The sequence below is a fragment of the Rhizobium sp. AB2/73 genome (assembly GCF_020871915.1).
GTDB lineage: Bacteria > Pseudomonadota > Alphaproteobacteria > Rhizobiales > Rhizobiaceae > Rhizobium > Rhizobium dioscoreae.
In genome coordinates this window covers 449429-507099 of the sequence record NZ_CP067071.1, presented here as the reverse complement: position 1 = coordinate 507099, position 57671 = coordinate 449429, and the positions used below count along the sequence as shown (strand labels likewise).

The following is a 57671-nucleotide window of genomic DNA, read 5'->3' as shown; positions in this document are numbered from 1 at the left end:
TAGCAAACAACCGTTCGATAGCGTGGGGTATTGCCAAGGCCTGCTCGGATGCCGGAGCCGAAATCGCGTTGACGTGGCAGGGCGATGCCCTGAAGAAGCGCGTCGAGCCGCTCGCTCAGGAACTCGGCGCCTTCATGGCCGGCCATTGCGACGTAACCGAGCCGGCAACGATCGATGCCGTCATGGACACGCTTGAGGCGAAATGGGGCAAGATCGATTTCGTCGTGCACGCCATTGCCTTTTCCGACAAGGACGAGCTGACCGGCCGTTACCTCGATACCAGCCGCGACAACTTCACGAAGACGATGGACATCTCCGTCTATTCCTTCACGGCGGTTGCACAGCGCGCCGAGCGAATCATGAATGACGGCGGCTCGATGATCACCCTCACCTATTACGGTGCAGAGAAGGTCATGCCGCACTACAACGTCATGGGTGTCGCCAAGGCTGCTTTGGAAGCCAGCGTGCGCTACCTCGCAGTCGACCTCGGCAGCCGCGGCATCCGCGTCAACGCGATCTCGGCAGGCCCGATCAAGACGCTCGCTGCGTCCGGTATCGGCGACTTCCGCTATATCCTCAAGTGGAATGAGTACAACGCGCCGCTGAAGCGGACTGTCACGATCGACGAAGTCGGCAATTCCGCCCTCTATCTGCTGTCCGATCTGTCGACGGCCGTGACCGGCGAAATCCATCACGTCGATTCGGGCTATCATACGGTCGGCATGAAGGCCGTGGACGCGCCCGACATTTCCGTCGCGAAGGACTGACCAACAGGAAGCTGACCGTGTCGCCCATCCTCTATGTGATACGTCACGGTCAGACCGACTGGAATGCTGAGCGTCGCCTGCAGGGGCAGAAAGACATCGATCTCAACGCCATCGGCCGCGAACAGGCGCGGCAGAACGGCATCGATCTCGCCGAAATCCTCGCATTCGAAAACCGGCCCTTCGATTTCGTCGCCAGCCCCTTGCGGCGCACGCGCGAAACCATGGAAATCGCCAGAGATGCCATGGGCCTGCCGCCCAAGGACTATGCGACCGACGACAGGCTCGTCGAACTGTCCTTCGGAGCCTGGGAAGGCTTTACCCTCAAAGAATTGAAGGCAACAGCGCCCGATCGGCTTGCCGAACGCAAGGCGAATAAATGGGACTTCATCCCGCCTGGCGAAGATGCCGAAAGCTATGAAATCCTGTCCTGGCGCGTCGGCTCATGGCTGGCATCCGTCGACCGCCCGACGGTCTGCGTCACGCATGGCGGTGTCATCCGTACGCTGTTCCGCCTGATCGGCGATGTCGAAAAGGAAGAGGCGGCGGAAATCCCCATCCATCAGGACCAGATCCTGAAGGTCGATCCACAGATGAAGATCATCGGCTGGATGTAGACGGTTCCCGATTAAAGCATGTCGCGCAAAAGTGCGCAGCGGTTTTGCGACAATGACATACCCAAATCAAAGATCATAAGCGCAAGAAGCGATTCCGAAAGATCGCGATGCGCTTCAGGCGCGGATGACTGCGTGATTTGGGAGCGAGCGAAGAAAAATACTCACCTTGAAGGCGGGAAAACCGTCCAAGACCCCCGGCTGCCCGGCAGCAGCGCTATTTACTGGACGATATCCAGATCGTTGACGACGCGCTTGCCGTCGACTTCCGTATAGAAGACGACAACCTTCACTCCGGCCTGCAGGCCGTTGAAATCGAAATCCTCGGGCACCTGATAGCTCTTGCCGTCATCCAGCGTGATGTTGAAGTTCTTCGCGTCGACCTTCTTGATGACGGCTTCGACATCCGCGCTTTCAGCAAAACCGGCGACAGGAGCAAGCAGGCTTGCCGTGGCCAAAAGCGTCGCTACAAAGAAGCGCATCGTCGTCACCCTTCAGGTAAATTGATTATGATTTCTTATGCGGTCTAGAAAACACGTCGAATATGGCGGAAGTTGCCCCCAATAATGACTTCGCCCGCCCAAATGGTGAATGCTTCGTCACAATCCACAGCCCAGGTTAATCTTTGTTTACCATGCAGTATGCGCAAGAAAAGCGAGAGGCGGCGGCAGATCCGCGCGGCTGAAAGAAAGATCTTGCATTGCCGGCTTTTAGGCTCGCCGATATCGAGGCCGAACTGGTCTCGATCATGAGGATGATGTCGCCCGAAAACCGCTTACACTTTTTTGCGTCATGCTCTATGAGTGGGCCGAAATTGCAAGAGACAAGACGCGGCCTGCCGGTCAGGCTGCGCTAATCCGGTCGTTTTACATGTCGCACAATACATTCGGTCACCTCTTCCGCGTCACCACCTGGGGCGAAAGCCACGGTCCGGCGCTCGGCTGCGTCGTCGACGGCTGCCCTCCAGGCCTCCGTTTCAAGCTGCAGGACATTCAAACCTGGCTCGACAAGCGCAAGCCGGGCCAGTCGCGCTTCGTGACGCAGCGGCGCGAGGACGATCTCGTCAAGGTTCTGTCGGGCGTCATGATGGACGAGGACGGCGAGACGATGATCTCGACCGGCACACCGATCTCGATGCTGATCGAGAATACCGATCAGCGCTCGAAGGATTACGGCGAGATCGCTAGGCGTTACCGCCCCGGCCATGCAGACTACACCTATGACGTCAAATACGGCATTCGCGACTATCGCGGCGGCGGCCGCTCATCAGCCCGCGAAACCGCGGCGCGCGTCGCCGCCGGCGGCATCGCCCGTCTCGTGGTGCCGGGCGTGACGATCCGTGGCGCGCTGGTGCAGATCGGCAAGCACAAGATCAACCGTGCCAACTGGGATTGGGCTCAGGTGGATCAGAACCCGTTCTTTGCGCCTGATCCCGAAATCGTGCCTATTTGGGAAGACTATCTCGACCGTATCCGCAAGGCCGGCTCCTCGATCGGTGCCGTGGTGGAAGTGGTGGCGGAAGGCGTGCCGGCCGGTCTCGGCGCTCCGATCTATGGCAAGCTCGACCAGGATATCGCCTCGCTGCTGATGTCGATCAACGCCGTCAAGGGTGTCGAAATCGGCGAAGGTTTCGCCTCCGCTGAACTCACAGGCGAAGAAAATGCCGACGAAATGCGCATGGGCAATGACGGCAAGCGCATCTTCCTGTCCAATCATGCCGGCGGCATCCTGGGCGGCATTTCCACAGGCGAGCCCGTCGTCGCGCGTTTCGCCATCAAGCCGACTTCGTCGATCCTGACGGAACGCCAGTCGATCGATGCCGATGGCAACAATGTCGATGTGCGCACCAAAGGCCGCCACGATCCTTGCGTCGGCATTCGCGCCGTGCCGATCGGCGAGGCGATGGTCGCCTGCGCCGTTGCCGATCATTATCTGAGGGATCGCGGCCAGACGGGCCAGCAGAGGTAGGAACTTCGAGATGTCTTACGACCAGAAGCGTGTTGTCGATGCCATCCGGGCTTTCGAAGCCGGCGAGATCGTCGTCGTCATGGACGACAATGACCGCGAGAACGAAGGCGATCTGATCGTTGCCGCCGTTCACTGCACGCCGGACAAGATGGCTTTCATCGTCCGGCACACTTCCGGTATCGTCTGCACGCCGATGCCGCGCGAGGAGGCCAAGCGGCTCAACCTCAACGCCATGGTCGCGGAAAATGATTCCGCCCATACGACGGCCTTCACCGTTTCCGTCGATTTCAAGCATGGCACCACAACAGGCATTTCCGCCGACGACCGAACCCTGACGGTTCGAAACCTCGCCAATCCGAATGTCGGGCCGACGGATTTCGTTCGGCCGGGCCATATTTTCCCGCTGGTTGCCCGCGAAGGCGGCGTGCTGATGCGTTCGGGCCATACGGAAGCCGCCGTCGATCTCTGCAAGCTTGCCGGCCTGCCGCCGATCGGCGTCATCAGCGAGCTCGTCAATGATGACGGTACGGTGACGCGCGGCCAGCAAGTGGTGGAATTCGCCGAGCAGAACGGGCTGAAGCTCGTTTCCGTCGCCGACCTCATCGCCTATCGCCAGCGCAAGGAAACCCTCATCGAGCTCGGCACCAGCTTCGACATCGAAACACCGTTCGGCAAGGCGCGCGCCCATACCTATTCCCTGCCTTGGGACCCGATGCAGCATCTTGCCCTCGTTTTCGGCGATATTCGCGACGGCGTCGATATCCCGGTCCGGCTGCATCCGGAAAATGTCGCCGAGGATCTGTTCGGCAAGCGCCGTCCGGTCGATTTCTACATGAAGAAGATCGCCGAGGAAGGCCGGGGCGTCATCGTCTATTTGCGCGAAGGCTCCGTCGGTGTCGGTCATTTCGACAATGGCCGCAAGGCGCGTCAGGCCGAGCGCGAGAGCCATGCCGAGGCACAGGCGCGCGACAGCGAATGGCTGGAAATCGGCCTCGGCGCGCAGATCCTAAAGGATCTCGGCGTCAGCTCGATCAAGCTGCTCACCAGCCGCGAACGGCACTATGTCGGCCTGGAAGGTTTCGGGATCAAGATCGCCAAGACGGAGATTTGCTGATCTTTGTCCTCCCCTCGAGCAGGAGGAGTCTGGGTGGGATGATGTCTCTCGGCACTCATGGGTCATTCCACCCGCGCGCTCCGCGTGACCGCCCCTCAAAGGCGAGGTGATGAAAACTCGCGATCCAGCAGGCCCATCATGATGTCGTCGTGCCAGCGGCCATTAACGTAAGCGGTCTCCCGCTCCCTCCCTTCGACGATGAAGCCGCATTTTTCATAGGCGCGGATGGCGCGCTTGTTGTAGGCGAGCACGCGTATTCCGATGCGATGCAGTCTCATCTCGCCGAAGGCATGATCCAGCAGAAGCGTGATCGCTTCCGTACCAAAGCCTGTACCAAGCAACGCCGGATTATAGATCCCGATTGCCATTGTCGCACGCCGGTCCTGGTGATTGACGTTGTCCAATCGGATTACGCCGGCAAAGACGCCGTTGATTTCGATAACCCAGGCATGAAGGTGATCGGCAAGGCCCTGAACCCATTGCGTTGCGCCCTCGCGGGTGATGGGCTCGACGTCCTCCTTGTTAACGCCATACATCTCCGCGATCTCGGCATTCGTACCTAAAGCGAAGCGCACATCGGCGTCCTCGGCACATGGCGGGCGGAGCCTAACATTGCGGCCTGTTAGAATCAGCGACGACAACGAACTCTCCTCTTCGGGTGTTCTTCTGCCTATTGGCCTCTGTTAGTTATGTCCCTACAAGGGGGAGGTGGCAAAGCTTACGATCGATCCGGCCATGTCGCATCGAATAGACGAAGCCAATTGTCATAGGCGAATTTTCGCAGGGTTAGTTCATCGAATCCGCTTTGGCGCATGGCCTCCACGAGCCGCGGCAAGCCGCTTGCGTCTCCGATCTCACGAGCCATGACGGCGCCATCGAAATCCGATCCGAGAGCCACCCCATCCGATCCGACGCGGTTGACCAGATAGTCAATTTGGCGAACGACTTCATCGAGCGGGGTATCCTCGTCAAGATTGGCGTCCGCGCGAATGTCATTGACGGCCAAATTCAACCCAACGACCCCGCCGGTGTCGCGGATGGCGTCCAATTGCCGGTCGGTCAGGTTCCGGGTCGATGGACATATGGTGTGTGCGCAGGTGTGCGTGGCCACAAGCGGAGCGGTGCTCAATGCGGCGACATCCCAAAATCCGCGCTCGTTCAGATGAGAAACGTCGATCATGATCCCGAGTTCATTGCATTTTATGACCAGATTCTTTCCCAAATCCGTCAGCCCAGGTCCCGTATCGGGCGATCTCGGATAGGCGAACGGAACGCCATAGCCGAAGATGTTGGGGCGACTCCACACGATGCCCAGGGATCGAAGGCCGGCATCGTAGAGGCTATCCAGATAGGCGAGATCGGGGCCGATGGCGTCGGCACCTTCCATATGGAGTACGATGGCGAATGCGCCGTCATATTCAGCCGCCTTGATCTCCCTTACGCTCGTTGCCACGCGGATTTTATCGCCCGAGCGTCCAATCAGCTTCCTGATCGCCGCAAGCTGCCCGTCTATCTGCCGGCGGGCATGGTCCCGATGCAAAGCTTCGGCATAGCGAACTTCGTAGCCATTTTGGGTGATCGTCAGATCATCTACCGGCTCATGCTCCGGCGCGGCGTACATCGCAAACAATCCACCCGCCAGGCCTCCTTCGAGTGCTCGCGGAAGATCGAGATGTCCGGCTTCGGACCGGGCCAAAAAATCACGGCCGTCAGGCTTGTAATCCAGCATGAACTGGACCGCATCATTGTGCCCATCGAAGATTCGGATAGTGTTCATGCGATCGCCGTCCCGATAGGTCAGAGGCAGTTTCGCTCTCGCGTCAACGCAATTCGCATTCCCCGAAAAAGGAATACCGGTTATCCCCGCCAGCCGTCGAGAAACACGACCTTCTCGACGCCGGTGAAACGGGCAATACGCTCCAGCTCCGCTTCCAGCTTCTCCAGCCGGCCGGCCGATGCCTTGACGCCCGGTTCGAGCCACAGGCGCTTGACGTCAAGCGTTCCCGCCTTGCGGTCGGCCTTCATATCGATCCGTCCGATCAGCCGGTCGCCCTCCAGCAATGGGAAGACGTAATAGCCGTATTCGCGCTTCGGCTCGGGCACGAAAATCTCGATGCGGTAGAAGAAGCCGAAGAGACGTTCGGTGCGGTTGCGATCGCGCAGCGTGGGATCGAAGGGGCTCAGCACGCGGATGCGCGCCGGCGCTTCGGCATGGCTGTCGAGTGTGTCATGAAAGTCGAGGAAGGCGAAGGACGGGCGCGGCTTGCCGCCGGCGGCATGCTCGATCAGCACTTCGGTCAGTTCATCGCGATGCGTTTCGACCCAGCTCTTGGCCTCCTGCGGCGTGACCAGATCCCAAAAGGCTGCAATTTCGCCCGAGGTAGCGAAGCCCAGGCGCTGCAGCGCGCTGCGGCAGGCCCAGTCGACAAATTCGTCATGCTCCACTTCGGGCTCATGGAAATGGGCCGGCAGGACGCGTTCGACAAGGTCATAGACCTTTTGAAAATTGGTGCGGCCGGCGATGGCGAACTTGCCGGTGCGCCAGAAATATTCGAGCGCCGTCTTGTTGGGATGCCAGTTCCACCAGCCGCCGGAGACATGATCCTCCGCCTTGACCTCGCGGGCGGTGATCGCGCCGTTCTTCAGCACGCGCTCGTAGGTTTCTTCGAAAGCCGCCTCGAAGCCCTCCCCGCGCCATTTGCGCCAGCGTGCGATGATTGCCTCATCCTCGCGGCGGAAGCGATGCTTCCAATAGACGAAGAAGGCGCTCGGCAGGATGGAGGCATCATGCGTCCAGTTTTCAAAGAGCGCGCCGTCCTTTTCCAGGAGTTCCGTCAGGTGCTCGCGCCGATAGGTCTGGTTGCGCGAAAACAGGATCTGATGATGGGCGCGCTCGACGGTGGCGATACTGTCCACCTGCACGAAGCCGATGTCGTGGATGAGCTGCAGCAGCCCCGCCTTGGTCAAGGCGCGGTTGGGCGGATTGGCAAGACCTTGCTTGGCAAGGAACACCCGGCGGGCGTCACGATTCGAGAGCAGATTCGTCATTACGGGATCATAGGCATAAATTCCCATGCTTTCAAAGAGGCGTCGATTTGATAATTCGATGCAATGCGCTATAGCTCCGCGATCACATGACCGAACAGGAAAGCCGCTTGGACATCCGCTTCGAAACCGCTGGCGTCGATTATGGCAAGCGCACTGCGCTGTTTCCTCTGAATCTCACGCTTCAGGAGCGCCGCATCGGGGTGATCGGCCTCAACGGTTCCGGCAAGACGACCTTCGCGCGGCTGATCAACGGACTCATCAAGCCGACAACGGGGCGCGTCGTGGTTGATGGGCTCGATACCGTCGGCGACGCTGCCAAGGTGCTCGGCAAGGTCGGCTATATCTTCCAGTCGCCGCAAAACCAGATCATCCTGCCCATCGTGCGCGACGACATCGCCTTCGGCCTCAAGGCGCGCGGATATGACAAGGCGCAGATCGATGCGGCGGTCGAGGGTATTCTCGGCCGCTTTGGCGTCGGTCATCTCGGCGCGCGGCGAGCACACGAGCTCTCCGGGGGCGAATTGCAGATGGCTGCCCTTTGCTCGGTGCTGGTGACCGGCCCGGATATCCTCATTCTGGACGAGCCGACGAACCAGCTCGACCTCAAGAACCGGGCGCTGGTGCAGAAGACCATGATGGGGCTGCCGGAAAGCGTCATCGTCATCAGCCACGACCTGCCCCTGCTCGAAGGTTTCGAGCGGGTGCTTTTGTTCGACCAGGGCCGGCTCGTCGCCGACGCGCCGGCAGAGGAAGCGATCGCTCGTTACCGGGAGATGGCAGGCTGATGCAGACGCTGCATGTCGATGCCGACACCTGGCTGCACCGGCTTTCGCCGCGCGTGAAGCTGCTGGCGCTGACCGCGTTCGGCATATTGCTTTTCCTGACGCAGTCCATTGCGCTGCTTGCCTGCGCAAGCCTTGTCGGCGCCGCTCTTTATCTTCGCAGCGGTCTGCCGGTCGGAGACGCAGTGAGGCGGCTGCGGCCGATCCTGATCTCGATTGCCGTGCTCGCTGTTTTCGCAGCGCTCGTCGGCCCGCTTCACGCCGCCATCGTCACGGTGCTCAGACTGACGGCGCTGGCACTGTTCGCCGCCACGGTGACAGCCACGACCTCGATGGCCGCCTTTATCGATGAAATCACCGCGCTTGCCATGCCGCTCGAAAAGATCGGCTTGCTCAAGGCCGCCGATATCGGACTTGCGATCGGCCTCGTTATTCGTTTCGTCCCAGAGATCCTTGATCGTTACCATGCGATCCGCGAAGCGCATCAGGCGCGCGGGATCAAGGTTCGCCTGGCAACCACGCTCGCGCCGCTCATCATCCTGACGCTGCGTGATGCGGACAATATTGCGGCGGCGATTGACGCACGCGGCATTCGGCGTCAATGAACATGGATCTTTTTCGGAAGGAACCGCCATGAACACCCGCGATCTCGTGCTTTCGGCACTTTTTGCCGCCATCATCGTGGCGCTCGGCCTGTTGCCGCCGATCCCCATCGGCATCATTCCGGTTCCGATCACCGCCCAGTCGCTCGGCGTCATGCTCGCCGGCGTCGTCCTCGGCGCCAAGCGCGGGACGATCGCGGTGCTGCTGGTAGTGGTGCTTGTTTCAATCGGCCTGCCGGTCCTTTCCGGCGGCCGCGGCGGCCTTGCCGTCTTTGCCGGCCCGACAGCCGGCTTCTTCGTCGGCTGGATCTTCGCTGCCTTCATCACCGGCTATCTCTCCGAACGACTGGTCAAGCCGGAACAGAGCGGCCTGGTTCAAGGTGTCGGCTTCTTCATCGCTGCTGTTATCGGTGGGGTGGTGGTGCTCTACGCGTTCGGCATTGCCTGGCTCGCCATCAATATCGGTTTCAGCAAGGCGTTTATCGGGTCCCTGGGCTTCGTGCCGGGCGATGTCATCAAGGCCGTCGTCGCTGCCCTGGTCGGCCGCGCTGTCATGGTCGGTTACCCGCTTCTGCCGCAGCGGAGCTAAATCGAGACTAAGCCAGATATTTATAGAGCCAGTCGCGCGTGTCTTCCGGCAGCGGCACCGGGTCATGCTCATCGCCGCGCACCGCGAGCCAGAGGATTTCCACCTCCGCCGCAAGTTCATTGCCAGTCTCGACCGCCACGACGAAACCAATCGACTTGCCGCCGATCTTATTGACGCTGATCGAGTAACGGGCAAGATCATCATAGTGCAAGGCGCGGTGCAGCGAACAGGACGCCTTCTTGGCGATATAGACAGGCTCGTCCTCGACCAGCGGCCGCGTGCGCCAAAAGTTGGAGAGTGCGGTCTCGGCCTGCGAGATGTAGGAGGCGATAAACATCTGGCCGTGCCGGTCGACATCACGCGGCGGCACCCTTACCTCGATGACATCGGATCGTTCTACTCTCGCCATCACGCAATAACCCTGGCCAACGCCGTACTGACCTTAATGAAAGCTTAACACCGCGCCTCGATAAGTAAACGGCGCCACTTCAAAGTGGTTAAGATGGATTGTTGACATTGTAGTGACATTGTCCATGTCCTGTAATAGGCGTCACACCTCATTTATAGATTGGCCCCATGAGCACACGTCTTTACGAACATCCGATCTTTCTTGAACACATCGTTCCGCCTGGCCACCCGGAGCGGCCCGACCGGCTTCGCTCGCTGAATATCGCGCTGGAGCATCCGAATTTCGAGAGGCTGGACCGGCGAAAGGCGCCGCCCGCGCATGAGGATGCGATCCTGCTTGCGCATCCCGAGGAGCATCTGGATTTCGTGCTGCGTTCGATGCCGGACAGAGGTGACGAGGGCGAGATCAACCAGCTGGAAGCGGATACCTATGCCAGCCCGAAGACGCTGCAGGCGATCATGCATGGCGTCGGCGGCGCCATGGCGGCGGTCGACGACGTCTTCTCCGGTGCGGCCGACAATGTCTTCGTCGCGGCCCGGCCGCCCGGCCACCATGCCGAGAAAACCAAGGCCATGGGCTTCTGCTTCTTCAACAATGCCGCAATCGCCGCCCGCCATGCGCAAAAGGCCCATGGTGCCGAGCGCGTCGCCATCGTCGATTGGGACGTGCACCACGGCAATGGCACGCAGGACATTTTTTGGGACGATCCGTCCGTGCTCTTCTGCTCCACCCACCAGATGCCACTCTATCCCGGCACGGGCAAGAAGGACGAACGCGGCGCGCACAACACCATCGTCAATGCGCCGCTGTCGCCCAATACCGGCGGCGATCATTTCCGCGAGGCCTTCAAGTCCCGCGTGCTGCCGGCGCTCACCGACTTCCGGCCCGACCTCATCATCATCTCGGCGGGCTTCGATGCCCATCACCGCGATCCCCTGGCGCAGCTGAACCTGACGGGCGAGGATTTCGACTGGGCGACGGGGCGACTGCTTGAGATTGCCGACCGCAGCGCCAAGAACCGGGTCGTCAGCCTGCTCGAAGGCGGCTATGATCTGGAAGGTCTCGCCGAGTCGGCGGGAATGCATATTCTACGCATGATGAAAGGTTGACGATGAGCGAGAACGCCAAGGCAGATGTATCAGGCTATTCCTTCGAGAAGGCCGTGGCGGAGCTGGAAAGCATCGTTGCCCGGCTCGAACGCGGCGATGTGGCGCTGGATGAATCCATCGCCATCTACGAACGTGGCGAAGCGCTGAAGAAACATTGCGAGGCGCTGCTTTCGGCTGCGGAAAACCGCATCGAGAAAATCAGGCTCGATCGCGCCGGCAAGCCACAGGGCACGGAAGCGCTGGATGGCGCGTGAGGCGTGCGGCGTGCGGCTGGCTGAAGAATAGGCAAGATCACAGCGGCGAGCCAAACATATTGTAGCCCTCGTAGTTGAGTATGAATGCAAAATTGATGGTCTTCCAATTTTCAACCGTCGTGTAGGAGACGCTGTTTTCCCGAAGCCGGCTGGCGAGCGGGTATTTCGTGTGGATCACCGCTGCGAATTGATCTTCGATGGTCTTGTCGTCGGCCATACCGGGATGGCGACGGTCCTTAACAGTGCACAATCCCTTTGGATTGATACTGACGATGAGCGACCCATCATCCGTGGAGCCTTCGGAATAGGTATATTTTCCAGACAGCCAGCTCGAATTTTGCTTGGTTTCGAACTTCTTTATACCGTATCGCGCCGCCGCGGCGTAGCTTTCGGTATAAGGTGCCTTGAACGCGAAGCAGATATCGCGAAATGCGGCGACACCGCGATCCATTGCGACTGGACCTGCGGGCTTTGCGACTTCCGTGGCGGACTTATCGGTCGTCGTGCTGCATCCCATCAACGTCGTTCCCAACAGAACGGCGATCAACGCTTTATTTCTCGTGCTTTCCATGCGTATCGGCCCCGAGTGAATACCTTGAGCCATTCGCATAAGTTGAATGGCGAGACAACCTACACGCACATCTCATACAGGAAATTTGAGTTTCCCAACCTTTCTCGCTAGGTTGAGCCCCAACCGAAAGGAAAGCCTTCATGTCCTTCTTCCCAGGAAACGATCCGCAGGCGGGCGACGCCTTCGCCTGCGATGCGATCGAGAATCTGATTATCCCGCGCACCAGCGATCTCGGCGGCTTCTCCGTGCGGCGCGCGCTTCCGAGCAGCCGGCGCCGGCTGGTGGGACCGTTCATCTTCTTCGACCGCATGGGACCTGCGATTTTACGGCCGGGTCAAGCGCTCGATGTGCGCCCACATCCGCATATTGGCCTTTCCACGGTCACCTACCTCTTCGACGGCGAGATCCGCCATATGGACAGCCTCGGCACGGCCAAAGTGATCCGTCCCGGCGACATCAACCTGATGACGGCCGGGCGCGGTATCGTGCATTCCGAGCGCACGCCGGAGAACCTGCGCGACCATCCATTTTCCATGTCCGGCTTGCAGACATGGCTGGCGCTGCCCAACGACAAGGAGGAGATCGATCCCTCCTTCGCCCACACGGAAAAGGACGAGCTGCCTGTCATCGCCGATGGCGGCGTGGGCGGGCGCGTGGTGATCGGTAATTTCGAGGGCCTGAAATCGCCGGTGAAATCCTTTTCGGATACTCTCTATGTCGATCTTCAGCTGCAGCCGAACACGGCGTTTCCTTTTGGGGCAGCGCATGAGGAACGGGCAGTCTATATTCTCTCCGGTTCGCTCGTCGTCGCCGGCGACCGTTTCGAACAGGATCAGCTTCTCGTCTTCCGCCCAGGCGACGCGATAACGCTGGAGGCCGGCGAAAAAGGCTGTCATCTCATGCTTTTTGGCGGTGCAGCGCTCAATTCGAAGCGCTATATCTGGTGGAATTTCGTCTCGTCCTCGAAGGAGCGTATCGAAAAAGCCAAGGAAGAATGGCGCACGGGCCGCTTCGATATCGTGCCGGGCGACGAAGAAGAGTTCATTCCCCTGCCGGAAGGCTAACGCGTTCATAACACTCCCACATGTTTCTTGTTCGGGAGCACCTTGAATTCGGCGTCTTTTGTCGCAATCTGTTTTGACGTAAAGGCGGACGACCGCCCAAGAATAGCAAGAAAGAGGCATCAGCCTTGACACAAATGCCAAAGACGCCCCTGCTCGACCGGGTCCAATATCCCTCCGACCTGCGAAAGCTGGAGGATCGGGAACTGCCGCAGCTCGCCCGCGAAGTCCGCGACGAGATGATCGATGCGGTTTCGCGCACCGGCGGACATCTCGGCGCCGGCCTCGGCGTCGTCGAATTGACCATTGCCATCCACAGCGTCTTCGATACGCCGAACGATCGTTTGATCTTCGATGTCGGGCACCAGTGTTATCCGCACAAGATCCTGACCGGTCGTCGCGACCGCATCCGCACGCTGCGCCAGGAAGGCGGCCTTTCCGGTTTTACGCGGCGGGCCGAAAGCGAATACGATCCCTTCGGCGCCGCGCATTCCTCGACATCCATTTCCGCCGGCCTCGGCATGGCTGTTGCCGCCGAACTCGAAAACACCGACCGCCGTGTAATCGCCGTCATCGGCGACGGCGCCATGTCAGCCGGCATGGCTTATGAGGCGCTGAACAATGCCGGCGCGCTCGATGCGCGGCTGATCGTCATCCTCAACGATAACGACATGTCGATCGCCCCGCCGACGGGGGCAATGAGCGCCTATCTCGCCCGCCTTGCTTCCGGCAGCACTTATATGGGCTTCCGAGATTTCGGGAAGAAACTGACAGCCTATCTCGGCAAGAAGGTCGATCGCGCCATCACGCGGGCAGTCGAACACGCACGGGGCTATGTGACCGGCGGCACCATGTTCGAGGAGATGGGCTTCTACCATATCGGCCCGATCGACGGCCATTCCTTCGAGCATCTGCTGCCCGTGCTGCGCAATGTGCGCGACAATGCGCAAGGGCCGGTGCTGATCCATGTCGTGACGCAGAAGGGCAAGGGCTATCCCCCAGCCGAAGCGGCTGCCGACAAATATCATGGCGTCAACAAGTTCGACGTCATCACCGGCGCTCAGACGAAGGTGAAGCCGAATGCGCCGAGCTACACAAGCGTCTTTGCGGACGCTTTGGTGCAGGAGGCGACCCTCGACGACAAAATCGTCGGTATCACCGCCGCCATGCCGAACGGCACCGGCCTCGACAAGCTGCAGGAGTTCTTCCCCAAGCGCTGTTTCGATGTCGGTATCGCCGAGCAGCATGCGGTGACTTTCGCCGCCGGCCTCGCCGCCGAAGGCTACAAGCCCTTCGCCGCCCTTTACTCCACCTTCCTGCAGCGCGCCTATGACCAGGTGGTGCATGATGTGGCCATTCAAGGGCTGCCGGTCCGTTTCCCGATCGACCGCGCCGGCTTCGTCGGTGCCGATGGCCCGACGCATGCGGGCTCCTTCGACACCGCTTTCCTCGCGACTCTGCCGGGCTTCGTCGTCATGGCCGCAGCTGATGAGGCGGAACTCAAGCACATGGTGCGCACCGCTGCTGCCTATGATCTCGGTCCGATCTCCTTCCGCTATCCGCGCGGTGAAGGCGTCGGCGTCGATCTGCCGGAACGCGGCCAGATCCTCGAAATCGGCAAGGGTCGCGTCATCAAGCAAGGCACGAAGGTCGCCCTACTCTCCTTCGGCACGCGCTTGGCTGACAGCCTTGCCGCCGCCGAGGATCTCGATGCCGCCGGTCTTTCGACGACGGTTGCCGATGCGCGCTTCGCCAAGCCCCTCGACCGCGATCTCATTCGCCAGCTTGCCGCCCATCACGAGATCCTCATCACCATCGAGGAAGGCTCGGTCGGCGGCTTCGGCAGCCAGGTCATGCAGTTCCTTGCCAATGAAGGCCTGCTCGACAGCGGCCTGAAGATCCGCTCGCTGGTCATGCCCGATATCTGGATGGAACAGGCCAAGCCCGAGGCCATGAATGCCATGGCGGGCCTTGATCGCGCCGGCATCGTACAGACCGTATTCCGTGCGCTCGGCCATGGCCGTATCGTCGAGGCAGCCGGATAAGGCGCGAAAATCAGGCGGCCCTACGGCTGCCTGATATCATCAGGTCCGAGCACGTCAGGCATCGAGTGCGTTGAAGACCGCTACGCGGTCCCGTCCTGCTGCCTTCGCTTGATAGAGCGCAGAATCGACGTTCTTCAACAGCGGGATACGCGTCGCACCATCATGTGGCGCGAGCGCGGCGCCGATGCTGAGCCTTGCGAAAATCGATGCGCCATCCACAGCGAAAGGGGCCCTGAAGGCTCCAAGCAGCCGTTCTGACAGGGACACGAGTGCATTCTTGTCAGGCGAGTCCGGGACGAATATCGCAAACTCGTCACCCCCCATGCGTACCACGATGTCGTCCGCGCGCAGGACCGAACGGATACGCACCGATGCTTCGCACAGCACTTCATCGCCGACATTGTGACCGAAACGGTCATTGATCGATTTGAAGCCATCCATGTCGAGATAGAGGACGCCGAAATTGCTGCCTGTCGCTATCGCCGTGCTCAACGCGCCATCCACGACAGCTTCCAGCGCCGACCGATTGAAGAAACGGGTCAGCGGATCGGTCATGGCCGCCGCGCGCAAACTGTTCTCGGCTATTCCCATCAGCAGGTTCGTTTTCTGCAGACGCAGAAGTGCGCTTGCGATCTGGGCAAAGCGCCTGAGACTTTGCTCCTCGCTCGAGGAAAACTGCCTTGGCTTCTGATCGAGAATGCAGAAGGCGCCCACCGGCAGGCCGTTCTCCAATCGCACCGGCGCACCGGCATAAAAACGAAAATGGGGATCGTCGAGCACGAAAGGGGCCGCCTTCAATTCCGGTTCTTCCATGAGATCCGGAAGGACCAGCAGTTCGTCATCGAACACAACCCGCGTGCAGATCGACATATCGCGCGAGCATTCGGCGATCTTCAGGCCCGCCTGGCCTGCTATGCGCTGCCAGTCCTCATCGATAATGTTGATTGCCGCATAGGGCGTCTCGAACACGCCTCTTGCCAGTTCGGCGAGAGTCGCAAGTTCCGGCGTCGGACTGCTATGAACCGCATTCAACGAGCGTACCGCCAAAAGTCTCTGCGTCTCATTGGCCGGAACCCGGACGAGCTGTCCCATTCAGATCTCCCTCAGCGTCATCATGCGTTCTATAAAGAGAGAGGTTCGCCGCTGACGGCAACCCTGCCGCCGATCAAATATTTAATAAATCTTGACCAAAGAATGGTCCGCTGCGAAGCGAGCAATGGCCGGCACCTATTCTTCAAGAAAAGAGTAGTCCAGCCACGGTGTCGCTGCCCCAAAGTCGGACAGGCCGCAGAAAACTGTGCCCTCATGCAAATTGTAAAAAACGAAGCGGCCCGTCGCAAAGGGACGGGCCGCCAGATGGGTCATAAGGGTGGTTCGCCGCGAGCGCCTCGCAGGCGCCCACCAAGCCGCCGCGGAACGATCAGAACTCTTCCCAATCATCCCGTGCGGCAGCCGTAGCACTCGTCTTTCCGGCGAAGGCCTGAGCAATGGTTCGACCCAGGGCGCGAGCCGGAGATGCTGCGGGCTTGGAACGCACCGTCGCGGCAACGGGCTTGGCAGGTGCAGGCTTGCCAGGGGCAGGCTTGGCAGGCGCAGGCTTGGCAGCATTGCCGAGTCGGAATTGCTGGAGCAGCTCATTGAGTGCTGCAGCCTCGCGAGCAAGCGCATGGCTGGCCGCCGTCTGTTCCTCGACCATGGCAGCATTCTTCTGGGTGCCCTGGTCCATGTTGTTGACCGCCGTGTTGATCTCCTGCAAGCCGGTCGACTGCTCGCGGGTCGCCGTGACGATCGCGCCGACATGGCGGTTGATTTCCTGCACCTCGGATACGATCAGTTCAAGGGCCTTGCCAGTCTCGCCGACCAGCGACACACCCGTATTGACCTGATCGCTCGATGTCGTGATGAGCGACTTGATTTCCTTGGCGGCATTGGCCGAACGCTGTGCAAGCTCGCGCACTTCCTGGGCGACGACGGCAAAGCCCTTGCCGGCATCCCCGGCACGTGCTGCCTCGACGCCGGCATTCAGCGCCAGAAGATTGGTCTGGAACGCGATGTCGTCGATGACGCTGATGATGTTGCTGATCTCGCCCGAGGATCTTTCGATCTGCTGCATGGCCGCGACGGCTTTGCGAACCACTTCGCCCGACCGTTCCGCACCCTGGCGGGCGCGCTCGACGAGATGGCCGACATCTTCCGCACGCTTGGCGGAATCGCGCACCGTGGTCGTGACCTGCTCCAGTGCTGCGGCTGTCTCTTCAACGGCGGCAGCCTGCTGCTCGGTGCGATGTGCCAGATCATCGGCGGCGGATCGGATCTCGTCAGCACCGGCATTGATGGCGGAGGCATTTTGGCCAACGGACCATAAGGCCGCTTCAAGCTTCTCGACCGCATGGTTGAAATCGGCGCGGACGCTGTCGAACTGCGGCGCGAAGCTGGCGTTAAGACGGGTTGCGACATTGCCCGACGAAAGGGCCGAGAGTCCGCCGGCGAGCGCTTCCATGGCGAAACGGATTTCGCCTTCTTCACGCGCCTTCTGCTCGTCATTCATCAGGCGCTGACGTTCAGCATCACCACGCATGCGCTCGGTCTCGCCGGCAAGACGCAGCTTCTCGATGCCGGCCTCCTTGAAGACGAGGACGGCATCCGCCATGCGGCCAATTTCGTCGCCGCGGCCGACCGCCGGGACTTCGATGTCGTGCTCGCCGTTTGCCAGACGGCCCATGGCTGCCGTCATACCGACAATCGGGCGCACGATAATGCGCGAGAGCAGCCAGGCAAGCACAGCGGCTGCGAGAGAGGCGAAGATACTGCCAAAAATGAGGGTCAGGCGAAGATCGCCATTGGCGTCATCCTGCGTGGCTGCGAGGCTGCTTGCCTTGGCTCGAGCAGCCTGCTTGATCTTGGCTGCGGCATCGCGGAAGCCGTCAAGCTGGCCCTTGGTTTCGTTCTGACCGATCTTGACGATCTGATCGAGCGGCATTTCTGTTTCTTTGCGCGCCTTCGCCTGTGGCTCCGCGAGCTGATGGAAATAGAGATCGGCAGCCTTCTGCATGTTGTCGATCGCCTGCAGGAGATCCGGTGAATCGGCGGCGGCCTCCTTGGCGGCGGTGATGCTCTTCAGCATCCGCTCGCGATTGTTGAAGATATCGCCATAGGTGCTGTCGCTGCGCAGAAGCAAAAAGCCGCGCAGGTTGACGGCCTGTTCCAACATGGCCTGCAGCGAATCATCGATCAGGCTGACGAGCTGCTGCGACCTTTCCTGCTCGATGGCAGCGCCAGAGGAAATCTCTTCCTTGGAATAGACGAATGCGGAAACGCAGGCGAAAATGACGATCAAGGCCGTAAATGTGATGGCAAGCTTGCCATTCAAAGAGAGCTTTTTCGCGGACATGAGCGGGCGCCTCCTGAGCGCAGGTCCTGGCGAGCATTTTGGACCGCGCTTGGAGGGACGCAGCTATGCTCGGAGAATTCAGGGAGGGGGCATGATTGGGACGCTGACGCGCGAAGCCTTCATGGCAGGCGGCGATCTTGAAACGGATCACCGCAATCACGGGCATCAGTAGAGGCTTTGGCTTTAAATTTATTTAATTGCGAAGGTGGCTTTTGCGCCACCGGCGTCCCTTTCGAAGGGCTTAACCGAAACGCTCCACTCCTTTGCTCTCAGGCAAAACTGCTCCGCGCTACTGATGGAATTGGTCTAATTCACCGCACGGCAGCGAGAATGAGAATATCCAGATCGTGTTCGGGATAGAAATCCTGCGCCGTCATCTGGAAGGTGGTCGAACCGGTCTTTTTCACGTTCTTGCCGCAGAAACTGATGTAGTTGTCAGGGCTGCCCTTATCGACCGTCAACTCGAAATGCTTGATCGGACCGGACCAATTGGCGCCCGTCGTCAGCACATAAGAAATCCAGCTTTCGGTATAGCCGCGCCCGCCCTTATCGACTGCGGCGGCAAGCTTGGTCGCCGTCTTCAGGAAGGGCTCATCGAGACAGTACTTGGCGCGATAGGCCTGCAGCTGCTGCTTCTGATAGTCTTCGTCGCCGGCGAAGGTGATGGCCACGGTGCCGCCGACACTCGGCTTGTAGCGATGTTCGACCGCGATCTTCGCCTTGGCCGGAAACCTCGTGCGCCACCAATAGGTGGTGTGCAGCGTCCACATCGGCGTTGGGTGATGCTTCATGCCCTGACCGTCAGCGTCGTATTCGTCATCGGCGATCAGGCCGCGGGCCGTCCAATCATCGAGCACGTCGGCTGGCAGCTTGGCGACAGCATCTGCCGCCGCCTTGCTCAGCGGCAGCAGCGGGACAGCGCGAGCGTTCAGCTCGTCCGTCATGTCGACCCCGGCAACCGATACGCGTTGCTGCAAGGTCGGCGTGATGGCCTTACCATCCTGCGTTACGGTGAAACCCAGGAAATTGTCGGAATCGACATTTCCGGCATCGACCATACTGTCTATGTCGCCTTTAATATCGGGCATCGGAAAAGCGACGACGCTTTCGACATCCTTGTCGGAGATATTTTCGAAGACGTAATCGACGCGGACCTGTTCCGCCGAAATGAACAGCTTTTCCTGCGCCATGCTGATATCGCCGGTGCGGACATAGGCAAGACCACCCGTCCTCAACTCGGCCATCGTGTCGTTCGCCATAGCCGGAACGGCGAACATCGCCATTAGCGCCACATAGCCACCGATCTTCCGCATGATGCCCTCGCCCGTTGATTGCAGCGATTATGGCCGGTTGCGGTCCGCCGTCAACGCCGATTGCCGCATAAAAGGCTTGCAACATAATGCATTGCCCGGCATGGACAGCCCATGTCCGAACCGCAACGCCTCGATCAGCTTCTCGTCACCCTTTCGCTCTTCGCCAGCCGCTCGCGCGCTCGCGATGCGATCCAGCGCGGCACGGTCACCGTGAACGGCAAGATCGTGACGAAGCCGGGGGCACTTTTTTCTGAAAATGCCAAGATCAGCATCGACGATCCGGCGCAGGATTATGTTTCTCGCGCCGCGCTGAAGCTGGTGGCGGCACTCGACCATTTCGGCCTCGATCCGAAGGGACAACATTGTCTCGATGTCGGTGCATCGACAGGCGGCTTTACCGAAGTGCTGCTTCAGCGCGGCGCTACCCATGTCACGGCAATCGATGTCGGCCACGACCAGATGCACCCGCGCATAGCGGACGATCCACGCGTGACCAATATCGAGGGGCTGAATGCGCGCAACCTGACGGCAGAAGATATCGGCGAACCTTTCACCTTCGTCGTTTCCGATGTCTCCTTCATTTCGCTGAAGCTGGCTCTCGCGCCGGCGCTCGCGCTCGCCGAACCCGGCGCGCGGGCGGCGCTGCTGGTCAAGCCTCAATTCGAGGCGGGCCGCGATGCGATCGGCAAGGCTGGCCTGTTGAAGGACCCCTCCTCCGCCCCGGCGGTCGCGGCCGAGCTTGAGCGCTGGTTCACCGAAGACATGGGCTGGCAGAGCCTCGGCCTCATCGCCTCGCCGATCGCTGGCGGCGACGGCAACCAGGAATTTCTTCTCGCAGGGATCAAGCCATGAGCACCGAAACCGTTACCATCCAGAAGCTCGGCACCCAGGGCGACGGCATCGCGCAGGGCACCGATGGCCCGATCTACGTGCCCTTCACGCTGCCGGGCGAAAACGTCGCCATCGCGCGGGTGAAAAGCCAGGGCACGCTGATGTCGATCTCAGTCGCCTCGCCGGATCGCCAGGAGCCGCACTGTCGGCATTTCGGCCCGCATGGCGTCAACGGCGCCTGCGGCGGCTGCACCCTGCAGCATTATGCCGATGCGCCCTATCGCGCCTTCAAGCGTCAGCTCGTGGTCGATGCCCTGCGCTCCAAGGGCCTGACGCCCGAAGTGGACGATATCGCCGCCGCGCATCCGGGCGAACGCCGCAGGGTCGTCTTCGCCGCGCGCAAGACTGAAAAGGATATGCTGATCGGCTTCAATCAGGCCGAAAGCCACCACATCGTCGCCATCGACGAATGTCCCATCGCCTCGGCCGGCATCATGGCCAGGCTGCCCGCCATCAAGACGATTGCAGCGGCAATCGCCATTAATGCCGAAGCCTTCCGCATCTCCGTATTGGAGACGCAGACGGGCCTCGACCTTGCCGTCGACGGCATCAAGTCTCTTTCGGACAAGCAGCGCCGCAGCACGATCGAAACGGTGCTGTCGCTTCGCGGCATCGCCCGCGTCTCGCTGAACGGCGAAATCCTGGTGGAGCCGGTAAAGCCGATCATCGATTTCGGCGGCGTACAGGTTGCGCCGCCGCCGGGTGCCTTCACACAGGCGACCAAACAGGCCGAGGACGCCATGGCGGAACTGGTTGCAACCCATGTCGGCAAGGCAAAACGTATCGCCGATCTCTTCGCCGGCAGCGGCACCTTCTCGCTTCGCCTGGCACGGATCGGGCGGGTGCATGCGGTCGAAGGTGAGGCCAAGCCGCTTGCCGCTTTGGATCATGCTGCCCGCAACACGCAGGGACTGAAGCCGGTAACCGTGGAACGCCGCGATCTCTTCCGCCGGCCCTTGATGGCGCAGGAATTGAAGGTCTACGATGCCGTTGTCTTCGACCCGCCGCGCGCCGGCGCGGAATTCCAGAGCAAGGAACTGGCCCGCTCCCAGGTCAAGAAGATCGTCGCCGTCTCCTGCAACCCGCTGACCCTCGCCCGCGATCTCGCTATCCTGGTCGAGGGCGGCTACCGCATTACGCGGGTGACGCCGATCGACCAGTTCCTGTGGACCTCGCATGTCGAAGTTGTTGCGGCGCTGGAGAAGTAGCTCTCTTCGCCAGAAGTTTGGTGGCCGACCCTCGTGGTTCAGGGCTAGGTTATTTGGACTTCGCACCTCACCATGCGGGCGGAGTCGCTCACGATCGAGATGCGCCAGAGATTAGCCTTCATGCTGAGGAGGCCCGAAGGGCCGTCTCGAAGCACGAGGGCGGGTGAGCTTCACCGCTTCATGAAGGCTTCGAAAGCCGCGCGGGCCTCGGCGCTTTTCAGCTGGGCGGCGAAATGTTCGGCTTCTTTCTGGATGCGGTCGAGGACGGCATCCGGGGGACCGCGCATGAGGTCGCGTGCGATCCGGAGCGCCTCGGGTGGCTTGGCCGCGAGTTTGGCCGCCAGCGACAGAGTTTCGGTCTCCAACGCTTCCGGTGGCATTACCTTCCAGATCAGGCCCGCCTCCTTCGCTTCGGAAGCGGAGAATCCTTCGCCGAGAGCAAGCAGGGCGGAGGCACGTTGATGTCCCATCACGCGCGGAGCAAGCAGGCTTGAAGCCGCTTCCGGAACCAGCGCAAGATCGACGAAGGGTGTCTTGAACAGGCTGCGGTCGGAAGCAACAGTCAAATCGCAATGAAGGTGGATCGTGGTGCCGATGCCGATCGCCAGGCCATCGACACCGGAGACGACGGGCTTCTTTGTGCTCGCCAGTGCAACGAGAAAATCAATGACTTCGCGCCCCATATTGCCGCTCATGGCGAAGGCGAGGAAATCGGCCAGATCATTTCCGGCGGAAAAGCAGCCTTCGGTGCCGAGAAAGACGTGGACACGGATATCCGGCGCAGCTTCCGCTGCCTTGAGCGCATCGGTCATGGTCTGATACATGGCGAGCGTGATGGCATTCTTCTTTTCCGGCCGGTTGAAGCGGATGATCTGGACCTGCGGCGCAGTCTCGGGGCGTTCGATCAGGATGTGGTCGGTCATGGCTTTTCCTCAGGCTAGTGCGGCGCGGGCGGCTTCGAGGCTGGATGCGCCGGCGATGACCCGATCGGAGAGAGCGGCGGTCTCGGCCAGAAGATTTTCGGCAGCGAAGCGGCAGAGTGCTATGCGCTTGGCGCCTTCGCCGTCGCCTGCATCGGCAAGGCCACCCTTGGCCAGATACGAGCCGGTCAGCACCAGGCCGAAAAGCCGCTGGTAAGGCGTGGCGCCCGCCAGAGCTTCGGCAACGGCGCCTTCCGCCTGTTTCGACAGGAGCCATTCGCTCGTCTTTTCGAGATCGGCAATGGCTGCCTGCAGCCGCGGCGTCGTTTCACCGAAGCCTTCGAGATTGGATTTCGCGACACTATCGGCAATCTCACGCAGTTCGGCAATGACGCCGCGCACATGATTGCCATTGCCGATCGTCAGCTTGCGCGTCACCAGATCGATCGCCTGGATGCCGTTGGTGCCTTCATAGATCGGTGCGATACGGGCATCCCGCAGCAGGCGCGCGGCACCTGTCTCTTCTATGAAGCCCATGCCGCCATGAACCTGAATACCAAGTGAAGCGGCATCGACGCCGGCATCGGTGGAAAAGGATTTGGCGATAGGCGTCAGCAATGCTGCACGCTCCTGCCAATATTTTGCCCTCTCGGGATCGCGATGTGACATGTCGATCGCCTGTGCACAGGCGTAGCAGATCGCGCGCGCCCCTTGAGTCAGGGCTTTCATCGTCAGCAGCATACGCGCGACATCGGGATGTTCGATGATGGGGCTCATGCCTGATACGGCCGTGCCCGGCGCGCGGCCCTGGGTGCGCTCTCGGGCGTAGGCGATGGCCTTCTGCGTAGCGGCCTCGGCAATCGCGACACCCTGGATGCCGACAGCCAATCTGGCATTGTTCATCATCGTGAACATGCAGGCGAGGCCCTTGTTCTCCTCGCCCACAAGCCAGCCGACGGCGCCCTTTTCCGCACCATATTTGCCATCGCCATAGATCATCGTACAGGTCGGTGAACCATGGATGCCGAGCTTATGTTCCAGCGAATGCACGAAAAGATCGTTGCGGGCGCCGAGCGAACCATCCTCATTCACAAGGAATTTCGGCACGAGAAACAGCGAAATACCGCGCGTGCCGGCCGGCGCATCCGGAAGGCGGGCGAGAACGAGATGGATGATGTTCTCGGCCGCTTCGTGATCGCCCCAGGTGATGAAAATCTTCTGGCCGAAGATGCGATAGGTGCCGTCATCGCGGCGTTCGGCGCGGGAGCGCAGAGCACCGACATCGGAACCCGCATGCGGCTCCGTCAGGTTCATGGTCCCCGTCCACTCGCCCGAGACGAGCTTTGCCAGATATGTCTTCTTGAGGTCTCCGCTGCCGTGAGCCCGCAGCGCTTCGACCGCTCCCATGGTCAGCGTCGGCGCGAGGCCGAAGGCCATCGAAGCGGAATTCCACATTTCCAGCGTCGCGATGTTCAGCATGTGCGGCAGACCCTGCCCACCGAACTCCTCGGGCGCGGTCAGGCCATTCCAGCCGCCAGCGATCCAGTCGCGGTAGAGCTTCTCCCAGCCATCGGGAAGAACCACCTTGCCATCCGCCAGCCTTGCGCCTTGCTTGTCGCCATTCTCGGCAAGCGGCTCCACCTCCTCGCCGGCGAAACGCCCGGCTTCCGACAGGATGGCATCGACAAGGTCGGTGCTGAGATCGCCGAGAACGCCCTCTTCCATGGCGCGCTCCATGCCAGCGACATGTTTCAGGGTGAACGCGATTTCTTCGACAGGCGCCTTGTACATGATGATTTCCTCCGGATCGATACTGGCGATGGCCCGCCTCATCCGGAACCATCGACCATTTGTGGTTATAGCTAGTTTATTTTTACGTAAACGTCAATTTTTCTCAAATTGCAGGAATCCGCGATTATTCCGCTAAAGCAGCGACTTGCATAAACAATCGTCATGAACGAAGACTAAGGCAACTGTTCAGACAATGCGAACGATGCCCCCATGAACACGCTGACGTCAGCCAACACCATACCAGGCTTTATCTGGGCATACCGTCTCCGTCCCGGCGAAACCAAGCCGGAGCGCCTATCTGACGATACCGACCGTTCGAGGCTGTTCGGCGACGAGGGCTTTCTCTGGCTGCATCTCAATCTCGTGGATGCCCGGGTGCCGGCCTTCCTCGAGGATGCGCCGGGGCTGAACGAAGCCGCCCGCATAGCGCTGACCACGCATGAGACACATGCAACGATTACGGTCGACGAGCAGATGCTTTTCGGCACATTGGTCGACTTCCAGCGCGACTTTGCCCACAACACCCACGACATCGGCTGGCTGCATTTCGCACTGACCGATCGCCTGCTGATAACAACCCGGCTGCAGCCGCTGCGCAGCCTGGACCGGACCCGGGTGCTGATCGAAAAAAACGCCGCACGATTTTCCAATCCCGTTGATATTTTCGAGCTGATCGTCGTCGAGTTCCAACGAACCCTGATCTCCGTCGTCATCGAAATCAGCGAAGAGCTGAATGGCATCGAGGATTTCGTCCACGGCAATACGTCGCGCGACGAGCGTGTCAAGCTGCCGCCCATCCGCAGGACCATCGTGCGCCTGCATCGCCATCTGCGGACCGTTCTCTCGTTGATGCGCCACGCCGCTGCCTCCGACGATGAGGAAATGCCGCTCGGCTTCGAGGATGTCGCCGGCCGGCTGACGGGGCGCCTCGAAGCGGTCGAGCACGACGTCTATGCACTGCAGGAACGGGCGAGGCTGCTGCACGAAGAGATCGATTCGAAGCTTGCCTCCGAGATCAATCGGCATCTCTACATCCTGTCGATCATGACCGCGTTTCTGCTGCCCCCGACATTGGTGACCGGCTTCTTCGGGATGAACACATCAGGGTTGCCGCTGGCGAGCGGTGCAAGCGGCACCGGATATGCGGTTGGCTTCATCATCGCCTCCATGCTGCTGGCGTGGTGGTTGCTCAAGCGGGTCAATATTCTCTGACGTCGAATCATGCAAAAAGCCGCCCGGCGAAAAACCGGACGGCTGGCACTTGTCGTTCTGAAATTGCCGCTTAGAAATACGGCGAATAGCACTGACGGCGCGGACCATAGTTCGGCTGAAACGTATTGTCGTAAGCGCGATAGGAGCGATAGCGCGACTCGCACCAGGCGACGTGGCGCGGGTTGATGCCCGCAGACGGAGCCGGAGCCGGCGCATAGTAACGCGGCTGGCTGGCTATCGCGCCGCCGATCAGCGCACCGGCGCCGAAGGCAGCCAGCGGGAACCAATAGCCGTCATGATAGCGATAGCCGTGACGATACCCTCGATAACCACGATAGCCGCCATACCAGCCGCGGCGGTAGTAACCGCCATGGCGCCACTGCACCTGTTCGACATTGCCAGGCGCGGCCTGGGTGGGCGCGGACTGTTTTACAATCGGTGCGGCCGGCATCTGCATGGCGAAAGACGGTGTGAAGCTCGTCAGGGCGACGGCAGCCGTTAAGGCGACTGTCGCGATTTTTGCACGGAAACCAAGCATTTTCATCTCCATTCCCTGGTTCGACTTGATACTCAAGCCAATAGCGTTTCATGTCGGGAATGCTTCCCGAGCAAGGTTTCGCCGCCGGCTTCGTCGCATATCCGAATAGACGGCGAGAAACGCGGCAGCGCGTTATTTAGTTCCTCAAATCCCTACCGATTTAAGGAGTTACGAGGGGCTCCACGATGAATTTATAGTGATTGCTTTCTTAACCCAAGATTAACCAGCAATCCTTACTATTATTTCATGAAAGGATACCGAAAGAGTAACCTCCTCATTTACAGCTTGCTGACGATCCTGGCCCTGATGGGGCCGGTCTCCAAGCCTTCGGCCGGCGAAAGCCAGCCCTGGGGCGATCCGAAAAACGCCCTGATTGTCGATGCTTACGAGCTGAACACCATCGACTGGAACGCGTTTCTGCAGGACAAACGGATAGCCGGCTTCATCTCCAAGGCGTCCGACGGACTTCCTGAAAGCTTCAGTTGCGCAGGCGACCATGGCGGCGATACGGTGGCCCATTGCAGGACGATGTGGCGCAAATACGCAGTCAGCCGTGAGCTCTTTCAAACCCGCCGCATGCTGGCAAAGACGAATGGCCTGTTATGGGGCGCCTATCATCTGGGGCGGCCTGGCAATCCGATCGACCAGGCCAATCATTTTCTCGACTATGCCGATCCGCAGGCGGACGAGCTGATGGTGCTCGACATAGACGGCATGGACGCGACGCAGTTCATGTCGCTGGACGACGCGCAGATCTACGTCGCCCACATCAAGGTCAGGACCGGGCGCTACCCCATTCTCTACGTCAATCACAACACGGCGCGATACATAGCCGACCATCGCGGCACCTATCCGCTGCTGTCGCGGCTGCCCTTGTGGTATGCGCGCTACAAGCCCGACGTGAAAGGCACCTTCCCGCTCGGCAACTGGGACAATTATGCCCTCTGGCAGTTTGCGTCGTCAGACAATTGCTCGGAGAAAAGCTGCCCCTATCGTGTGCCGGGCACGCTCACCGATATCGACGTCAATGTCGTGCCGATAACGAAGGTCCAGCTTGCCAAGATCTGGCCGCAGGGTGATCTCCTGCCGACCAAACCCCTGCCCGCGCCGGACGTGACGATCGCGCTCGCACAGATGTGCAGCGGACCGCGGCAGACACTCGTTTCGCTCATGGCCGACGTCGACCCAGTCGTCACTGCATCGACCCCGCAATCGAAGCCAGTCGAGATCAACGAGCTGAATTACCAGGATTTCTAGAGTATCTTCGCTTTTTCTCGAATCGCGAAAACGCTCTATCTTCTTGTTTGTTTACGCGTTCCGGACGGAAAACCGCTTCGCACCTGAATATGCTCTACGCCTCGATCTGCACATCCGTCTTCGGACGCGAGCAGCAGGCGAGGATGTAGCCCTCGTCGATCTCGTCATCGAGGATGCCACCATTATGGCTCATCTCGACTTCACCGGAGAGCTTCATGACACGGCATGTGCCGCAAAGACCGGATTCGCAGGCCGCGCCGATGCGCACGCCGGCGCCACGGGCCGCCTGAAGCACGGTTTGCCCCGCTGCGCAGGCCACTTCCTTGCCCGCCATGGTGAAACGGATCGTGGTCGCCGCCTCGCCCGATGCACCGTCTGAGACCTCTGCAAGCGGCGTTGCCGCATTGGCCGGCTGGAAGCTTTCCTGATGATAGCGCGACATGTCAAAACCATGCGCCTCCAGCATGGAACGCACGGCATCCATGAAGACTTCCGGACCGCAGCAGAAGATGGTCCGATCCATGAAATCGGGCGCCAGCAGACCGATCTTCGCCTTGTCGATGCGGCCCTTCAATCCCGACCAGAGATCGGTGCGGCCGCAGCCTTCGACGATGAAGCCGAGATTGAGGTTCGGCATGAAGCGGGCGAGATATTCGAGCTCGGAGCGAAAGATGATGTCCGTCGGGCTGCGCGAGCAGTTGACGAAGGTGATATCAGACAGCGGTGCAATGTCGGACATGTAGCGCGTCATCGACATCATCGGCGTGATCCCGGAGCCGGCCGAGACGAAGAGATATTTCTCGCCGGGATGACGGACATGACTGAAATCGCCGAGCGGGCCGAAAGCCTTGATGCGCATGCCCGGTTTCAGGTTCTCGAACATCCAGCGCGTGCCGATGCTGTCCTTCTGCGCCTTTACCGTCACGGCGACGGAGAAGGGCCGCGACGGCGTCGACGACAGCGTATAGGTGCGCATGACCGGCTCCGGAGCCGTCGGCAGCTCCAGCGTCACGAACTGTCCCGGCAGATAGCGGAACCAGTTGTCCTTGTCGGAGCGGAACGTGAAGGTCATCACGTCGGGCGCTTCGGGCGTGACCGAGAGGCATTCGAGCACATGCTGCTTGTCATTCCAGGGCTGCATCTGATCGAGGTGGCGATGCGGAAGGGAGACGGTCATGTTCATGCTCAGGCAACCGCCGACAGCTTGGCCTGGTCGCCCTGTAGCCGGTTGATCATGAACGTCGTGTACCATTCAACGAACTGCATGACTCCCCCTTCATGGACCTCCGAATAGGGACCGGGCTCATAGGCCGGCGAGCGGATGCCGAAGGCATTTTCCTCGACGATGCGGCGGTCCTGATCGTTGGTTTCGGTCCAGACGTGGGTCAGCTCTTCCAGATTGTAGTCGACACCTTCGACGGCATCCTTATGGACGAGCCACTTCGTGGTGACGGCCGTTTCCTCGGCGCTGATCGGCAGGACACGGAAGGAAATCGCGTGGTCGCCGAGCATGTGGTTCCATGTCGTCGGGTAGTGGAACAGCAACATGGTGCCGATGCCGTTGATCGTCACGTCGGATGAGAGCGGCCGCCTGACGGCATTCTGACCGGACATGGTGTAGCTCTCGGCACCTTCGATCAGCGGCATGCGGGCCGTGCGGAACTGTCCATCCGGCGAGATCTTGAACTCGCTCGGCAGGCCGGCAGCTTCGCAGCGCTGCCAGTGTTCAGCGATAACGGGGTCGTTCATCGCGCCCTGCACGCCGGTGACGGTCGGAGCTTCCGGGAAGGTGCGGCAAAGTTCGGGATGATTGGCCGCGCAATGGTAGCATTCGCGGTTGTTTTCCCAGACGAGCTTCCAGTTGCCCTTTTCGATAATGGTGCTCTGAAAGGCGACCTTGGCTTCGCTGATGCGATGCGGCGCCATATAGGGCTCGATCGTGGCGCGAACCGGCGCGAAATCGGGAGCGTTCTGCGCGAGGCAGATGAAGATGTAGCCGCCGACGCTTTCGCAGTGAACCGGCTTCAGCGAATACTGGCTCTTGTCGAAATCCTCCGCCATCTGGCGGGCAAAGAGCAGCGAACCGTCAAGTTCGTAGGTCCACTGGTGATAGGGGCAGACGAGCTTTGCCGAGGAGCCGCGCTCCGTCGTGCAGACGCGTGAGCCGCGATGGCGACAGCTATTGTGGAAGGCGCGGATGACCTGATCGCGGCCGCGGACGATGACGACGGGATAATCGCCGATCTGGACGGTGAAATAATTGCCCGCGCGCGGCACTTCGCAATCATGGCCGATGAACAGCCAGTCGCGATAGTAAATCGTCTCCATATCGAGCTTGAAGTAATCCGGATCGGTGTAGAACGGTTGCTCAAGGCTAAAACCCGTCCGGTGGTTCTTCAGTTGCCGCAGAACTTTGCTGCCGATGTCCATTTGCCTATCCTTAGCAGTACCAGGAGGCGGGCAAAGGACATGCGTGGCCGATTGGGAGCGGCCAAAAGCAATGTCCCGACCACCCGCCGCGGTCAGTAAACCTATGTGCCCAAGGCTGGTTTCCGGGCTCTGGAGCGGCCCTGTTTCCAGAGCCCCATGGCACCTTCCCAGGTCGATCGACCCAGTGGCTTTATCCGCCATGCCTCACTCCACCACCGTTGCGGGGGCAGCGCCGGATTTTGACCGGCTTCCCAATTCTCCGTCTCCCTAGCGGACGGCACCTTGAGATTAAGGGCATCATAGCTCCCGGCTCCGCCAGCCGCTGCGCTGCAATGCGACATCGGCTCCGAAATTGACGACAGGCGAAACGGGACGCCGGGACGGCTGCATGTCGTGAGAATATTGGAAGGTGATTCAATTATTTAGTCACCCGCGCGAGAAGTGGCCCGAGCATCGCATTTGCATTCTGCCAATGACGCTTTATTCTGATTGCGACAAGCCCGCGAACAGCTGCTAATCAGGAGAACAAGTGGGCGGCGGAGAGCGCCTGCAGAGTCGGTAGCCGTAGTCTTGGCTCAGGCGCGATCAAGCTCGGCTCAAGCTCCGTAATCCATCATGTCCTCCAAAGAGTTTTATAGCGAGATCCGGCATGGCCAAACTCAGATATTTCGACGCTGGGAAGCCCGCCGAGCCCGAACCGGCGCCACCGGTATCGACGACGGGCTACAGCGAATTCCTGCGCACCGGCCGCATCAACCGCAACAGACCACATTGGCTGGCGGAAGAGCGGGAATATCTTACCCATGAGCAGGTAGCTGTGCGCACGGCACAGAAGCTCAGGGATGCCGGCGAAAAGACCCATGACCGGCTCAACAGCTTCCACAAGTCCATCCGCTTTCCGAAGCTCATCTTTCATCACACGCTAAAGGACACGCCGCATCTCGGCTATTGTCACGTTACCGCGGCGCGGACGCAATTCGCGCATTACGAAGACGTGAACTGGGCCTTCTATATCGCCAATTTCTTCGCCCGCATCGGACAGGAAGAGAACTTCTTCGAAGACATCAGCCTCAAATATTCGCGGATGTATTTCGCCGTCGCCATCCACCCGGACAAGGACACGGAAGACAAGAAGCTGACGATCAATCGCGACGTCAGAGGCAATGGCGTCCTGTTCCATACCCACGATCCGCAGATCGCCATCCGCAATGTTCTGTTGCTCGGCGCCCGCAACGAGCAGCTTCGCGACATCATTCGCCAGCTTTGACGATTGATCCGAAAACTCGAAGAGCATAAGAAACGGCCTGAACTGCAAGCAGGCAGGCCATGGCACGACACATAGACATTCTCGAACATCCGCAAACGGCAATAGAAGTGGCGACGGCGACTCTCGCAGAGGGTCTACCGATCGGGCTGCCGACGGAGACGGTCTATGGTCTTGCCGCCGATGCTACCAATCCAGCCGCCATTACCCGGATCTATGAGACGAAGGGCCGTCCGCGCTTCAATCCACTGATCTGCCATATGAGCGATCTCGCCATGGCCGAGCGCTATGCGATCTTCGATCCTATCTCCCGTAAATTGGCGGAAGCTTTCTGGCCCGGCCCGCTGACGCTGGTGCTACCGCTGAGACCCGACAGCGGCATCCATCCGCTGGCAACCGCCGGGCTGGATACGGTGGGCATCCGCGTGCCTCAGGGCTTTGCCGGCGATCTGATCCGCGCCTTCGACAGACCGCTTGCGGCGCCGAGCGCCAATACTTCAGGCAAGATAAGCGCCACAAGCGCCGATCATGTGAGTGACGACCTTGGGGAGCGGATCACGCTCATCCTCGATGCCGGGGCCTCGGTCGTCGGCGTGGAATCGACCATCGTCAAGGTCGAGGATGGCGAGATGCGTCTCCTGCGGCCCGGCGGGCTGGCGGCAAGCGAGATCGAACGAGTGGCCGGCAAGACGTTGAAGCGCAAGAAGAAGGCTTCGGCTGCCATCGAGGCACCGGGTATGATGGCTTCGCATTATGCGCCGGGCGCTGCCGTGCGGCTCGAGGCGACGGAAGTATCCGCGAACGAAGCGCTTATCCGCTTCGGGACGCCTGATATTCCCGGCAGCGAAAAGGCCATTGCCGTGCTGGATCTGAGCGCCAGCGGCGATCTTTCGGAAGCTGCCGCAAACCTTTTCGATTTCATGAAGCGCGCCGATGCTACGGGTGCTGCGACCATTGCCTTTTCGCATATTCCCGACGAGGGCCTCGGCGAGGCCATCAACGACCGGCTGCGCCGCGCCGCCGCACCCAGAGAATAAATCAGCCATCGGCAAAGGACACGCCATGAGCAGCTCCGTCCCCTCTTCCGACCTTCTCGATCGCTTCGCCGCCATCGTCGGCGAGAAACACGCCGTACGGGACCCGGCGGAAATTGCGCCGCATCTGGTGGAGAACCGCGGGCTCTATCACGGAGCCTCGCCCATGCTGCTGAAGCCCGGCTCGGTAGAAGAGGTTTCGGCCATCCTCAAGCTTGCCAACGAGACCGGGACGGCGATCGTTCCGCAGACCGGCAATACCGGCCTTGTCGGCGGGCAGACGCCGCGCGAGGGCGGCTCCGACATCATCCTCTCGCTGGAGCGCATGAACCGCGTCCGCGATATCGATCCGGTCGGCAACACCATGATCGTCGACGGTGGCTGCATTCTCGCCGATGTTCACAAGGCTGCGGCCGAGCATGGCCGCATGTTTCCGCTTTCGCTTGGCTCCGAAGGCTCCTGCCGCATTGCCGGTAATCTTTCCACCAATGCCGGGGGTACGGCCGTTCTTGCCTATGGCAACATGCGCCAGCTCTGCCTCGGCCTCGAAGTCGTGCTGCCCACGGGCGAGATCTGGAACGGATTGCGCCGTCTGAAGAAGGACAATACCGGCTACGACCTGCGCGATCTTTTTATCGGCGCGGAAGGCACGCTCGGCGTCATCACCGGCGCGGTGCTAAAACTCTTTCCCCAGCCGCTCGGCCATCAGGTCGCCTTTGCCGGCCTGGAATCGGTCGATGACGCGCTGACTTTATTCAAGAATGCCTCCAGCCTCTGCGGCACGGCGCTGACTGGCTTCGAGCTGATGCCGCGCATCGGCGTCGAGTTTACCACGCGGCACATTCCGGGTGTGCGCGATCCGTTGGAAGCGGCGCATCCCTGGTATGTGCTGATCGACATCTCCACTTCGGATTCGGCGGAGACCGCCGAGCGGATGATGACGGCTCTGCTCGAGCAAGGCTATGAAGCTGGCCTGATCCAGGATGCGACTATTGCCAGCTCGGAAGCCCAGCAGAAGGCCATCTGGCATATGCGCGAGAGCATGTCGGACGCACAAAAGCCGGAAGGCGGCTCGATCAAGCACGATGTTTCCGTGCCGGTGGCGCAGATCCCGCAATTGATGGCGGAGGCCGAAAAGGCTGTTGTCGCCGCCATGCCGGGCGCGCGCGTCTGCGCCTTCGGCCATATGGGCGACGGCAATATTCACTACAACATCTCGCAGCCCGTCGGCGCCGACAAGGAAGAGTTCATCGGCCGCTGGCGCGAGATGAACAAGATCGTGCATGGGCTGGTGCTGCAGTATGGCGGCTCGATCTCCGCCGAGCATGGCATCGGCCAGCTGAAGCGCGACGAACTGGCTTCGATCCGCTCCGATATCGAGATCGACCTGATGCGCCGGATCAAGACAGCCTTCGATCCGGCAGGCATCATGAATCCGGGCAAGGTCCTCAAGGTCTGAGGCTCAAACCGTCACGACGACCCGCTCCGAAGCGAAGCAGCCGATCTGACAGGAAATGACAGTGCCATCGGCATCAATGTCTTCGCCGGCATAGGCAAGCACAGGCACGAGGCGCGATTGCTGCAGCAGACGGGCTTCGGCTTCTGTCGGCATGCGCGCGGTGATGTCGGTGGAGCGTCGCCAATAGTCAGCCACGTCATAATCCTTCAGCGCCGCCGTGAATGAGCCCGTTGCAGCGAACGTTTCCGCCAGGCCGGGGAAGCGCTTTGCCGAGCAGCTGCGCATGACCACAGAGACGGGAAGCGCATCGGCATAGGCGATCAGGCACATTTCCAGCACCGCCTCGCCCGGCTGAAGATTGAGCCGCATGGCGACATCGGCAATTGCCGGAACTTCCCTGGCCGAGACAACCTTGCGCGTGAGGTTCGCATCCGTCGCGGTCAGGTCCTTGCTGAACCGTACCTTGTCGCCCAATTGGAAACGAACGGGCATATCGGCGCGGACATAGGCGCCGCTGCCGCGTGCCACGCGCAGCAGGCCCTCCCCTTCCAGCTCTGTGATCGCGCGCCGCATCGTTACCCTGGAGACACCGAATTGTTCGGACAAAGCGCGCTCGCTGGGCAGGCGGCTACCCGGGGCGTGGCTGCCCTTTTCGATGGCGTTTCTAAGTTCCGCAGCTACGGCCGCCCAGCCTCCCGTTGCCCTTACGCCTTGGCTCTGTCGATTTTTCTCAACCATCACAATAGTGTCGCCTTGAAATTGGTATATACCAATCTATAAAGATCCAGATTGTTTATGGAAGGGTTCGGCATGGGCGACAAGCGCATATATGTGACGTCAGTCAGCAGCAGTGGCGTTCACGAGTTCAGCAAGCAGACCAAGGATTATATTCAGCTGCAAACGGGGCTCGGCGTCGAAGGCGATGCGCACATGGGAGTGACGGTGCAACACCGTTCCCGTGTCGCGGTCGATCCGACCCAGCCGAATCTGCGCCAGGTACACCTCATCCAGGAAGAGCTGTTCGACGAGCTTACTGGAAAAGGTTTCTCCGTTTCGCCAGGCGACATGGGCGAGAATATTGCCACCCGAGGGATCGATCTGCTTTCCCTGCCGCAAGGCACGCGCCTGCATATCGGCGCGAAAGCGATCGTCGAAGTGACGGGTTTGCGCAATCCCTGCAAGCAGATCGAAAATTTTCAGAAAGGCCTGCTGCATGCAGTGCTCGACAAGGATGCCGATGGCGGGCTGATCCGCAAGGCGGGCATCATGGGCATCGTCTCGAGGGGCGGCCGTGTGCAGCCCGATGACGAAATCCGCGTCGAGTTGCCGCCGCTGCCGCATGCGAAGCTTGAGCGGGTTTGATGCGCTCCGTATGAAAAGAAGTTAGCCTTGAATATGTTGTGCCTCTGATACCCCCTCTGTCACTTACGTGACATCTCCCCCACAAGGAGGGAGATTGTTGGGAGTATGTCGCACCGCTTTGCCAGATCATCGTGCTCTGGTTTCTGCAGGCGGGAGGTTCGTTTGCGGCGACAAAGTGCTGCGGGTTACCAATCTCCCCCTTGTGGGGGAGATGTCACGACAGTGACAGAGGGGGGTGGCGCACTCTCCGCGGCAAGCGTCATCCCCCAACTATATCAATCGAAATCCTCATTGCCCGAATTGCCGCCGCCATTGCGGTTGCCCGAGATGATCTCGCGCTTACCGACGTGGTTGGCGGGACCGACGAGACCGTCCTTTTCCATGCGCTCGACCAGCGAGGCGGCGCGATTGTATCCAATGCCGAGGCGGCGCTGGATGTAGGAGGTCGAGCACTTCTTGTCGCGCATGACCACCTTGATCGCCTGTTCGTAGAGATCGTCGCCGTCTTCCGAGGCAATCGCGCCCTTGTCGAAGACGGCTGTGTCTTCTTCCTCGTCTTCCTCATCCTCGTCGGCGGTGACCGTGTCGAGATATTCCGGACGGCCCTGTAGTTTTAGGTGCGCCACGACCTTCTCGACTTCCTCATCCGAAACGAAGGGGCCGTGCACGCGGGAGATGCGGCCGCCGCCGGCCATATGCAGCATGTCGCCCTGGCCGAGGAGCTGTTCGGCCCCCTGCTCGCCGAGAATGGTGCGGCTGTCGATCTTCGACGTCACCTGGAAGGAGATGCGGGTCGGGAAGTTTGCCTTGATCGTGCCGGTGATGACGTCGACCGAGGGACGCTGCGTCGCCATGATCAGGTGGATGCCGGCGGCGCGCGCCATCTGCGCCAGGCGCTGGATCGCACCTTCGATCTCCTTGCCGGCGACCATCATGAGGTCGGCCATTTCGTCGACGATGACGACGATATAGGGCATCGGCGTCAGGTCCATTTCCTGTTGCTCCTCGATCGGGGCACCCGTGCCCTTGTCGAAGCCAGTCTGGACCATGACGTGGATCGTCTCACCCTTTTCCTTGGCGGAGGCAACGCGGCTGTTGTAGCCGTCGATATTGCGCACGCCGAGGCGCGACATCTTCTTATAGCGATCCTCCATTTCGCGCACTGCCCATTTCAGCGCCATGACGGCCTTCTTGGGATCGGTGACGACGGGGGTCAGCAGGTGCGGAATGCCGTCATAGACGGAGAGTTCCAGCATCTTCGGATCGACCATGATCAGACGGCACTGTTCCGGCGTCATGCGATAGAGCAGCGACAGGATCATCGTGTTGATGGCGACGGACTTGCCCGAACCGGTGGTGCCGGCGACGAGCAGATGCGGCATCTTGGCGAGTTCGGCAATCACGGGCTCGCCGCCGATCGTCTTGCCGAGGCCAAGCGCCAGCTTGTAGCCGCTCTTCTCGAAATCGGGCGAATCGATCATCTCGCGGAAATAGACCGTCTCGCGGTTGACGTTCGGCAGTTCGATGCCAATGACGTTGCGGCCCGGGACGACGGCGACGCGTGCCGAGAGCGCCGACATCGAACGGGCGATATCGTCCGCAAGGTTGATGACGCGCGAGGATTTGACGCCTGGCGCCGGCTCGAATTCATAAAGGGTGACGACAGGGCCTGGACGGACATGAATGATCTCGCCCTTGACGCCAAAGTCCTCGAGCACGCTTTCCAAGAGGCCGGCATTCTGCTCCAGCGTTTCCTGCGTCATGATCACGCCGGAACGGGCGACGGGCTCCTGCAGCAGCTCGCGCGGCGGCAGCTCGTATTCTCCATCGGCGGTGCGGGCGATCGGGCGCCATTCGGGCGGCGTCAGGGAGACGGGACGGCGCGGCGAGATCGGCGAAGGCGGCGCGTCGATCAAACGCTGAGCAGCGGCCTCAACGGCGGGAATGGTGGATATAGCCTTGGCAACTGGTCCAACGGCTGCCGGAGCGGCGACCTTTGCCGGCATCGGCGCCACGACCATGACCGGAGCGGGGCGAGTTTCGACAGCCGGAGCGGTTTCAGCGCCATAAACAGCGGTGACAAAGGCAGGCGGTACGAATGTCTCGGCGGAGGCCTCAAGGACAGGCTCCGGCTGGGGCGCTTCCTCAGCGACCGCCACACCTTCGATGGTCGGAGCCAGAACGGCCGCCTCCAGCGCTGCGAGCTCGTCCAGGGCGGGGTTGCTCAGATCTGCCGCCGGTTGGCTGGAAATGGTTTCGACTGGTACTGCGACCTCTACTGCCGAAGGCTGCACGGCAACGGGCTGCGGCTCGATGGCCGCTGCCGGGCGGCGGCACTCGACGACGCGGAACTTCGCGATGATCGATTCGGCATCGACTTCCGGCTTGGATGCCGCCGGCTGCTTCGGCTCACCCTTAAGGGCAGAGACAAATTCGCCATCGAATGGCATCGCATCCCAGAAGGCAAAATCGGAAAGATGGGCAAGACGCGACTCGACCACAGGCGCGGCTAAGGACTCAGGAACACTTGACTGTACAGGGGAAGCATCCAGCGCGATCGCGGGAGCTTTCGAGAATGCGGTAGCGATAACGGTCATCTCCAATGCGTCCGGCTCGGTTGCCGGGGAATTCTGAATTACTGTCGGAATATAGCCTTCCACCACCAGCGGCATGTCTTCGAGCGGTGGCAGATGGAACTCGTCCTGCCGCACGGGCGGGACGACAATGGCTGCAGCAGGTGCCGCGGGTGCTTCGGCCACAACAGGCGGCTCCATCACCCGCATCGCGGCATGCGCGGAAGCCTGCGGCCGGATCTCGGGCTTCGGCTCGGCAGGCGGACGGCGGCTGATGATTTCGTTTTCGCGCGTGCGGGTAAAGCGCACGTTCGGCCCCATCAGGAAGGCATTCTGCCAACCGGGTGACGCGAGATCTTCCGCAGAGATCCCCTGCGGCAGAACCGGCATTTCCTGTTCGCTCGTAACCGCAGCGGCCTGCAACGCCTCTACAACGGGCGGTGGCGCAGCGGCGGTGCGCTTCCTCACCTCGTCGGCAAGGCGCTTTTCCTCGGCCTGGCGCTGCTCTTCCGCCTTGCGCTTGGCTTCGCGGGCATTGCGAATCTTCTCTTCCAGAAACGCGCGGCGAGCAGCGATCTGCTCGGCCCGGCGGGTCTCTTCGGCCGCCTGCTCCGGGTCGAGATCCCCCTCCGGCTGGACGCCTTGCGAGGCATTGGAAAGTGTCGTTCGGGAAAGACGCATGAGACCTGCAACCCAGTCATTGATATTGCCGTTGGCTTCTCAAATCGAATAGGGCAAGGATGGTTAATAAGTTCCTTCCTGCCGTTGTGGAAAGCTGCCATTCCACACCTGAAAAACACGTCCGAATATGCTCGGAAACCCTGCGAAAACAAGGGCATGGCAAGCCCATGCCGCGCGGAAGCGCAACAGGGAGACAGGTTAGATTTTTTGTGGGGACCTGCTACCGCGACGAGGACAGCTGCGCGATGGAAAGCAGCGTATCGGCGCTGATGCCGGAGCTCGACGACGAGCCCGTGAGAATCGATAGCGCCGGCGATGTCGAGGAGGTCGTATTGTTCTCCATGTCATACATCGCGGAGAATCGCTGTAGCAGCTGATTGACCTTATCCGGGTCCTGCAGATCACTCACATTGACGAACTTGCTCAGCATGCTGGCCTGGGTATCGACATCCATATTGGAGATCGAGCTTGGCAGGTTGTAGGTGGTGGTGATGACCTCATAAAGCGCCGAATCGCCCATGATGTCATAGATCGAGTTGATATCGGGCGCCTTGCGCTGGAAGTAGAGCGCAAGACGCACGCCGGGATTGGTCTCGCCTTGCTGATCTTCCAGCGTTTGATGCAGAAAGAGATCATTGGTCGCCGCAAGGGCGCCCTGGTTTTGCGCGGTGCCGAGCTTGCTGTCGGTCAGCTTGCCGTCGGTGCCGAAATTGAACGCCTCGACGATGCTCTTGAACTTGGCGCCATCGGTCGTGTTGATGAAGCTCTTCGAATCGGACGGATCGGAGGCGAAAGCCTTCTTCAGCGTCGCCGTATCGACCGTCTTCGGATCGATGCCATTGGCCGTCAGGATGAAATTCGTAAGCTTGCTGTCGGCCAGGAGATCCGTGACGCTGGTCACCTTGACGATATTGGTGGCGAAATAGGTCCCTGCGGTTTTGGCATCGCTGGTGGCTTTGGTCAGTTCCGCGCCCGACAGCCCCGCCGTGGTGCGGCTGGAATATTCCGAGATATAGCTGTTGATCTGCGTTTGCGACAAAGACTGCACCGGCGCCTTCAGATTGCCTTTGCTGTCGAAATTGAAGGCCTTGGCAAGCGCGGTAAAACGAGAGTCCTTGAGCGAGTTGACATAGCTCTTCGGATCGTAAGGATCGCTTTCGAGAATCTTCGTCAGCTGAGACTTCGTGACTTCGTTCTCGCCGATGCCATAGGCACGCAGCGCCATCTGGTAAAGTTCCGGCGCGCTGTCGTTGGCGGCACTGCTGTCGGACGTATTGCTCGCAAAGAAATCCTTGATGGTCTTCACGCTGGCGATGCGGTTCTTGTAGTTGTTGACCGCATCCGTGGTCAGGGTCGATTGCGATGACTGATAGTTGCTCATATAGGCCTTGGAGGCCGCGTCAATCTCAGACTGAGATTGCGCGGTCTGACCGGAAGCAAGCGTCCCGTCCGACTGGAAATTGAATTGGGAGACGACGTCGGTCAGACCGAAGATGGCGGCGGTCGTCGAATCGCCGAAGGCGTTCTTGAAGACGACGGCCGGCGTCGTCGGATCGATGCCGTAAGCCGTCTTGATGTAATCGAAAAGGCGCGTGTCCGACGTCAGCTGGTCGACCGACGTGATGGAGCCGATATGATTCTTGTAATAGAGATCGTTGTCGGTTGCGCCGACGCTCGTCGTGAACGAGGGCACGGTGGAATTGTAGGCACTCATCACATCGGCCTGCTGGCTGAGCGTCTGCGGTCCTCCGGGATAGTTCGCGGTATAGCCTGCCGTGGTCGCGCTTATCTGGTCAGATGTCTGTGCTTGTGAACCGGATGCGACGGTGCCGTCGCTCTGGAAGTTGAATTCCGCCATGACACCGGTCAACCCGTTCGAACTTGCGGTGCTGGCATCCTTGGCCGAAGCATTGAACTGATCCGCCGTGATATAGGATGGGATATTGAATGCCGTCTTGACGTACTGAAACAGCTGCGGATTGGACGTCAGCTGATCGACCGAGGTGACGCTGCCGATATTGGCCTCGTAATAAGCCGTGTCGCCGTCCGGCGTTGATGTCTTGACCGTGCCATCGGCATTGAAATTGAATTCCGCCACCAGAGCCTTGTCGGCAGTGCCGCCATTCTGGTTGACGTAGCTGTTCGGATCGCTGAGATCGCTCGTCAGCATCTGCTTCAGAGCCGAATTCGACACATAGGTCGGGTCGATACCGTAGGCCTGCAGCACATAATTACGCAGGCGGATATTACCGAGCAGGTCATCAACCGTCTTAACCGAGCTGATATTCTGGCTGTAATAGGTCGTTTCGGTCGCCGCCGACGTTTCCTCATTCGTAAAGGACTGTTGGTAAAGCCCGATGAGGTCGTCTTCCTGCGTGCTGGTTTGTGCCGTATTCGTCGTACCCGTCGCGCTCGTGCCGAAATTGAACGCCGCAGCGAATTCTTTGTAGCGCGGATCGGTGAGCTTATTGGCGAAACTGCTGGAGTCGCTGAGGTCGCTGGTCAGGACCTGTTTCATAAAGGCCTTGGCATAGGTCATGTCGGAAAGCCCGTAGGCTTCCATTGCGTAACTGTATAATTGATAGTCATTCAGAAAGCTGTCGACGTCAGTTACTTTGCCGATATTGGCGTTGTAATAGTCGATCAAACGCTTGCTTTGCGACTGCTGCGCCACCTGGTTGAGTGAGGTCGCCATATCTCTGGTTGCGATCGTATAACCAAGATAAGTGGAAATCATCAGCAGAATCCCAATAAATCTCTAATAAAGGGGGCGAATCTGGCTGACATTATTTCATACAAACCTTACCTGAGACTTACACGCACTCACCTTATGCGTGCACTATACTGACGCACCACCCTGCCCTGTGTTCACCTTATGGAAACCCTGATGCATTCGAGTTTGCTAACCATTTGAGGACGCAAAGTTTTCTTAACCTCGATTTTTAAGCTGTCTGGAAGGGACGGCGCCTAATCTGCCCAACAACGAGAGGACAGAAGTTCTCCGGGAGAAGACCGGAACAACCGGCTCTCAGGTAAAGCAAGGGTAGAAAATCGATGACTAATACCGTCCTGAAGCCCGACTGGGCTGGAACCACACTGCGGCTTGATCCGGCGCGCTTCCCGCAACAGGTCAGCTACGCCATGCGAGGTGCCGAAGGTGATGTCACCATTACGATCGACGAGCGCGGCGCAGTGCTGCGCAAGATCCTGCCGTCCAGCGGCCTGCCGCTGTCCGTTGCCTTGCCCAAGCGTGCATTCCAGGGTGTAGCCGCCCGCGCCATAGATCACGGCGACGGCGAAGTCACCGTCACGCTGGAACTGCATCACTCCGATCCGGATCTCTGCATCCCTCTTCTCGTGGCCCACGATTTGAGCGACATCGCCGCCGACTGGCGCTCCTGGTCGGAAGCCTTCCGTATTCCGATGCTGATGATCGAAGCCGACGGCGTGGCCCGTCCGCTGGAAGAACATCTCGGCGGCGTCCGCTCGCAGGACAGCCAGCCGCGTCGCCGCCATTCCTATTTCGCAAATCGCCGCCCACGCTTTCTCGTGCGCCGCACGACCGGCAAGCTCGGCATCAAGATGAAAATCCAGGGTCGCGAGATCATCGCCAGACATTAAGCCGATAAGGCTTGAAACCGAATATCGCCAGAAACCGGCCGTGGGAAACCGATTCCGCGGCCGAAATCTTATGGTATCAGCGAGCGCTCCATGATGATCGTTCGTTCATCGCCATGGAAACTCTCGCCGACAGCATGGAAGCCGAGCTTTTCGTAAAAGCCCTGCGCGGTAATCGACGAGGGGACGGACAGGGTAGTATTGCCACCTGCCCTCGCCGCCCGTTCGATTACCGCCATCAGGTAGGCGCCAATGCCACGTCGCTGCGCGGAGGGAGAGACGAACACCGTGCGCACGACGGCACGGTCAAGGCTCGCGGTGCCGACAATGCTTCCATCTTCGACCGCCACGAAGACCGTTCTGCTGCTCATGAGCTTGCGCACGCCAGCGGGACTAAAGCTTTCGGCAACGCGCGCGATGATATCGGGAGAATAGTCCCGTGCGTTGCTCTCGTGAAGTGCGGTCAGGATTACGCCGCTGATCGCCTCGGTGTCCGCCTCTGAGGCCAGACGGATTTCGCATGCCATGACGCCCTCCTCTGGAACCTGATGCGGCACATCCCTTCCTTCAGGGAGCAAGAAACAGGAACGACAGGAAAAGACCGGCGAAGATGATCAGCCCCACCCGATTGTTTGATTTGAAGAGGGCCAGGCATTGTGCGCCGTCGTTGATATCGAGCACGGCGATCTGATAGGCGAACATGCCGCCAGCGACGGCCAGGCCGAGATATGCCAGCCAGCTTGTACCTGCGAGCGCAAAGGATAGCAGCATCAAAAGCAGCGTCGCCCCATAGAGTCCGACCAGCCAGAGGCGCGTCTGATCGCCGAAAAGCCGGGCGGTCGAGCGCACACCGATCAGCTCATCATCCTCCTTGTCCTGATGCGCGTAGATCGTATCGTAACCGATGGTCCAGAGGATGGCGGCGAGATAGAGCACGATCGGGGCAAGCGACAGGCTGCCGAAGAGACCCGCCCAGCCCATCAGGGCGCCCCAGGAAAAGGCAAGGCCGAGGAAGAATTGCGGCCAGTCGGTAAAGCGCTTTGCAAAGGGATAGAGCGCAACGATGCCGAGCGACAGGACACCGAGCACGACGGCAAACCAATTGAACTGCAGCAGCACCAGCAAGCCGACTAGTGCCTGCAATGCGATGAACACTTTGGCCTGAAGGCGCGTCACGCGGCCCGAGGGCAGCGGGCGCGAGCGGGTACGCGCCACGGACATGTCGATCTCGTGGTCGACCAGATCGTTGTAGGTACAGCCGGCACCGCGCATCGCGACGGCGCCGATGAAATAGAGGAAGAGATGGTAGATCACCACGAAGCCGGGGGAGCCATGTCCCAGGGCGACGGAGGTATTGGCCGCAAGCGCGACGGACCAGAAGCATGGCCACATCAGGAGCTGCCAGCCGATCGGCCTGTCCCAGCGTGCAAGCTGGGCGTATGGCCAAAGCGTCGGGGGCAGAACGCGGTAGACCCAGTTGCCGGATGGCGCGTCAGCGACGCGCCCGTTGATGTCGCCTGTGTTTTGCATAGGCGAGTAGTAGTGATATCCGGCACCCGAGGTCAAGCGGCGAGGCCATAACGAGACATGACCTCGCCCGTTGCTCAGTTCATCGTGAAATTGAACTTGTAGCTGGCGGAAACCCCGATCAGCAGCTGGTTACGGTCGCCGCGCTCGCGCACGAGGCTGCTGTCGGCAGCCGGGCCTGTGAGCCGGGTATATTCGAGGAAGGTGCTGGTGGTCCAGTTCTGCGAGGCCTTCCAGGTCAGTGCGCCGCCGAAACCGACCGATTTGACGCCGCCGCCGGGCTTGTAGCCGCTGAGGCCGGAGGCAGCCGATTCGCGCGCATTGACGCCGTAATAGGTGTCGAAATAGTCGCTGCTGGCGAGCGTCATGCGTGGACCGGCCGAGGCGCGAAGCTCCGGCGTGATGTCGGTAAAGGCATCCACCGCGGCATCGGCGACGACGCCGCTATGGGCGCGAATGCCCTGGCGAACTTCGACGCGGGCACGCAACCAATCCGTGGGATAGGCCTCGGCAAAGCCGCCAGCTTCCACACCCCACTTGACCTTCTTCAATCCCCTCAGCTCGTGCCCATCGCTGCTGTCGCGGCTCGGCACGAACTTGCCGACGATGCCGACGCGGAATGCATCGCTTTCGATCAGGGCGAAGGAGGGATTGTCGTTGCGCGAGGAAAAGCGAGGGCCAGGACCCTGCCGGCCGATGGATACCAACGGCGACCATTGCAGCTTGTTGTGCTTGCCGCCTTCGAATTTCGGTGCGGAGAAACCGGCCGCACCGACGCTTAGGTACCAGTCACCCGACCACAAATGCTGGCCGTCGCCCGCCTCAGCAGCGCCGGCATAGGCGATAGCGGAGAGGCCGCCAATGAAAAGGAACCTTAACTTTGCAAACACAACGAAACTCCATGATACGCAATACAAAGGGCCGGAGGACCCGAGAGTTGCCTCAAATTATGCGGATCGCGTTACCGCTCCCTTAACCACAAGACGCCGAATCCAGGTCAGAACATCAAATTCAGGTTGCTCTAACCGGATGCCATCCGACATGCACCGGCCTATCGTGCTGATTTAATTTCTGTATAGATGCTCAATCGTGGGTAATGGTCGCGATTGCCAGGTGCCCGCCATCTCATAGCCCCCAATTTCAAAAGATGAGAAACGAATGAAGAACATATCCCTGATCTCCTTAGGTCTGATGCTGGCTGCCGGCGTGGCGCTTTCCGGCTGTGTCGGCACTCCCATCGGCGGGGCGAAACAAAGCCATTTTTCGGGAAGTGCCGCCCCCGGCAAGAAGACGAAGATTACGAGTACTTCGCTCGTGAAACAGGACTGCACCTTTGCGGGATTCCCCTATACGGGCGTCATCAAGCAGCCTGCCCACGGCAAGGTTGACGTCGAGCACGGCCCGGTCGCGGCAAAGTTCCCGAAAGACAGCAATGCCTATCTGTGCTCGGGCAAGACGGTCCAGGGCAATATCGTCTACTACACGCCGAATCCCGCTTTCTCGGGCACCGACCAATTCACCCTGCGCCTTGCGGGACTGAATACGGATGGTACGGTGCAAGACGGCACCTTCACCGTCCATGTCGGCAGATAGCAACTTTGACGACCTGCAGGCATGAATAGAAAAGGCCGGACCGTGGCTTTCCGCGGTCCGGCCCCATCAAACGGCACGATGACAGGGGCTCAGAACGTCACCTTCTCCAAAGGTGCGCGCCCTGCCTCGAATCCCTTCAGCTTCGCCTCGCGTTCCGCGATGTAATTGCGGTTGTCGGGGACGGCGAACTGATTCTTGGTGATCTGGAGCTGCATGATGAAGAGCTCATCCCAGCGGAAGCCCATTTCGGAGCCGGCCAGATAGAACTCCCACATACGGAAGAATTTTTCGTCGTAGAGCGCGACGGCATCGGCCTTGCGCGCCACGAAGCGGTTGCGCCAGTGCCTCAGCGTATAGGCATAGTGCATCGGCAGGGTCTCGACATCACGCGTGAGTAAGCCAGCCTTTTCCAGCGGCGGCGTGGTCTCGCCGATCGACGGAATGTAGCCGCCGGGGAAAATGTATTTTTCGATAAAGGCGTTGGTGGCAAAGCTCGGCTTCGGGCGGGCAATGGAGTGCAGCAGCATGACGCCATTATCATCAAGCAGCTCCGAAACCTTGCGGAAGAACTTGCCGTAATCGCCGATGCCGACATGCTCGAACATGCCGACCGAGACGATACGGTCGAACTTCTTGCCGGTCATGTAGCGATAATCCTGCAGCTCGAAGCGGACGCGATCGGAGAGGCCGCGCTTGGCCGCCCGCTCACGCGATACCTTGAGCTGTTCTTCGCTGAGCGTAATACCGGTCACGTCGAGGCCCGGATAGGCCTCGGCAAGATACATGGCCATACCGCCCCAGCCGGAGCCGATCTCCAATACCTTCTGGCCGGGCTCGACCAGCAGCTTGGCAGCGATGTGCCGTTTCTTGGCGACCTGCGCTTCATCCAGGCTGATGCCAGGCGGATTGAAATAGGCGCAGGAATATTGCCAGTCCTCATCGAGGAAGAGGTCGAAGAGTTTCGCTGAGAGATCGTAATGATGCGCAACATTGTGCTTGTTGCGGTTGATCGGCGAGCGGCTCTTGATCTGCTGCCAGGCGATGCGGCCGATCAGCAGCGCCGCCATGCGGAAATCGAAGACCTCATTGGTGGTATTCTGCTTCACCAGCGACAGGAATTCGTAAATGTCGCCCTGCTCCAGGATGAAGCGGCCTTCCATATACATTTCGCCGAGCTTGAGCGTCGGATCGCGGGCAACGGCATCTTCAGCCTGCTGATCGGCAAACCGGACGGCTACCGTCTCTCCGGTTCCGTCGCCGACCACATGGGTCTCGCCGGATGCGAGCGTAAGCCTGAGTGAACCTTTACGGATGATTTTCTGGACGAGAGGAAAAAGGGTCGACGCCATGGACGCCTCGAATGTTATGACATGACATTAAGGCAAACTTTAACGCCTCCCAGCATTGTGGCAAGCTCACCTTTCCATAGTCATTGGCACTCTGGCAACAACTCTGCCAGAGTGTGACATTCTTGCACGAAGTTCCGCTAAGTCCTTATTTTCGTTTGAGTGCATCGGCCAAGGCGGCGCCAAAACTACCTTGCTGCTCGGCCTTCGGACGGGTATTTCCCTTAACGCCAGCGTTGCGCGCACCACTCTGCTCGCGTGTATCCCGTCCGGACGGGGCTGCCACAGTGCTGCCATCTTTGCGCATGGAGAGGCCGATTCGCTTGCGTTTCGCGTCGACTTCCACGACCCTGACCTTGACGACATCGCCGGCCTTCACGACCTCATGCGGGTCCTTGACGAAACGGTCCGCCAGCTGCGAGACATGCACCAAACCGTCCTGATGGACGCCTATATCGACGAAGGCGCCGAAGGCCGCGACATTGGTCACGGTTCCCTCCAGCAGCATTCCCGGCTTGAGGTCGCTGATCTCGTTGACACCGTCGGCGAAGGTTGCGGTCTTGAAGCTCGGGCGCGGGTCGCGGCCCGGTTTTTCCAATTCGGCGATGATGTCACGCACGGTCGGCAGGCCGAATTTGTCATCGATGAACTGCCGGGGATCGATGGCCTTCAGCGTTGCCGTATCGCCCATCAGCGTGCGGAGATCACGGCCGCAGGCAGCGACGATCTTCTTAGCCACACCATAGGCCTCCGGGTGCACCGAGGAAGCGTCGAGCGGCTCCTTGCCATTCGGGATGCGCAGGAAGCCGGCGCATTGCTCAAAGGTGCGCTGGCCGAGACGGGCGACTTTCAGGAGATCGCGCCGCGTCTCGAACGGCCCCTCGCCGTCGCGATGCCTAACGATAGCATCGGCGATCGACGGCCCGAGGCCGGAGACGCGGGCAAGCAGCGGCGCCGAGGCCGTGTTGAGATCGACGCCCACCGCATTCACCGCATCTTCGACCACGGCGTCCAGCGAACGGGACAGCTTCTGCTGGTCGACATCGTGCTGGTACTGGCCGACGCCGATCGACTTCGGCTCGATCTTCACCAACTCGGCCAGCGGATCCTGCAGGCGGCGGGCGATGGAGACAGCGCCGCGCAGCGAAACGTCGAGATCGGGAAATTCGAGCGCAGCCGTTTCCGAGGCGGAATAGACCGATGCGCCGGCCTCCGAAACAATAACCTTGGTCGGCTTCGGTGCCGGTAGTTCGGCCAGCATGTCGGCCACCAGCTTTTCAGTCTCGCGGCTGCCGGTGCCGTTGCCGATGGCGATCAGCTCGACCTTATGCTTGCGGATCAGTGCCGCCAGCGTCGCCTGCGTACCGCGCACGTCGTTCTTCGGTGGGAAAGGATAGACTGTCGTCGTCTCCAGGAGCTTGCCCGTACCGTCGACCACGGCGACCTTGACGCCCGTGCGGATGCCCGGGTCTAGGCCCATGGTGGCGCGCGAGCCGGCGGGAGCCGCCAGCAGCAGATCCTTCAAATTGCGGGCGAAGACGTGGATCGCTTCTTCTTCGGCACGTTCGCGCAGTTCGCGCATCAGGTCGAGCGACAGCGACATCGAAAGCTTGACGCGCCAGGTCCAGCTTGCGACCTCCGTCAGCCAGCGATCGCCGGGCCGGCTTGCGCCGATGTCGTAGGCCGAAGTGATCATGCGCTCGACCGGCTTGTTGGGAGAGACGGCATCCGTATCAACCTCGATGGTCAGCGTCAGCACCTCTTCGTTCCAGCCGCGCAGCATGGCGAGCGCGCGATGACCGGGCGCCGTCGCCCAGCGCTCCTGATGGGCGAAATAGTCGGAGAACTTGGCGCCTGCCTCCTGCTTGCCATCGACAACGGTGGCCTTCAGCGTGGCATGGGTCTTCATATAATTGCGCAGCTTACCGAGCAGATCGGCATTTTCAGCAATGCCTTCGGCGATGATATCGCGCGCGCCTTCCAGCGCCGTCTTTACGTCAGGCACATCGGCTGTAATGAAGCTTTCGGCGAGGACCGTGGGCTCCTTGGAACGATCCGCAAGGATCGTGTCGGCCAGGGGGCCGAGGCCGCGCTCTCTCGCAATCTCGGCGCGCGTGCGGCGCTTCGGCTTGTAGGGCAGATAAAGGTCTTCCAACTCGGACTTGGTTGCGACCGTGGCGATCTTGCCCATCAACTCGTCGGTCATCTTGCCCTGGCCGGCGATGGATTCGATGATGGCGGCGCGACGTGCTTCCAGTTCGCGCAGATAGACGAGACGTTCCGACAGCGTGCGAAGCTGCGTATCGTCGAGGCCGCCGGTCACTTCCTTGCGATAGCGCGCGATGAAGGGCACCGTTGCGCCTTCGTCCAAAAGCTCGATGGCGGCCGTGGCCTGATCCGGGCGGGCCTTGATCTCGGCGGCGATGGTTGCGGCAAGGGAACGAATATCAGCGGCCATGTGTCTCTCTGAACTGAACAAGCGTGATGGGACCATAAGCATGATCCCGCGGACATAAGAAGCGGTTTTCGCCACGCAAAGCGCTAATCCCGGCGGAGGGCGAAAGCCGTTTCCGCTTTAGCGGGATAAAAAGGCATGGCAATGTTGCCGGCCCTGCCTCCACAGGATTTGCCGCTTGACCTTTGGCTCATCCCCCCTTAACCGCGCAAAAGGACGCAACGAAAGGGCAAGCCATGAGAGTTCTGTTGATCGGATCGGGCGGACGCGAGCACGCATTGGCCTGGAAGCTGGCGCAATCGCCTCTCATGACGGAACTCTATGCCGCGCCGGGCAATCCCGGCATTGCCGAGCATGCAACGCTCGCGGCGCTCGATATCGACAATCACGATGCCGTTGTCACCTTCTGCAAGGAGAAGGCCATCAACTTCGTCGTGGTCGGCCCGGAAGCGCCCTTAGTCGCCGGCATTGCCGATGCGCTGCGTGCGGCCGGCATCGCCGTCTTCGGACCTTCCGCAGCAGCAGCCCAGCTCGAAGGATCCAAGGGTTTCACCAAGGATATCTGCGCCCGCTACGATATTCCGACAGGTGCCTATCAGCGGTTCAACAATGCACCGAAGGCGAAAGCCTATGTTCGCGCGCAAGGCGCGCCGATCGTCGTAAAGGCGGATGGGCTTGCAGCGGGCAAAGGCGTCACCGTCGCCATGACCATCGACGAGGCGCTAGCCGCGATCGACGATTGCTTCGAGGGCGCCTTCGGCGAAGCCGGAGCGGAAGTCGTGATCGAGGCCTATCTCGATGGTGAGGAGGCAAGCTTCTTCTGCCTTTGCGACGGCAAGCACGCGCTGGCGCTGGCGACCGCCCAGGACCATAAGCGCGTTGGCGATGGCGATACCGGCCCGAACACTGGCGGCATGGGCGCGTATTCCCCTGCTCCCGTGATGACGCCAGACATGGTCGAGCGCGCCATGAAGGAAATCATCGAGCCGACGATGCGTGGTATGGCGGAAAGCGGCCATCCTTTCAGCGGCGTCTTCTTTGCGGGCTTGATGATTACGGCGAAGGGGCCGGAACTGATCGAATACAATGTCCGCTTCGGCGACCCCGAATGCCAGGTGCTGATGATGCGGCTGAAGAGCGATCTGCTGCCGCTGCTCCTTGCCTGCGCCAACGGCACGCTGGATCAGGTGACGGCCGAATGGAGCGACGACCCGGCGCTGACCGTCGTCATGGCCTCGAAGGGCTATCCCGGTTCCTATGCCAAGAACACGCCGATCACAGCGTTGCCGATAGGCGGCGAAGGCGAGAAGGTGTTCCATGCCGGCACAGCCCTGAAGGACGGAGCGCTGGTTGCAACCGGTGGCCGGGTGCTGAATATCACGGCAACGGGTAAAACAGTGGGCGAAGCAAAAGAACGGGCCTATGCCCTGGCGGGCAAGGTGAAATGGGATAATGGCTTCTATCGGAATGATATCGGATGGCGAGCAGTGGAGCGCGAAAAGTAAACATCGCTGCGGCTCTGCAATCGCAAATCCATTAAATTTTTACCTAATCTCCTGACGGGATCGAAATAAAGCTACACTAATGTCTTCGTCACTATAGAGCCATTTCGCTTTTCTTCGAAACGCGAAAATGCTCTATCCCTTTGTTTCTACCCAATTCCGGACGGAAAACCGCTGCGCACTTTTCCTGGAATTGCTCAAGGCGGAGTTCTTGGTGATGCGTTGCTTCTTTGTGACCGTGGCGTGCGTACTGGCCGGCGGCTCCACCATGGCCTCATCGATCCAGCCGATCGACGGCACGATGATCGGCGGCAGGGGCAGCATTATCGACAAGAGCTGCACCGAGTGCCCTCCGCTCAAGCCGCCAGTCACGGAAAAGGAATATACCGTGCCGACGCTGGAGCCTGGCACCCAATCCGTGGTCGTGCGTGATATCGATGGTCAGAAAAGGGTCGTCCGCACCGAAGCGTGGATGGGCGGCTCGCCTGTTACCTTCGTCAGCAAGCCGACGCCAGAAGCGCTTGCTGCGGCCGGTGAACCTGCCGATGGGATCGACACGACCGCTCAGACGGCGGCTTTACCCAACTCCTCCGTAGCTCGCGAACCTGCGCGGCTCGATATCTCCGGCTTCCAGCTTCGCCAATAATCTTCAAGGCGTTCCCGCGTTTGGGCGCTTGCGAAGTGCCGACTATATTCATAAATCGAAATATATCCTCTTCATATTCGGAAAAACTAAATAATCTTGCGCAAAACACAAGTTTCACTGGCGTGATCTTCAAATATAATTACGTATTACTTACAATGATTGCGCATATCTGCGGTTTAATTCGAAATTAAATACAACCAAGTTCCGCAATTAAAGCTTTTTTAGACATAAACAGCGATTTTACTGCCACCGGACAGCAGCATGTCATTTAAGCGGCGGCAAGCGTATTGGGATTCTCTCAGGCGATCGCACAGGCGGTAGGAAACCGCACCGGTATTCACCCCTGTGGGAGGCATCATGAAGAATCTCAAGATATCGCATCAATTGTTTGCCCTGCTTGGCGTCCTGATGGCCGCCTTCGCGGTGGCCACTTATTTCCAGATCCGGTCCCAGGCCGATTCCATTTACGACGACCGCTTCGACATGCTGCGCACGCAGGTCGAATCCGGCATCTCGGTTTTGAACCAGTATTATCAGCGCGAAAAATCCGGCGAGATGAGCCATGAGGCGGCCCAGGCCGAAGCCTTCAAGGTTCTGTCGCATGTGACCTTCGCGCCGGCAGGCTATCTCTTCGGTTTCGATTACAATGTGATCCAGCGCATTCACCCGAGCCCCGTCAATATCGGCAAGGACATGTCCGGCCAAGTCGACAAGAACGGCACCCATTTCAGCAAGGAAATGGTCGAGAAGGGCATCAAGGGCGGCGGCCGCACCATCTATTACTGGAACAAGCCGGGTCACTCCGACAGCGAGTTCTTCCTGAAGGGCAGCTATTCGGCCGCCTTCGCGCCCTGGCAGATCGTGCTCGGCTGCGGTGTCTACATGGATGACCTCGAGGCGCAGATCAATGCCACGATGTTGCGTGCGCTCATGATCTGCGGCATCGTCTTCCTGATCGGTATCGGCGCCGCGTTCTACTTCATCCGGGGCATCACCAAGCCGCTCGCCAACGTCCATGCAGCCCTGAAGGCCGTAGCCGACGAAGACGTGAAGACCGCCATCCCGCATACCGAGATGCGCAATGAAATCGGCCTGATGGCGAAGGCGACCCAGGCGCTGCAGGAAAAGGTTCGCGAACGTCATGCGCTTGCCGACCGTCAGGCGGCACAGGAGCTGGAAATCAGCAACGAACGCGAACAGAACCTGCGCCAGCAGCAGGACGAGGCCCGCGAACAGGCCCGCGTCGTCGCGGTCATCGGCAAGTCGCTCGAAGAGCTTGCTCGCGGCGATCTGACGGTGCGCTGCGGCGATCTCGGCGCCAGCTATGCCGGCCTTCGCAACAACTTCAATGAGGCACTGTCGCACCTCGAAGCCGCGATGGGACGCGTCAATGCCAAGGGCAACGACATCGGTCTCAGCAAGGAAGAAATCCGCCGCGCCTCAAACGAGCTGTCGCAGCGCACCGAGCGTCAGGCAGCAAGTCTGGAAGAAACCTCGGCCGCACTCGATGAACTCACGGTCGCCGTCCGCCAGACCGCGGAAGGCGCCGATGAGGCCAGCAAGCGCGTCCATGCCGTCAGCGCCGAAGCATCGCGCAGCGATGCCGTGGTTGCCCAGGCGATCGAAGCGATGAGCGGCATCGAGAAATCCTCGGCCGAAATCGGCAAGATCATCGGCGTCATCGACGAGATCGCCTTCCAAACCAACCTGCTGGCGCTCAATGCCGGCGTCGAGGCAGCCCGTGCCGGCGAATCCGGCAAGGGCTTTGCGGTCGTCGCCCAGGAAGTGCGTGAACTAGCCCAGCGCTCCGCCGCAGCCGCCAAGGAGATCAAGGACCAGATTGCCCGCTCTTCCGGCCAGGTCGATCAGGGCGTCCGTCTCGTAGGCGAGGCAGGCGAAGCGCTGAAGCGCATCTCCGGTCAGATCAAGGCAGCAAACGAGATTGTCTCGAAGATCGCCCACAGTGCCTCCGAGCAGGATACGACGCTGCGCTCGATCTCGTCCTCGATGAACCAGCTCGATGCCGCCACGCAGCAGAACGCCGCCATGGCTGAGGAGACCACCGCATCGGCCGAGACGCTCGCCGCCGACACGGAAGATCTCCTCGCGCTCATCCGCGGCTTCCGCGTCAACGAAGGCCGCGCAACCATGGATCACCGCCGCGCCGCCTGAGCGGGCCAGGTCATAAAATGAGAAACCGCCGGGCTCACGTCCGGCGGTTTTCGTTTGAGCAAACGATTGGCGGTTTAGTCTGCCACCTTCAACCGCTCCACCAAACTATCGATCTCGCGATCAGAATAAACCTCGATACCAGCCTGCTGCAGCAGCGCCGCCGTGACGCCCCGGCCGCTCTGCCGGCCGCCGGAAAATGTGCCGTCATAGATGAAGTCCGAGCCGCAGGACGGGCTGCCGTCGATCAGCAGAGCGTAGCGGCAGCCGGTTTCATTGGCGAGCGCCAGCGCATTTTCCGCCGCCTGACGAAACTCGGCCGTGACATCGCCGCCGGTGATTTCCATCACGCGCGCAGTGCCGGCAAGCACGTCCTCGCCGGTCGCACCGCCTGCGATTTCGGCCGGCGGCCTTGGCACCGCCATGCCAGCGGACATTTCCGGGCAGATCGTCACAAGCCGCCCCTCCTCGCGCCAGCGATCGATCGCCGGATGGACAAGCGGCTTGGAACGGCCGTCATAGCGGACGGCATGGCCCATGAGGCAGGCGCTGACGAGGATTTTTCCGGTCATCGCGCCCCCATGTCTTATCCTGCGATCTTCGAGAAGTCGGCGACCGTGCCGGTCGCCTCGCGGATCAGGCGCAGCAGCGCCAGGCGATTGGCGCGGATGGCGGCATCTTCATCATTGACGAGCACATCCTCGAAGAAGCGGTCCACGGGCGCACGCAGCTTGGAAAGCGCTGCCATGGCCGAGCGGAAATCTTCCTTGGCGATCGCGTCAGAGGCCTCCGCAGAGGCGGCCTTCACGGCAGCAAAGAGATCCTTTTCGGCATCGAGCTTCAGCAAGGCTTCCGAAACGCCGTCGGCAACGACGGTGCCCTTCTTCTCTTCGGCGGCCAGAAGCTGGGTGGCGCGCTTGGTGCCGGCGAGCAGATTCTTGCCGTCTTCGGAGGTGATGAAGGCGGTCAGCGCCTCGACGCGGCGGGCGACCATCAGCAGATCGTCGGCCTCCGGCGTCAGCACGGCGTCGATGAGGTCATGACGGGCGCCGAGATCGCGCAGATAGACCTTCAGGCGGTCATGGAAGAAGGCAAGCAGATCGGCATCCCTGGTGGTCGCCAGCAGCGGCAGGCGCACACCGCGCTCGAGGAGGATGCGGACGACGCCGAGGGCCGCACGGCGAAGCGCGTAGGGATCCTTCGAGCCTGTAGGCTTTTCATCGATCGCCCAGAAGCCGACGAGCGTATCCAGCTTGTCGGCCAGCGCGACAGTGATTGCAACCTTGTCTTCGGGAACGCGGTCGGACGGGCCTTGCGGCTTGTAGTGATCTTCGATCGCTGTTGCCACAGAAGCATTCTCGCCCTGCAGCGATGCGTATTTGCGGCCCATGACGCCCTGCAGTTCGGGGAATTCCCCGACGGCTTCGGTGCGCAGATCGGCCTTGGCGAGCACGACGGCGCGGTCGACCAGAGCGGCATCGGCGCCGGTGATCTTGGCAAGTTCAGCGGCCAGCGCGCGGATGCGGGCGACGCGCTCGCCCTGGCTGCCAAGCTTGGCATGGAAGGTGACTTTCAGGGCATCGAGCTTGGCCATGCGCTGATCGAGCGGCTTCTTCAGATCGAGGCCGAACTTTTTGGCGGAGGCTTCCAGTGTCTCAAGATCGGGCAGATCGCCCTGGTCGCGCTTCCAGAAGTGCAGCGCGTCGGACAGACGAGCGCGCACGACCTTGCCGTTGCCGTGGATGATTTCCTTGCCGCCATCCGACGCCTGGATATTGGCGACGAGAATGAAGCGGTTGGACAGCGCACCCTCCCCTTGAGGGGGAGGGCCGGCACGCAGTGCCGGGGTGGGGTGATTTTGTTGGAACAAGTGGTCACCCCCACCCGCAGCTTCGCTGCGATCTCCCCCCTCAAGGGGGAGGTGAGAGCCTTGCGGCCGCGTGACGAAGCATTTCTGGTTGGTCTTGATGGTCAAACGGATGATCTCGGACGGGATCGAGAGATAATCCTCCTCGAAAGAGCCCATCAGCACCTGCGGCCATTCGACAAGTCCGGAAACTTCCTCCAGGAGGCCTTCATCCTCAACCAGTTCGAGGCCATTGGCAAAGGCGACATCGCGGGCGTCATGCAGGATGATGTCCTTGCGGCGCTCGGCATCGAGAACGACGTAGGCCTTTTCCAGGCTCGAGGCATAATCCTCGAAACGCTTGACCGTGATCGGGCCTGGCGCATGGAAGCGATGGCCATAGGTCACGTTCGACGCAACAATGCCGTCGATCTCGAAGGGGATGACGACAGTCTCTTCATGCTCGGTGCCGAAGGTGCAGACGATCGACTGCAGCGGGCGCACCCAGCGCAGCGAGCCGGGCTTCACCGAGGCCTTGCCCCAGCGCATCGACTTCGGCCAGGGGAAGTTTCGGATGATGTCGGGCATGACCGCGGCGACGATTTCCTCGGCAGCGCGGCCGGGCTTGGAAATGATCGCGACGAAAAAGTCGCCCTTCTTCGGGTCGCTCTGTACCTGCGCCTCTGAAATGGAGGACAGGCCGGCACCGCGCAGAAAACCTTCGATCGCCTTCTCGTTGGCATCGGTGCGCGGCCCCTTGCGCTCCTCGCGCACATCGGCCGAGCGCGCCGTCAGGCCGCGAATATCGAGCGTTAGGCGCCGCGGCGTCCAATATTCCCTGGCACCTTCGTAGGAAAGACCTGCTTCGACCAGGGCATCGGTCACCAGCTTCTTCAGGTCGCCGGCAGCCTTGCGCTGCATACGGGCGGGAATTTCCTCGGAGCGGAGTTCGAGAAGGAGATCGGGCATGTCAAGGTTCCTCACCCTCTCCTTGAGAGAGAGGGTCGGCACGGCGTGCCGGAGTGGGGTGAAAACGGTCGGCCTCTGCTAGCAAAATTTGCCGCTGCTGCACAATGGCAAATATCGTATCCAGAACAGCCTCAATCTCGTCCATGACCTCGGCATTCCAAAATCGGACAACGTGGTAGCCCTCACTTTCGAGAAATGCCGTGCGCGCGGCGTCATAACGTCTTGCCGCGTCTTCGGCATGCTGGCTGCCGTCAAGTTCGATAATCAAACCTATTTGATGGCAGACAAAATCGGCAAAGTAGCGCCCGATCGGAACCTGGCGGCGGAAGTGGGTGCCTTCGATCGGGATGCGCCAAAAATGCTTCCAGAGCTTGGCTTCCGCATCGGTCGAACCGGCGCGAAGGCGGCGGCTGTTGGCAATTTTGAAGCGATCGAGCTTGGAGGCGGTTTGGGGCATCGAAGATCTCCGTGTTGCTGAGGCAGCGAAGTTGATGCGTCGGGAAGTACACCCTCCCCTTGAGGGGGAGGGTCGGCACAAAGTGCCGGGGTGGGTGATCGCGGCAACCTCCGCAGCCAAAGAATTGTCACCCCCACCCGCCGCTTCGCGGCGACCTCCCCCCTCAAGGCAGGGCTATCGCATATGGAGGCGGACGAGCACCATAAGCTCCTCTCCCCTTGGGGAGAAGGTGGCCCGAAGGGTCGGATGAGGGGGTTGTCGATTTGAATTCATGGATTTTTGTGGTCTTGGCGGGCACCCCCTCATCCGCCTGGCGGCACCTTCTCCCCGCTGGGGAGAAGGGGGACAGCGGCGATCTCCGCTCATATGCGATACCCCTGCCCCTCGAGGGGGAGGTGGTCAATTACCACCCGCCGCCGCCTCCACCGCCGCCACCTCCGCCGGAGAACCCACCACCGCCGCCCCCACCGCCGAATGCGGAAGACGAACGCGATACAGGTGCGGGAATCGTCGAGGCGATCGTGGATGCCATGGAAGAGGAAAAGTCGCCGATCGTGCCGCCGATACTGCCAGGGCGGAAATCGCCGGAATACCAGACCGGCGCGTAGGCTGCCGCGGCTGCACCCGCAGCGGTGGCGAGCCAGGTTTCGAAGGCACTCGACCAGGGCTTTTCGACACCGAGCGCGACAGCATAGGGCAGCAGCTTTTCGAAGTGCTGCGGCGACATCTGCGGCGCGCCCTGCATGTTCATCCGGTCGCGTTCGGCCAGCGTCAGATATTGCCGGAGGCCGGCGATGCCATCCATCATCTTGCGTCCAAGCGGTGTCGGCGCGCCCATCAGGAAATAGAAGACGACGTTGAGCGCAAAAATGCCGACGATGCCCGCCACTAGCGGCAGCAGGCCCGCTTCCCACAGTGGCACGACCGCGGCGGCAAAGCCGTTGACCGCGACGGATACCAATACGAAGCCGAAGAAGGCGCAGATCAGAACGGAAAGAATTCGCTGGCCGAGACTGGCGTTGGGACGCCGGAATCTTCGACCGATGATGTTGGTGAAGATGGTCACGAAAATCGACAGGACACCGGGCATGACGATCAGCGGCACCGCATTTTCATGCAATCGCCCAAAGATGATGATGGACGCCAGGATCAAAACCGAGAGAGCGATACCGGTCACGACATAGAGCGAATTGGCCTTGTAATATTCGCCGCGGTGATTGCGCTCTATCGCGCTGCGGAATTTCGCACCCAGCCGCTGCACCACCTCGCCATTTTCCTTGTCTATGACG

Annotated in this window: 50 protein-coding genes and 1 riboswitch (2 of these 51 running past the window's edge); of the genes, 24 read left to right on the top strand and 26 right to left on the bottom strand. The window is 60.4% G+C overall.

Annotated features, from left to right (window positions below; translation table 11 throughout):
* Both fabI and I8E17_RS02535 read left to right on the top strand, forming a co-directional pair.
* On the top strand, positions 1-767 hold the 3' portion of the coding sequence (gene fabI / locus I8E17_RS02540) for an enoyl-ACP reductase FabI (RefSeq protein ID WP_069613741.1). 52 nt of this gene lie to the left of the window's left edge; the window shows 767 of its 819 coding nt (coding positions 53-819); its start codon lies beyond the left edge, outside the window; its stop codon occupies positions 765-767.
* A gap of 17 nt (positions 768-784) precedes the next feature.
* Positions 785-1381: a histidine phosphatase family protein gene (locus I8E17_RS02535; RefSeq protein WP_069613740.1), complete on the top strand. Its 597-nt coding sequence runs from the start codon at positions 785-787 to the stop codon at positions 1379-1381.
* Positions 1382-1599: 218 nt separating this feature from the next.
* On the opposite strand, the gene I8E17_RS02530 is transcribed toward I8E17_RS02535, so the two are convergent.
* Positions 1600-1860: a DUF1344 domain-containing protein gene (locus tag I8E17_RS02530; protein ID WP_069613739.1), complete on the bottom strand. Its 261-nt coding sequence runs from the start codon at positions 1858-1860 to the stop codon at positions 1600-1602.
* Positions 1861-2248: 388 nt separating this feature from the next.
* On the opposite strand from I8E17_RS02530, the gene aroC reads away from it, so the two are divergent.
* Together aroC and ribB are read left to right on the top strand one after the other, a co-directional pair.
* Positions 2249-3346, top strand: a complete 1098-nt coding sequence (aroC, locus tag I8E17_RS02525; protein WP_069613869.1) for a chorismate synthase — start codon at positions 2249-2251, stop codon at positions 3344-3346.
* Between the two features lie 10 nt (positions 3347-3356).
* Positions 3357-4460, top strand: coding sequence for a 3,4-dihydroxy-2-butanone-4-phosphate synthase (gene ribB, locus I8E17_RS02520; RefSeq protein WP_219510991.1), 1104 nt, complete (start codon positions 3357-3359; stop codon positions 4458-4460).
* A 95-nt stretch (positions 4461-4555) separates the two neighbouring features.
* Here the strand turns inward: ribB and I8E17_RS02515 are convergent, their stop codons facing one another.
* The 3 genes from I8E17_RS02515 to I8E17_RS02505 all read right to left on the bottom strand — a co-directional run bounded on the left by I8E17_RS02515 (position 4556) and on the right by I8E17_RS02505 (position 7508).
* A complete protein-coding gene (locus I8E17_RS02515; RefSeq protein ID WP_069613737.1) occupies positions 4556-5101 on the bottom strand; it encodes a GNAT family protein in 546 nt (181 codons plus the stop codon).
* A 77-nt stretch (positions 5102-5178) separates the two neighbouring features.
* Positions 5179-6237 (bottom strand): dipeptidase, encoded by a 1059-nt coding sequence (locus I8E17_RS02510; protein WP_113366903.1) that lies wholly within the window; start codon positions 6235-6237, stop codon positions 5179-5181.
* A gap of 80 nt (positions 6238-6317) precedes the next feature.
* A complete protein-coding gene (locus tag I8E17_RS02505; protein ID WP_069613868.1) occupies positions 6318-7508 on the bottom strand; it encodes a winged helix-turn-helix domain-containing protein in 1191 nt (396 codons plus the stop codon).
* Positions 7509-7615: 107 nt separating this feature from the next.
* Between I8E17_RS02505 and I8E17_RS02500 the strand changes: the two genes are divergently transcribed.
* The 3 genes from I8E17_RS02500 to I8E17_RS02490 are packed head-to-tail and all read left to right on the top strand — an operon-like array spanning position 7616 to position 9481.
* Positions 7616-8293, top strand: coding sequence for an energy-coupling factor ABC transporter ATP-binding protein (locus I8E17_RS02500; protein WP_069613867.1), 678 nt, complete (start codon positions 7616-7618; stop codon positions 8291-8293).
* On the top strand, positions 8293-8895 hold the full coding sequence (locus tag I8E17_RS02495; RefSeq protein ID WP_069613735.1) for an energy-coupling factor transporter transmembrane protein EcfT: 603 nt from the start codon (positions 8293-8295) through the stop codon (positions 8893-8895). Before I8E17_RS02500 ends, I8E17_RS02495 begins: the two co-directional genes overlap by 1 nt.
* Positions 8896-8923: 28 nt before the next feature.
* Positions 8924-9481, top strand: coding sequence for a biotin transporter BioY (locus I8E17_RS02490; RefSeq protein WP_069613734.1), 558 nt, complete (start codon positions 8924-8926; stop codon positions 9479-9481).
* A gap of 7 nt (positions 9482-9488) precedes the next feature.
* Here I8E17_RS02490 and I8E17_RS02485 read toward each other — a convergent pair whose 3' ends face one another.
* Entirely contained in the window at positions 9489-9890 is a 402-nt protein-coding gene (locus I8E17_RS02485) for a thioesterase family protein (RefSeq protein ID WP_069613733.1), read from the bottom strand.
* Positions 9891-10057: 167 nt separating this feature from the next.
* Here I8E17_RS02485 and I8E17_RS02480 point away from each other — a divergent pair, with 167 nt between their 5' ends.
* Together I8E17_RS02480 and I8E17_RS02475 are read left to right on the top strand one after the other, a co-directional pair.
* Complete coding sequence (locus tag I8E17_RS02480) at positions 10058-10999, top strand: histone deacetylase family protein (RefSeq protein WP_069613732.1); 942 nt, start codon at positions 10058-10060, stop codon at positions 10997-10999.
* 2 nt (positions 11000-11001) lie between these two features.
* Complete coding sequence (locus tag I8E17_RS02475) at positions 11002-11253, top strand: exodeoxyribonuclease VII small subunit (protein ID WP_069613731.1); 252 nt, start codon at positions 11002-11004, stop codon at positions 11251-11253.
* A gap of 37 nt (positions 11254-11290) precedes the next feature.
* On the opposite strand, the gene I8E17_RS02470 is transcribed toward I8E17_RS02475, so the two are convergent.
* Positions 11291-11824, bottom strand: a complete 534-nt coding sequence (locus I8E17_RS02470; protein WP_141720070.1) for a hypothetical protein — start codon at positions 11822-11824, stop codon at positions 11291-11293.
* A 140-nt stretch (positions 11825-11964) separates the two neighbouring features.
* Here I8E17_RS02470 and I8E17_RS02465 point away from each other — a divergent pair, with 140 nt between their 5' ends.
* Both I8E17_RS02465 and dxs read left to right on the top strand, forming a co-directional pair.
* The gene (locus tag I8E17_RS02465) at positions 11965-12888 is read left to right on the top strand and encodes a pirin family protein (RefSeq protein ID WP_069613729.1); all 924 of its coding nucleotides are present in this window, start codon (positions 11965-11967) and stop codon (positions 12886-12888) included.
* Positions 12889-13013: 125 nt separating this feature from the next.
* Positions 13014-14930 (top strand): 1-deoxy-D-xylulose-5-phosphate synthase, encoded by a 1917-nt coding sequence (gene dxs / locus I8E17_RS02460; RefSeq protein WP_069613728.1) that lies wholly within the window; start codon positions 13014-13016, stop codon positions 14928-14930.
* Between the two features lie 54 nt (positions 14931-14984).
* On the opposite strand, the gene I8E17_RS02455 is transcribed toward dxs, so the two are convergent.
* From I8E17_RS02455 to I8E17_RS02445, 3 genes are all read right to left on the bottom strand, one after another.
* Entirely contained in the window at positions 14985-16022 is a 1038-nt protein-coding gene (locus I8E17_RS02455; protein WP_069613727.1) for a sensor domain-containing diguanylate cyclase, read from the bottom strand.
* A 328-nt stretch (positions 16023-16350) separates the two neighbouring features.
* Complete coding sequence (locus I8E17_RS02450) at positions 16351-18321, bottom strand: methyl-accepting chemotaxis protein (RefSeq protein ID WP_069613726.1); 1971 nt, start codon at positions 18319-18321, stop codon at positions 16351-16353.
* A gap of 311 nt (positions 18322-18632) precedes the next feature.
* A complete protein-coding gene (locus I8E17_RS02445) occupies positions 18633-19634 on the bottom strand; it encodes a DUF4424 domain-containing protein (protein ID WP_069613725.1) in 1002 nt (333 codons plus the stop codon).
* Positions 19635-19745: 111 nt separating this feature from the next.
* Between I8E17_RS02445 and I8E17_RS02440 the strand changes: the two genes are divergently transcribed.
* Positions 19746-20486, top strand: a complete 741-nt coding sequence (locus tag I8E17_RS02440; protein ID WP_069613724.1) for a TlyA family RNA methyltransferase — start codon at positions 19746-19748, stop codon at positions 20484-20486.
* Entirely contained in the window at positions 20483-21733 is a 1251-nt protein-coding gene (locus I8E17_RS02435; RefSeq protein ID WP_069613723.1) for a class I SAM-dependent RNA methyltransferase, read from the top strand. The genes I8E17_RS02440 and I8E17_RS02435 overlap by 4 nt, the downstream gene beginning before the upstream one ends.
* A gap of 170 nt (positions 21734-21903) precedes the next feature.
* Here the strand turns inward: I8E17_RS02435 and I8E17_RS02430 are convergent, their stop codons facing one another.
* Together I8E17_RS02430 and I8E17_RS02425 are read right to left on the bottom strand one after the other, a co-directional pair.
* Positions 21904-22656: a crotonase/enoyl-CoA hydratase family protein gene (locus tag I8E17_RS02430; RefSeq protein WP_069613722.1), complete on the bottom strand. Its 753-nt coding sequence runs from the start codon at positions 22654-22656 to the stop codon at positions 21904-21906.
* A 9-nt stretch (positions 22657-22665) separates the two neighbouring features.
* Positions 22666-24444, bottom strand: coding sequence for an acyl-CoA dehydrogenase (locus tag I8E17_RS02425; RefSeq protein ID WP_069613866.1), 1779 nt, complete (start codon positions 24442-24444; stop codon positions 22666-22668).
* 210 nt (positions 24445-24654) lie between these two features.
* On the opposite strand from I8E17_RS02425, the gene I8E17_RS02420 reads away from it, so the two are divergent.
* Entirely contained in the window at positions 24655-25656 is a 1002-nt protein-coding gene (locus I8E17_RS02420) for a transporter (protein WP_069613721.1), read from the top strand.
* 70 nt (positions 25657-25726) lie between these two features.
* On the opposite strand, the gene I8E17_RS02415 is transcribed toward I8E17_RS02420, so the two are convergent.
* Positions 25727-26194, bottom strand: a complete 468-nt coding sequence (locus tag I8E17_RS02415; RefSeq protein WP_069613720.1) for a BA14K family protein — start codon at positions 26192-26194, stop codon at positions 25727-25729.
* Positions 26195-26500: 306 nt separating this feature from the next.
* On the opposite strand from I8E17_RS02415, the gene I8E17_RS02410 reads away from it, so the two are divergent.
* Complete coding sequence (locus I8E17_RS02410; protein WP_083258231.1) at positions 26501-27451, top strand: GH25 family lysozyme; 951 nt, start codon at positions 26501-26503, stop codon at positions 27449-27451.
* Positions 27452-27545: 94 nt separating this feature from the next.
* On the opposite strand, the gene I8E17_RS02405 is transcribed toward I8E17_RS02410, so the two are convergent.
* Positions 27546-28634 carry a hybrid-cluster NAD(P)-dependent oxidoreductase gene (locus I8E17_RS02405; RefSeq protein WP_069613718.1) on the bottom strand — a complete coding sequence of 363 codons (1089 nt, stop codon included), beginning with the start codon at positions 28632-28634 and terminating at the stop codon, positions 27546-27548.
* Between the two features lie 2 nt (positions 28635-28636).
* Positions 28637-29881: an aromatic ring-hydroxylating dioxygenase subunit alpha gene (locus I8E17_RS02400; RefSeq protein ID WP_069613717.1), complete on the bottom strand. Its 1245-nt coding sequence runs from the start codon at positions 29879-29881 to the stop codon at positions 28637-28639.
* A 95-nt stretch (positions 29882-29976) separates the two neighbouring features.
* Positions 29977-30181, bottom strand: a riboswitch (cobalamin riboswitch).
* A 349-nt stretch (positions 30182-30530) separates the two neighbouring features.
* On the opposite strand from I8E17_RS02400, the gene I8E17_RS02395 reads away from it, so the two are divergent.
* The 3 genes from I8E17_RS02395 to I8E17_RS02385 are packed head-to-tail and all read left to right on the top strand — an operon-like array spanning position 30531 to position 33638.
* Entirely contained in the window at positions 30531-31148 is a 618-nt protein-coding gene (locus I8E17_RS02395; protein ID WP_069613716.1) for a DUF6656 family protein, read from the top strand.
* Between the two features lie 59 nt (positions 31149-31207).
* Positions 31208-32182 (top strand): L-threonylcarbamoyladenylate synthase, encoded by a 975-nt coding sequence (locus tag I8E17_RS02390; protein WP_069613715.1) that lies wholly within the window; start codon positions 31208-31210, stop codon positions 32180-32182.
* A gap of 25 nt (positions 32183-32207) precedes the next feature.
* The gene (locus I8E17_RS02385) at positions 32208-33638 is read left to right on the top strand and encodes an FAD-binding oxidoreductase (protein WP_069613714.1); all 1431 of its coding nucleotides are present in this window, start codon (positions 32208-32210) and stop codon (positions 33636-33638) included.
* A 3-nt stretch (positions 33639-33641) separates the two neighbouring features.
* Here I8E17_RS02385 and phnF read toward each other — a convergent pair whose 3' ends face one another.
* Positions 33642-34376: a phosphonate metabolism transcriptional regulator PhnF gene (phnF, locus tag I8E17_RS02380; RefSeq protein WP_069613713.1), complete on the bottom strand. Its 735-nt coding sequence runs from the start codon at positions 34374-34376 to the stop codon at positions 33642-33644.
* A gap of 72 nt (positions 34377-34448) precedes the next feature.
* On the opposite strand from phnF, the gene I8E17_RS02375 reads away from it, so the two are divergent.
* Complete coding sequence (locus I8E17_RS02375) at positions 34449-35000, top strand: MOSC domain-containing protein (protein ID WP_069613712.1); 552 nt, start codon at positions 34449-34451, stop codon at positions 34998-35000.
* A gap of 275 nt (positions 35001-35275) precedes the next feature.
* On the opposite strand, the gene I8E17_RS02370 is transcribed toward I8E17_RS02375, so the two are convergent.
* Together I8E17_RS02370 and I8E17_RS02365 are read right to left on the bottom strand one after the other, a co-directional pair.
* Positions 35276-38254 (bottom strand): DNA translocase FtsK, encoded by a 2979-nt coding sequence (locus I8E17_RS02370; protein WP_069613711.1) that lies wholly within the window; start codon positions 38252-38254, stop codon positions 35276-35278.
* A gap of 220 nt (positions 38255-38474) precedes the next feature.
* Entirely contained in the window at positions 38475-40991 is a 2517-nt protein-coding gene (locus I8E17_RS02365; protein WP_069613710.1) for a DUF1217 domain-containing protein, read from the bottom strand.
* 317 nt (positions 40992-41308) lie between these two features.
* Between I8E17_RS02365 and I8E17_RS02360 the strand changes: the two genes are divergently transcribed.
* Complete coding sequence (locus I8E17_RS02360) at positions 41309-41875, top strand: DUF6101 family protein (RefSeq protein WP_069613709.1); 567 nt, start codon at positions 41309-41311, stop codon at positions 41873-41875.
* 68 nt (positions 41876-41943) lie between these two features.
* On the opposite strand, the gene I8E17_RS02355 is transcribed toward I8E17_RS02360, so the two are convergent.
* From I8E17_RS02355 to I8E17_RS02345, 3 genes are all read right to left on the bottom strand, one after another.
* Positions 41944-42399 carry a GNAT family N-acetyltransferase gene (locus I8E17_RS02355; RefSeq protein WP_069613708.1) on the bottom strand — a complete coding sequence of 152 codons (456 nt, stop codon included), beginning with the start codon at positions 42397-42399 and terminating at the stop codon, positions 41944-41946.
* Between the two features lie 40 nt (positions 42400-42439).
* Positions 42440-43402: a 4-hydroxybenzoate octaprenyltransferase gene (ubiA, locus tag I8E17_RS02350; RefSeq protein WP_069613707.1), complete on the bottom strand. Its 963-nt coding sequence runs from the start codon at positions 43400-43402 to the stop codon at positions 42440-42442.
* Between the two features lie 74 nt (positions 43403-43476).
* The gene (locus I8E17_RS02345) at positions 43477-44289 is read right to left on the bottom strand and encodes a MipA/OmpV family protein (RefSeq protein WP_069613706.1); all 813 of its coding nucleotides are present in this window, start codon (positions 44287-44289) and stop codon (positions 43477-43479) included.
* A 268-nt stretch (positions 44290-44557) separates the two neighbouring features.
* On the opposite strand from I8E17_RS02345, the gene I8E17_RS02340 reads away from it, so the two are divergent.
* Positions 44558-44992: a hypothetical protein gene (locus tag I8E17_RS02340; RefSeq protein WP_069613705.1), complete on the top strand. Its 435-nt coding sequence runs from the start codon at positions 44558-44560 to the stop codon at positions 44990-44992.
* A gap of 89 nt (positions 44993-45081) precedes the next feature.
* Here the strand turns inward: I8E17_RS02340 and I8E17_RS02335 are convergent, their stop codons facing one another.
* Complete coding sequence (locus I8E17_RS02335; RefSeq protein ID WP_069613704.1) at positions 45082-46341, bottom strand: cyclopropane-fatty-acyl-phospholipid synthase family protein; 1260 nt, start codon at positions 46339-46341, stop codon at positions 45082-45084.
* 145 nt (positions 46342-46486) lie between these two features.
* Entirely contained in the window at positions 46487-48796 is a 2310-nt protein-coding gene (locus I8E17_RS02330; RefSeq protein WP_069613703.1) for a Tex family protein, read from the bottom strand.
* A 233-nt stretch (positions 48797-49029) separates the two neighbouring features.
* On the opposite strand from I8E17_RS02330, the gene purD reads away from it, so the two are divergent.
* From purD to I8E17_RS02315, 3 genes are all read left to right on the top strand, one after another.
* Positions 49030-50298, top strand: coding sequence for a phosphoribosylamine--glycine ligase (gene purD / locus I8E17_RS02325; RefSeq protein ID WP_069613702.1), 1269 nt, complete (start codon positions 49030-49032; stop codon positions 50296-50298).
* A gap of 214 nt (positions 50299-50512) precedes the next feature.
* A complete protein-coding gene (locus tag I8E17_RS02320) occupies positions 50513-50941 on the top strand; it encodes a plant virulence effector HPE1-like domain-containing protein (RefSeq protein ID WP_069613865.1) in 429 nt (142 codons plus the stop codon).
* 357 nt (positions 50942-51298) lie between these two features.
* Positions 51299-53113: a methyl-accepting chemotaxis protein gene (locus tag I8E17_RS02315; protein ID WP_069613701.1), complete on the top strand. Its 1815-nt coding sequence runs from the start codon at positions 51299-51301 to the stop codon at positions 53111-53113.
* 74 nt (positions 53114-53187) lie between these two features.
* On the opposite strand, the gene I8E17_RS02310 is transcribed toward I8E17_RS02315, so the two are convergent.
* From I8E17_RS02310 to I8E17_RS02295, 4 genes are all read right to left on the bottom strand, one after another.
* Positions 53188-53682: a DUF523 domain-containing protein gene (locus tag I8E17_RS02310; RefSeq protein ID WP_069613700.1), complete on the bottom strand. Its 495-nt coding sequence runs from the start codon at positions 53680-53682 to the stop codon at positions 53188-53190.
* Between the two features lie 14 nt (positions 53683-53696).
* Entirely contained in the window at positions 53697-55925 is a 2229-nt protein-coding gene (gene glyS, locus I8E17_RS02305) for a glycine--tRNA ligase subunit beta (protein WP_069613699.1), read from the bottom strand.
* A 1-nt stretch (position 55926) separates the two neighbouring features.
* On the bottom strand, positions 55927-56382 hold the full coding sequence (locus I8E17_RS02300; RefSeq protein WP_083258225.1) for a DUF559 domain-containing protein: 456 nt from the start codon (positions 56380-56382) through the stop codon (positions 55927-55929).
* Between the two features lie 403 nt (positions 56383-56785).
* A protein-coding gene (locus tag I8E17_RS02295) for a DUF2207 domain-containing protein (RefSeq protein WP_069612446.1) crosses the window boundary here: on the bottom strand, positions 56786-57671 show its end. Its footprint extends 1049 nt past the window's final position; only the last 886 of its 1935 coding nucleotides appear in the window; the start codon falls outside the window, past its right edge; its stop codon occupies positions 56786-56788.

What these genes read in the sequence shown, in the direction of transcription:
- I8E17_RS02530 (WP_069613739.1), bottom strand. Translation starts at nt 1,860, where the DNA reads ATGCGCTTCTTTGTAGCGACGCTTTTGGCCACGGCAAGCCTGCTTGCT.
- aroC (WP_069613869.1), top strand. Translation starts at nt 2,249, where the DNA reads ATGTCGCACAATACATTCGGTCACCTCTTCCGCGTCACCACCTGGGGC.
- ribB (WP_219510991.1), top strand. Translation starts at nt 3,357, where the DNA reads ATGTCTTACGACCAGAAGCGTGTTGTCGATGCCATCCGGGCTTTCGAA.
- I8E17_RS02510 (WP_113366903.1), bottom strand. Translation starts at nt 6,237, where the DNA reads ATGAACACTATCCGAATCTTCGATGGGCACAATGATGCGGTCCAGTTC.
- I8E17_RS02505 (WP_069613868.1), bottom strand. Translation starts at nt 7,508, where the DNA reads ATGACGAATCTGCTCTCGAATCGTGACGCCCGCCGGGTGTTCCTTGCC.
- I8E17_RS02495 (WP_069613735.1), top strand. Translation starts at nt 8,293, where the DNA reads ATGCAGACGCTGCATGTCGATGCCGACACCTGGCTGCACCGGCTTTCG.
- I8E17_RS02490 (WP_069613734.1), top strand. Translation starts at nt 8,924, where the DNA reads ATGAACACCCGCGATCTCGTGCTTTCGGCACTTTTTGCCGCCATCATC.
- I8E17_RS02485 (WP_069613733.1), bottom strand. Translation starts at nt 9,890, where the DNA reads ATGGCGAGAGTAGAACGATCCGATGTCATCGAGGTAAGGGTGCCGCCG.
- I8E17_RS02480 (WP_069613732.1), top strand. Translation starts at nt 10,058, where the DNA reads ATGAGCACACGTCTTTACGAACATCCGATCTTTCTTGAACACATCGTT.
- I8E17_RS02475 (WP_069613731.1), top strand. Translation starts at nt 11,002, where the DNA reads ATGAGCGAGAACGCCAAGGCAGATGTATCAGGCTATTCCTTCGAGAAG.
- I8E17_RS02470 (WP_141720070.1), bottom strand. Translation starts at nt 11,824, where the DNA reads ATGGAAAGCACGAGAAATAAAGCGTTGATCGCCGTTCTGTTGGGAACG.
- I8E17_RS02465 (WP_069613729.1), top strand. Translation starts at nt 11,965, where the DNA reads ATGTCCTTCTTCCCAGGAAACGATCCGCAGGCGGGCGACGCCTTCGCC.
- I8E17_RS02455 (WP_069613727.1), bottom strand. Translation starts at nt 16,022, where the DNA reads ATGGGACAGCTCGTCCGGGTTCCGGCCAATGAGACGCAGAGACTTTTG.
- I8E17_RS02450 (WP_069613726.1), bottom strand. Translation starts at nt 18,321, where the DNA reads ATGTCCGCGAAAAAGCTCTCTTTGAATGGCAAGCTTGCCATCACATTT.
- I8E17_RS02445 (WP_069613725.1), bottom strand. Translation starts at nt 19,634, where the DNA reads ATGCGGAAGATCGGTGGCTATGTGGCGCTAATGGCGATGTTCGCCGTT.
- I8E17_RS02440 (WP_069613724.1), top strand. Translation starts at nt 19,746, where the DNA reads ATGTCCGAACCGCAACGCCTCGATCAGCTTCTCGTCACCCTTTCGCTC.
- I8E17_RS02435 (WP_069613723.1), top strand. Translation starts at nt 20,483, where the DNA reads ATGAGCACCGAAACCGTTACCATCCAGAAGCTCGGCACCCAGGGCGAC.
- I8E17_RS02430 (WP_069613722.1), bottom strand. Translation starts at nt 22,656, where the DNA reads ATGACCGACCACATCCTGATCGAACGCCCCGAGACTGCGCCGCAGGTC.
- I8E17_RS02425 (WP_069613866.1), bottom strand. Translation starts at nt 24,444, where the DNA reads ATGTACAAGGCGCCTGTCGAAGAAATCGCGTTCACCCTGAAACATGTC.
- I8E17_RS02420 (WP_069613721.1), top strand. Translation starts at nt 24,655, where the DNA reads ATGAACACGCTGACGTCAGCCAACACCATACCAGGCTTTATCTGGGCA.
- I8E17_RS02415 (WP_069613720.1), bottom strand. Translation starts at nt 26,194, where the DNA reads ATGCTTGGTTTCCGTGCAAAAATCGCGACAGTCGCCTTAACGGCTGCC.
- I8E17_RS02410 (WP_083258231.1), top strand. Translation starts at nt 26,501, where the DNA reads ATGGGGCCGGTCTCCAAGCCTTCGGCCGGCGAAAGCCAGCCCTGGGGC.
- I8E17_RS02405 (WP_069613718.1), bottom strand. Translation starts at nt 28,634, where the DNA reads ATGAACATGACCGTCTCCCTTCCGCATCGCCACCTCGATCAGATGCAG.
- I8E17_RS02400 (WP_069613717.1), bottom strand. Translation starts at nt 29,881, where the DNA reads ATGGACATCGGCAGCAAAGTTCTGCGGCAACTGAAGAACCACCGGACG.
- I8E17_RS02395 (WP_069613716.1), top strand. Translation starts at nt 30,531, where the DNA reads ATGGCCAAACTCAGATATTTCGACGCTGGGAAGCCCGCCGAGCCCGAA.
- I8E17_RS02390 (WP_069613715.1), top strand. Translation starts at nt 31,208, where the DNA reads ATGGCACGACACATAGACATTCTCGAACATCCGCAAACGGCAATAGAA.
- I8E17_RS02385 (WP_069613714.1), top strand. Translation starts at nt 32,208, where the DNA reads ATGAGCAGCTCCGTCCCCTCTTCCGACCTTCTCGATCGCTTCGCCGCC.
- phnF (WP_069613713.1), bottom strand. Translation starts at nt 34,376, where the DNA reads ATGGTTGAGAAAAATCGACAGAGCCAAGGCGTAAGGGCAACGGGAGGC.
- I8E17_RS02375 (WP_069613712.1), top strand. Translation starts at nt 34,449, where the DNA reads ATGGGCGACAAGCGCATATATGTGACGTCAGTCAGCAGCAGTGGCGTT.
- I8E17_RS02370 (WP_069613711.1), bottom strand. Translation starts at nt 38,254, where the DNA reads ATGCGTCTTTCCCGAACGACACTTTCCAATGCCTCGCAAGGCGTCCAG.
- I8E17_RS02365 (WP_069613710.1), bottom strand. Translation starts at nt 40,991, where the DNA reads ATGATTTCCACTTATCTTGGTTATACGATCGCAACCAGAGATATGGCG.
- I8E17_RS02360 (WP_069613709.1), top strand. Translation starts at nt 41,309, where the DNA reads ATGACTAATACCGTCCTGAAGCCCGACTGGGCTGGAACCACACTGCGG.
- I8E17_RS02355 (WP_069613708.1), bottom strand. Translation starts at nt 42,399, where the DNA reads ATGGCATGCGAAATCCGTCTGGCCTCAGAGGCGGACACCGAGGCGATC.
- ubiA (WP_069613707.1), bottom strand. Translation starts at nt 43,402, where the DNA reads ATGCAAAACACAGGCGACATCAACGGGCGCGTCGCTGACGCGCCATCC.
- I8E17_RS02340 (WP_069613705.1), top strand. Translation starts at nt 44,558, where the DNA reads ATGAAGAACATATCCCTGATCTCCTTAGGTCTGATGCTGGCTGCCGGC.
- I8E17_RS02335 (WP_069613704.1), bottom strand. Translation starts at nt 46,341, where the DNA reads ATGGCGTCGACCCTTTTTCCTCTCGTCCAGAAAATCATCCGTAAAGGT.
- I8E17_RS02330 (WP_069613703.1), bottom strand. Translation starts at nt 48,796, where the DNA reads ATGGCCGCTGATATTCGTTCCCTTGCCGCAACCATCGCCGCCGAGATC.
- purD (WP_069613702.1), top strand. Translation starts at nt 49,030, where the DNA reads ATGAGAGTTCTGTTGATCGGATCGGGCGGACGCGAGCACGCATTGGCC.
- I8E17_RS02320 (WP_069613865.1), top strand. Translation starts at nt 50,513, where the DNA reads ATGCGTTGCTTCTTTGTGACCGTGGCGTGCGTACTGGCCGGCGGCTCC.
- I8E17_RS02315 (WP_069613701.1), top strand. Translation starts at nt 51,299, where the DNA reads ATGAAGAATCTCAAGATATCGCATCAATTGTTTGCCCTGCTTGGCGTC.
- I8E17_RS02310 (WP_069613700.1), bottom strand. Translation starts at nt 53,682, where the DNA reads ATGACCGGAAAAATCCTCGTCAGCGCCTGCCTCATGGGCCATGCCGTC.
- glyS (WP_069613699.1), bottom strand. Translation starts at nt 55,925, where the DNA reads ATGCCCGATCTCCTTCTCGAACTCCGCTCCGAGGAAATTCCCGCCCGT.
- I8E17_RS02300 (WP_083258225.1), bottom strand. Translation starts at nt 56,382, where the DNA reads ATGCCCCAAACCGCCTCCAAGCTCGATCGCTTCAAAATTGCCAACAGC.